The sequence below is a fragment of the Actibacterium sp. genome, assembly GCF_055134745.1.
On the sequence record NZ_JBSRVX010000044.1, the window covers coordinates 1 to 56,350 of the forward strand.

At 62.2% G+C, this 56,350-nt stretch carries 55 protein-coding genes and 1 CRISPR repeat array (1 of these 56 cut by a window edge); of the genes, 19 read left to right on the top strand and 36 right to left on the bottom strand.

Annotation, left to right across the window (positions count from 1 at the left end; all coding sequences use genetic code 11):
* From ACTCHC_RS08975 to ACTCHC_RS09010, 8 genes are all read right to left on the bottom strand, one after another.
* Nucleotides 1-502: heavy metal-binding domain-containing protein (locus ACTCHC_RS08975; RefSeq protein ID WP_463022145.1), on the bottom strand; the 502-nt coding region annotated here is incomplete at its 3' end.
* A 66-nt stretch (nt 503-568) separates the two neighbouring features.
* Nucleotides 569-1,879: an APC family permease gene (locus tag ACTCHC_RS08980; protein WP_463022146.1), complete on the bottom strand. Its 1,311-nt coding sequence runs from the start codon at nt 1,877-1,879 to the stop codon at nt 569-571.
* A complete protein-coding gene (locus tag ACTCHC_RS08985; protein ID WP_463022147.1) occupies nt 1,876-2,550 on the bottom strand; it encodes a TVP38/TMEM64 family protein in 675 nt (224 codons plus the stop codon). Before ACTCHC_RS08985 ends, ACTCHC_RS08980 begins: the two co-directional genes overlap by 4 nt.
* A gap of 1 nt (nt 2,551) precedes the next feature.
* Nucleotides 2,552-2,938, bottom strand: a complete 387-nt coding sequence (locus tag ACTCHC_RS08990; protein WP_463022148.1) for a DUF302 domain-containing protein — start codon at nt 2,936-2,938, stop codon at nt 2,552-2,554.
* A 16-nt stretch (nt 2,939-2,954) separates the two neighbouring features.
* The gene (locus ACTCHC_RS08995; RefSeq protein WP_463022149.1) at nt 2,955-3,080 is read right to left on the bottom strand and encodes a hypothetical protein; all 126 of its coding nucleotides are present in this window, start codon (nt 3,078-3,080) and stop codon (nt 2,955-2,957) included.
* 127 nt (nt 3,081-3,207) lie between these two features.
* Nucleotides 3,208-3,933, bottom strand: coding sequence for a copper-binding protein (locus tag ACTCHC_RS09000; protein ID WP_463022150.1), 726 nt, complete (start codon nt 3,931-3,933; stop codon nt 3,208-3,210).
* A 41-nt stretch (nt 3,934-3,974) separates the two neighbouring features.
* Nucleotides 3,975-5,333 (bottom strand): multicopper oxidase family protein, encoded by a 1,359-nt coding sequence (locus ACTCHC_RS09005; RefSeq protein WP_463022151.1) that lies wholly within the window; start codon nt 5,331-5,333, stop codon nt 3,975-3,977.
* A gap of 11 nt (nt 5,334-5,344) precedes the next feature.
* Nucleotides 5,345-6,811, bottom strand: coding sequence for a TolC family protein (locus ACTCHC_RS09010; protein ID WP_463022152.1), 1,467 nt, complete (start codon nt 6,809-6,811; stop codon nt 5,345-5,347).
* Nucleotides 6,812-7,731: 920 nt separating this feature from the next.
* Between ACTCHC_RS09010 and ACTCHC_RS09015 the strand changes: the two genes are divergently transcribed.
* Nucleotides 7,732-8,028 carry a metal-sensing transcriptional repressor gene (locus ACTCHC_RS09015; protein ID WP_463022153.1) on the top strand — a complete coding sequence of 99 codons (297 nt, stop codon included), beginning with the start codon at nt 7,732-7,734 and terminating at the stop codon, nt 8,026-8,028.
* A 441-nt stretch (nt 8,029-8,469) separates the two neighbouring features.
* Here the strand turns inward: ACTCHC_RS09015 and ACTCHC_RS09020 are convergent, their stop codons facing one another.
* The 6 genes from ACTCHC_RS09020 to ACTCHC_RS09045 all read right to left on the bottom strand — a co-directional run bounded on the left by ACTCHC_RS09020 (nt 8,470) and on the right by ACTCHC_RS09045 (nt 12,271).
* On the bottom strand, nt 8,470-8,739 hold the full coding sequence (locus tag ACTCHC_RS09020; RefSeq protein WP_463022154.1) for a hypothetical protein: 270 nt from the start codon (nt 8,737-8,739) through the stop codon (nt 8,470-8,472).
* On the bottom strand, nt 8,736-9,218 hold the full coding sequence (locus ACTCHC_RS09025; protein ID WP_463022155.1) for a zinc ribbon domain-containing protein: 483 nt from the start codon (nt 9,216-9,218) through the stop codon (nt 8,736-8,738). Before ACTCHC_RS09025 ends, ACTCHC_RS09020 begins: the two co-directional genes overlap by 4 nt.
* The gene (locus ACTCHC_RS09030; RefSeq protein WP_463022156.1) at nt 9,197-10,165 is read right to left on the bottom strand and encodes an HlyD family secretion protein; all 969 of its coding nucleotides are present in this window, start codon (nt 10,163-10,165) and stop codon (nt 9,197-9,199) included. Before ACTCHC_RS09030 ends, ACTCHC_RS09025 begins: the two co-directional genes overlap by 22 nt.
* The gene (locus ACTCHC_RS09035; protein ID WP_463022157.1) at nt 10,162-10,803 is read right to left on the bottom strand and encodes a CerR family C-terminal domain-containing protein; all 642 of its coding nucleotides are present in this window, start codon (nt 10,801-10,803) and stop codon (nt 10,162-10,164) included. The genes ACTCHC_RS09030 and ACTCHC_RS09035 overlap by 4 nt, the downstream gene beginning before the upstream one ends.
* 69 nt (nt 10,804-10,872) lie before the next feature.
* Entirely contained in the window at nt 10,873-11,244 is a 372-nt protein-coding gene (locus ACTCHC_RS09040) for a recombinase family protein (RefSeq protein WP_463022158.1), read from the bottom strand.
* 259 nt (nt 11,245-11,503) lie between these two features.
* Nucleotides 11,504-12,271, bottom strand: a complete 768-nt coding sequence (locus tag ACTCHC_RS09045; protein WP_463022159.1) for a TIGR01458 family HAD-type hydrolase — start codon at nt 12,269-12,271, stop codon at nt 11,504-11,506.
* 142 nt (nt 12,272-12,413) lie between these two features.
* Between ACTCHC_RS09045 and ACTCHC_RS09050 the strand changes: the two genes are divergently transcribed.
* A complete protein-coding gene (locus ACTCHC_RS09050; RefSeq protein WP_463022160.1) occupies nt 12,414-12,659 on the top strand; it encodes a hypothetical protein in 246 nt (81 codons plus the stop codon).
* A gap of 77 nt (nt 12,660-12,736) precedes the next feature.
* Nucleotides 12,737-14,536: an OmpA family protein gene (locus ACTCHC_RS09055; RefSeq protein WP_463022161.1), complete on the top strand. Its 1,800-nt coding sequence runs from the start codon at nt 12,737-12,739 to the stop codon at nt 14,534-14,536.
* On the opposite strand, the gene ACTCHC_RS09060 is transcribed toward ACTCHC_RS09055, so the two are convergent.
* From ACTCHC_RS09060 to ACTCHC_RS09090, 7 genes are all read right to left on the bottom strand, one after another.
* The gene (locus ACTCHC_RS09060; RefSeq protein ID WP_463022162.1) at nt 14,537-14,770 is read right to left on the bottom strand and encodes a hypothetical protein; all 234 of its coding nucleotides are present in this window, start codon (nt 14,768-14,770) and stop codon (nt 14,537-14,539) included.
* A gap of 349 nt (nt 14,771-15,119) precedes the next feature.
* A complete protein-coding gene (locus ACTCHC_RS09065) occupies nt 15,120-15,509 on the bottom strand; it encodes a Na+/H+ antiporter subunit G (RefSeq protein ID WP_463022163.1) in 390 nt (129 codons plus the stop codon).
* Nucleotides 15,510-15,516: 7 nt separating this feature from the next.
* Nucleotides 15,517-15,786, bottom strand: a complete 270-nt coding sequence (locus tag ACTCHC_RS09070; protein WP_463022164.1) for a K+/H+ antiporter subunit F — start codon at nt 15,784-15,786, stop codon at nt 15,517-15,519.
* Nucleotides 15,783-16,274, bottom strand: coding sequence for a Na+/H+ antiporter subunit E (locus ACTCHC_RS09075; RefSeq protein ID WP_463022213.1), 492 nt, complete (start codon nt 16,272-16,274; stop codon nt 15,783-15,785). The genes ACTCHC_RS09070 and ACTCHC_RS09075 overlap by 4 nt, the downstream gene beginning before the upstream one ends.
* A gap of 2 nt (nt 16,275-16,276) precedes the next feature.
* Nucleotides 16,277-17,803, bottom strand: coding sequence for a monovalent cation/H+ antiporter subunit D (locus ACTCHC_RS09080; protein WP_463022165.1), 1,527 nt, complete (start codon nt 17,801-17,803; stop codon nt 16,277-16,279).
* Nucleotides 17,803-18,159 carry a Na+/H+ antiporter subunit C gene (locus ACTCHC_RS09085; protein WP_463022166.1) on the bottom strand — a complete coding sequence of 119 codons (357 nt, stop codon included), beginning with the start codon at nt 18,157-18,159 and terminating at the stop codon, nt 17,803-17,805. Before ACTCHC_RS09085 ends, ACTCHC_RS09080 begins: the two co-directional genes overlap by 1 nt.
* 1 nt (nt 18,160) lies before the next feature.
* Nucleotides 18,161-21,034, bottom strand: coding sequence for a monovalent cation/H+ antiporter subunit A (locus ACTCHC_RS09090; RefSeq protein WP_463022167.1), 2,874 nt, complete (start codon nt 21,032-21,034; stop codon nt 18,161-18,163).
* 217 nt (nt 21,035-21,251) lie between these two features.
* Here ACTCHC_RS09090 and ACTCHC_RS09095 point away from each other — a divergent pair, with 217 nt between their 5' ends.
* The gene (locus tag ACTCHC_RS09095; RefSeq protein WP_463022168.1) at nt 21,252-22,286 is read left to right on the top strand and encodes an AI-2E family transporter; all 1,035 of its coding nucleotides are present in this window, start codon (nt 21,252-21,254) and stop codon (nt 22,284-22,286) included.
* Between the two features lie 68 nt (nt 22,287-22,354).
* Here ACTCHC_RS09095 and ACTCHC_RS09100 read toward each other — a convergent pair whose 3' ends face one another.
* Nucleotides 22,355-25,054 (bottom strand): cation-transporting P-type ATPase, encoded by a 2,700-nt coding sequence (locus ACTCHC_RS09100; RefSeq protein ID WP_463022169.1) that lies wholly within the window; start codon nt 25,052-25,054, stop codon nt 22,355-22,357.
* Complete coding sequence (locus tag ACTCHC_RS09105; RefSeq protein WP_463022170.1) at nt 25,051-25,326, bottom strand: helix-turn-helix domain-containing protein; 276 nt, start codon at nt 25,324-25,326, stop codon at nt 25,051-25,053. Before ACTCHC_RS09105 ends, ACTCHC_RS09100 begins: the two co-directional genes overlap by 4 nt.
* A gap of 97 nt (nt 25,327-25,423) precedes the next feature.
* On the opposite strand from ACTCHC_RS09105, the gene ACTCHC_RS09110 reads away from it, so the two are divergent.
* Nucleotides 25,424-25,642 carry a universal stress protein gene (locus ACTCHC_RS09110; RefSeq protein ID WP_463022171.1) on the top strand — a complete coding sequence of 73 codons (219 nt, stop codon included), beginning with the start codon at nt 25,424-25,426 and terminating at the stop codon, nt 25,640-25,642.
* A 209-nt stretch (nt 25,643-25,851) separates the two neighbouring features.
* On the opposite strand, the gene ACTCHC_RS09115 is transcribed toward ACTCHC_RS09110, so the two are convergent.
* A complete protein-coding gene (locus ACTCHC_RS09115; RefSeq protein ID WP_463022172.1) occupies nt 25,852-26,388 on the bottom strand; it encodes an Hsp20/alpha crystallin family protein in 537 nt (178 codons plus the stop codon).
* Between the two features lie 190 nt (nt 26,389-26,578).
* Nucleotides 26,579-27,496: a Crp/Fnr family transcriptional regulator gene (locus ACTCHC_RS09120; protein ID WP_463022173.1), complete on the bottom strand. Its 918-nt coding sequence runs from the start codon at nt 27,494-27,496 to the stop codon at nt 26,579-26,581.
* Nucleotides 27,497-27,885: 389 nt separating this feature from the next.
* On the opposite strand from ACTCHC_RS09120, the gene ACTCHC_RS09125 reads away from it, so the two are divergent.
* Nucleotides 27,886-28,644 (top strand): Crp/Fnr family transcriptional regulator, encoded by a 759-nt coding sequence (locus ACTCHC_RS09125; RefSeq protein WP_463022174.1) that lies wholly within the window; start codon nt 27,886-27,888, stop codon nt 28,642-28,644.
* Here the strand turns inward: ACTCHC_RS09125 and ACTCHC_RS09130 are convergent.
* Nucleotides 28,628-28,837 carry a hypothetical protein gene (locus ACTCHC_RS09130; RefSeq protein WP_463022175.1) on the bottom strand — a complete coding sequence of 70 codons (210 nt, stop codon included), beginning with the start codon at nt 28,835-28,837 and terminating at the stop codon, nt 28,628-28,630. The two genes, ACTCHC_RS09125 and ACTCHC_RS09130, sit on opposite strands and share 17 nt — an antisense overlap.
* A 468-nt stretch (nt 28,838-29,305) precedes the next feature.
* Between ACTCHC_RS09130 and cas3 the strand changes: the two genes are divergently transcribed.
* The 8 genes from cas3 (at nt 29,306) to cas2e (ending at nt 37,458) form a co-directional block, all read left to right on the top strand.
* Nucleotides 29,306-31,753, top strand: coding sequence for a CRISPR-associated helicase Cas3' (gene cas3 / locus ACTCHC_RS09135; protein WP_463022176.1), 2,448 nt, complete (start codon nt 29,306-29,308; stop codon nt 31,751-31,753).
* An 85-nt stretch (nt 31,754-31,838) separates the two neighbouring features.
* Nucleotides 31,839-33,317: a type I-E CRISPR-associated protein Cse1/CasA gene (casA, locus tag ACTCHC_RS09140; protein ID WP_463022177.1), complete on the top strand. Its 1,479-nt coding sequence runs from the start codon at nt 31,839-31,841 to the stop codon at nt 33,315-33,317.
* Entirely contained in the window at nt 33,314-33,835 is a 522-nt protein-coding gene (gene casB, locus ACTCHC_RS09145; RefSeq protein WP_463022178.1) for a type I-E CRISPR-associated protein Cse2/CasB, read from the top strand. The genes casA and casB overlap by 4 nt, the downstream gene beginning before the upstream one ends.
* Nucleotides 33,832-34,905 (top strand): type I-E CRISPR-associated protein Cas7/Cse4/CasC, encoded by a 1,074-nt coding sequence (cas7e, locus tag ACTCHC_RS09150; RefSeq protein WP_463022179.1) that lies wholly within the window; start codon nt 33,832-33,834, stop codon nt 34,903-34,905. Before casB ends, cas7e begins: the two co-directional genes overlap by 4 nt.
* Nucleotides 34,898-35,590 (top strand): type I-E CRISPR-associated protein Cas5/CasD, encoded by a 693-nt coding sequence (gene cas5e, locus ACTCHC_RS09155; protein WP_463022180.1) that lies wholly within the window; start codon nt 34,898-34,900, stop codon nt 35,588-35,590. The genes cas7e and cas5e overlap by 8 nt, the downstream gene beginning before the upstream one ends.
* Nucleotides 35,587-36,252: a type I-E CRISPR-associated protein Cas6/Cse3/CasE gene (gene cas6e, locus ACTCHC_RS09160; protein WP_463022181.1), complete on the top strand. Its 666-nt coding sequence runs from the start codon at nt 35,587-35,589 to the stop codon at nt 36,250-36,252. Before cas5e ends, cas6e begins: the two co-directional genes overlap by 4 nt.
* Nucleotides 36,252-37,193 carry a type I-E CRISPR-associated endonuclease Cas1e gene (gene cas1e / locus ACTCHC_RS09165; RefSeq protein WP_463022182.1) on the top strand — a complete coding sequence of 314 codons (942 nt, stop codon included), beginning with the start codon at nt 36,252-36,254 and terminating at the stop codon, nt 37,191-37,193. Before cas6e ends, cas1e begins: the two co-directional genes overlap by 1 nt.
* Nucleotides 37,174-37,458 carry a type I-E CRISPR-associated endoribonuclease Cas2e gene (gene cas2e, locus ACTCHC_RS09170; protein WP_463022183.1) on the top strand — a complete coding sequence of 95 codons (285 nt, stop codon included), beginning with the start codon at nt 37,174-37,176 and terminating at the stop codon, nt 37,456-37,458. Before cas1e ends, cas2e begins: the two co-directional genes overlap by 20 nt.
* A 60-nt stretch (nt 37,459-37,518) precedes the next feature.
* Nucleotides 37,519-39,987: direct repeats of the CRISPR family, unit length 29 nt; unit sequence CTGTTCCCCACCCACGCGGGGATGAACCG.
* Nucleotides 39,988-40,015: 28 nt separating this feature from the next.
* Here the strand turns inward: cas2e and ACTCHC_RS09175 are convergent.
* From ACTCHC_RS09175 to ACTCHC_RS09210, 8 genes are all read right to left on the bottom strand, one after another.
* Nucleotides 40,016-42,502 carry a DUF3141 domain-containing protein gene (locus tag ACTCHC_RS09175; protein WP_463022184.1) on the bottom strand — a complete coding sequence of 829 codons (2,487 nt, stop codon included), beginning with the start codon at nt 42,500-42,502 and terminating at the stop codon, nt 40,016-40,018.
* A 16-nt stretch (nt 42,503-42,518) separates the two neighbouring features.
* Complete coding sequence (gene fabI, locus ACTCHC_RS09180) at nt 42,519-43,283, bottom strand: enoyl-ACP reductase FabI (RefSeq protein WP_463022185.1); 765 nt, start codon at nt 43,281-43,283, stop codon at nt 42,519-42,521.
* 367 nt (nt 43,284-43,650) lie between these two features.
* Nucleotides 43,651-44,505, bottom strand: coding sequence for an alpha/beta fold hydrolase (locus tag ACTCHC_RS09185; protein ID WP_463022186.1), 855 nt, complete (start codon nt 44,503-44,505; stop codon nt 43,651-43,653).
* Nucleotides 44,502-45,575 (bottom strand): branched-chain amino acid ABC transporter permease, encoded by a 1,074-nt coding sequence (locus ACTCHC_RS09190; protein ID WP_463022187.1) that lies wholly within the window; start codon nt 45,573-45,575, stop codon nt 44,502-44,504. The genes ACTCHC_RS09185 and ACTCHC_RS09190 overlap by 4 nt, the downstream gene beginning before the upstream one ends.
* Before the next feature lie 7 nt (nt 45,576-45,582).
* On the bottom strand, nt 45,583-46,575 hold the full coding sequence (locus ACTCHC_RS09195; RefSeq protein ID WP_463022188.1) for a branched-chain amino acid ABC transporter permease: 993 nt from the start codon (nt 46,573-46,575) through the stop codon (nt 45,583-45,585).
* 9 nt (nt 46,576-46,584) lie between these two features.
* Nucleotides 46,585-47,289 (bottom strand): ABC transporter ATP-binding protein, encoded by a 705-nt coding sequence (locus ACTCHC_RS09200; protein ID WP_463022189.1) that lies wholly within the window; start codon nt 47,287-47,289, stop codon nt 46,585-46,587.
* Nucleotides 47,286-48,053, bottom strand: a complete 768-nt coding sequence (locus ACTCHC_RS09205; protein WP_463022190.1) for an ABC transporter ATP-binding protein — start codon at nt 48,051-48,053, stop codon at nt 47,286-47,288. The genes ACTCHC_RS09200 and ACTCHC_RS09205 overlap by 4 nt, the downstream gene beginning before the upstream one ends.
* Before the next feature lie 58 nt (nt 48,054-48,111).
* Nucleotides 48,112-49,308, bottom strand: coding sequence for a substrate-binding domain-containing protein (locus tag ACTCHC_RS09210; RefSeq protein ID WP_463022191.1), 1,197 nt, complete (start codon nt 49,306-49,308; stop codon nt 48,112-48,114).
* 101 nt (nt 49,309-49,409) lie between these two features.
* Between ACTCHC_RS09210 and ACTCHC_RS09215 the strand changes: the two genes are divergently transcribed.
* Nucleotides 49,410-50,012 (top strand): helix-turn-helix domain-containing protein, encoded by a 603-nt coding sequence (locus tag ACTCHC_RS09215; protein WP_463022192.1) that lies wholly within the window; start codon nt 49,410-49,412, stop codon nt 50,010-50,012.
* Between the two features lie 11 nt (nt 50,013-50,023).
* Here the strand turns inward: ACTCHC_RS09215 and ACTCHC_RS09220 are convergent, their stop codons facing one another.
* Both ACTCHC_RS09220 and ACTCHC_RS09225 read right to left on the bottom strand, forming a co-directional pair.
* Nucleotides 50,024-51,205 carry a BaiN/RdsA family NAD(P)/FAD-dependent oxidoreductase gene (locus tag ACTCHC_RS09220; RefSeq protein WP_463022193.1) on the bottom strand — a complete coding sequence of 394 codons (1,182 nt, stop codon included), beginning with the start codon at nt 51,203-51,205 and terminating at the stop codon, nt 50,024-50,026.
* Nucleotides 51,206-51,262: 57 nt separating this feature from the next.
* Nucleotides 51,263-51,586: a HesB/IscA family protein gene (locus tag ACTCHC_RS09225; RefSeq protein WP_463022214.1), complete on the bottom strand. Its 324-nt coding sequence runs from the start codon at nt 51,584-51,586 to the stop codon at nt 51,263-51,265.
* Nucleotides 51,587-51,670: 84 nt separating this feature from the next.
* On the opposite strand from ACTCHC_RS09225, the gene ACTCHC_RS09230 reads away from it, so the two are divergent.
* The 4 genes from ACTCHC_RS09230 to ACTCHC_RS09245 form a co-directional block, all read left to right on the top strand.
* Nucleotides 51,671-52,813, top strand: coding sequence for a deoxyguanosinetriphosphate triphosphohydrolase (locus ACTCHC_RS09230; protein WP_463022194.1), 1,143 nt, complete (start codon nt 51,671-51,673; stop codon nt 52,811-52,813).
* A 76-nt stretch (nt 52,814-52,889) separates the two neighbouring features.
* Nucleotides 52,890-54,632, top strand: coding sequence for an arginine--tRNA ligase (gene argS, locus ACTCHC_RS09235; protein WP_463022195.1), 1,743 nt, complete (start codon nt 52,890-52,892; stop codon nt 54,630-54,632).
* An 86-nt stretch (nt 54,633-54,718) separates the two neighbouring features.
* Entirely contained in the window at nt 54,719-55,735 is a 1,017-nt protein-coding gene (locus ACTCHC_RS09240) for an SPOR domain-containing protein (RefSeq protein WP_463022196.1), read from the top strand.
* Nucleotides 55,711-56,350: the 5' portion of a glycoside hydrolase family 3 N-terminal domain-containing protein gene (locus tag ACTCHC_RS09245; RefSeq protein ID WP_463022197.1), read on the top strand. It continues 383 nt past the right edge of the window; only the first 640 of its 1,023 coding nucleotides appear in the window; the start codon lies at nt 55,711-55,713; the stop codon falls past the right edge of the window. Before ACTCHC_RS09240 ends, ACTCHC_RS09245 begins: the two co-directional genes overlap by 25 nt.

Below are 56,350 nucleotides of genomic sequence, written 5' to 3' on the forward strand. Positions count from 1 at the left end.
GGATGATCGGCGTCGCCAGCACGAACTCAAGATAGCTGGCGGTCTGATGCCCGATCCAGTCGCGCACCGGCAAGGCCACCAGTTCGCCCATCGTCAGGATGACAAGCGGCACCGCGGCTGCGGCCGAAATCCACATCCGACGCGTGAAGTCGGTCAGTTCCTCGCTTGGCTCGTCAGACGGCACCATCGGCTCCAGCGCCATGCCGCAGATCGGGCAGGCCCCCGGCGCATCGCGGATGATCTCGGGATGCATCGGACAGGTGTACTGGACGTTGGCCGGGGCGGCCTTCTTCTGTCCGGCGGCACGGCCCGAGGCATAGAACCACGGATCAGCATTGAACTTCGCCTGGCATTTTTCCGAGCAGAAATGGAAGGTCTCGCCGTCGAACTCCCCGTGACGCCCGTCAGGCTTGACGGCGACAGTCATACCGCAAACTGGGTCCTTTGCCGTCTCGGTCCCAGCCGGGACGTCGGGGGGCGCGTGATGGTGATCGTTCTCCATGGTCTGCCAGCCTTTCGATCTGTTGTTTCAGTTTGCGGTTTCTAACGACCGGAAGCTCAAGTGCTTTTAGTGATGGTCGTGAGCGCCTTCCCCGACCGGATTGCGCGACAGGAACATCCGCACAAACAGAAATACCAGCGCCATGCCGATCGCCCCAAGGACGACGATAAGAGGGTCGGACAGCCACTTCATTGCGGCGAAGGCAGCCAGCACCACGGCATCAAGTGCAATGGCCGTCAGCAACACCCAGCCTCTCGCGTTGATTTCCTCGCGCTGATGCCGGAACACGCCGAAGTGGATGATCATGTCCATCACCAGATAGAAGAAGGCCCCGAGCGAGGCGATACGGCTGAGGTCGAAGAAGACCGTCAGGAATCCTGCGATCACGACGGTGTAGACAAGCGTGTGGTCCTTGATCGTGCCCGGCATCCCAAAATGGCTGTGCGGGATCATCTTCATGTCGGTTAGCATCGCCAGCATCCGCGACACCGCGAATACGCTGGCGATCAGACCAGACGCCGTGGCCACCAGCGCCAGCGCCACCGTCAGGTTAAAGCCGGTTTGACCGAGGGACGGCTGGGCCGCTTCGGCCAGCGCGTAATCCTTCGCCGCCACTATGCGGTCGAGCGGTAGGCTGGACCCGACCGCGAAGGCCACCAGCAGATAGACGACGACGCAGATGGCTATCGACCAGACGATGGCCCGGCCGACATTGCGGTGCGGGTCGGTGACCTCTGCGCCGCTGTTGGTGATGGTCGTGAAGCCCTTGAAGGCAAGGATGGACAGCGCTACCGACGCCACAAAACCGGTGGCGCCCATGTCTCCACCCGTCGCCTCGAACGAGATTCCGCTCGCCCAGAGGCCGGCGGCCCCGAACAGCGCGATTCCGCCCACTTTCAGAATGGCCATAACAATAGAGAACAGCCCGACCGACCGGTTGCCCGATACGTTTACAAAATAGGCGAAGATGATCAGCCCGACGCCGAGGACTGGGACGAGCACGCTGTCCGGATCACCGCCGAACGCCCGCAGCGTGTAGGTGCCGAAGGTGCGCGCGACGAGGCTTTCGTTGATCACCATCGACAGCGCCATCAGAAGTGCAGCACCCGCCGCGACCGTTGTCGGGCCGTAGGCCTTCTTCAGGATCATCCCGATGCCGCCCGCTGACGGATACGCGTTCGACATCTTGATGTAGGTGTAGGCGCTGAACCCGGTCACGATAGCGCCGACGACGAACGAGAGCGGGAAGAGCGGCCCGGCGAGTTCGGCGATCTGTCCAGTCAGCGCGAAGATGCCCGCGCCGATCATCACGCCGGTTCCCATGGCCACAGCACCCGGGAGGGTAATGCTGTTCTTCTCGTATTCGCTTTTCGTCATGGATTTTCCTTTTCAGGCTTTTGCCGCAGCGCCACCCAGAGCAGCGGCAACCCCGTCACAAGCCCGAGTCCGAGCACCGCCCATGTCGCTCGCCCGAGGTCTCCGCTGACCACCTCACCGCCGAAATGGGCCAGCAGGAAGCTTGCCGGAATGATCCCTGCCAGTGTCGCAATGGCGAACCGCCAAGTATGCAGGCAGCTCAACCCGGCCGCGTAGCTGACCATGTCGAAAGACACGAAGGGCATAAGGCGGCTGGCAAAGACCGTCGCCGACAGAGCGTTCTGCGAGCCGAGCAGCCCGGCATCGACGCGGTCGCCGAACACCCGCCGCATGGCGTCATGCCCCAGAACCCTTGCAAGACCGAAGGCAATCAACGCTCCGAGTTCCGCGCCGATCACGACCACGACTGTCCCCCAGAGATGTCCGTAGGCCGCCCCTGCCGCCAGCGCGATGGGCGCGCTCGGGATTGGGCTGGCAACGACCGCAAGGGTCATAAACGTGACGATCAGGACCGGCCCCCAGAGACCGGCGCGCGCCACCAGAATTTCCAGACGCTCGACGTCCAGAAGGCTGCGCGCCTCGGCGAATACCGAAGGCGCGAACTGCCAGACAGCGAGCAGTCCGATCCCGAGGATCGCTACGCCCGTGAGGATGGCGGCGCGCAGGCTCATCTCAGATCGCCTCGACGGCCTTCGCCAGAAGGTCGCGCACCTCGCCCGCCACGGCCGTCAGTTCGGCGTTCTCGATCGCCTGCATCGACGCCACAGGATCGATAGCGCTGACCTCGACGCCGTCCTCGACTTCGCGCAGGATGACGTTGCAGGGCAGCATCGCGCCCACGCGCGGCTCGATACCGATGGCTTGATACGCCATCTTCGGGTTGCAGGCCCCGAGGATACGATAGGCCGGCATCTCGACATCGAGCTTCTTTTTCATTGTCGCCTTGACGTCGATCTCGGTCAGAACGCCGAAACCATGATCCGCCAGTGCCTTGCGCGCCCGAGCGTCGACATCGTCGATACCGGCGTCGGGGAACATTCGATTGATCGTGTAGGTCATTTCCAAGTCCTTTTTCTCACTTCCGAAGATATTTGATCAGTGCCGCTATGGCCAAAACCACCAGCACGAGGATCAGCAGGCCGAAGAGCCAGCCAAACCCCATTCCGAAACCCATTCCGGAGCCCATGTCGTTCCAGTTCATCATGTCGTCCTTTCAGAGAAAATTTGTGTCATGACGCTCCCTTATTGCGCCTTCCGTCGTCATTGGCAGGACTGTGTTGACGTGGATTAAGGAGCGCCGAATTCATCCGGCGCTCCTGGATCTTGCTTCACTTCAGGGCGGTCACGGTTAGTTTGCCGTTGACCCGGTCTGCGACAAATTCGATCTCCTGTCCTTCGGACATTTTGGCGATCATTCCCTCATCGGCGCGGAACACCATGGTCATCGCAGGCATATCAAGTGCGAACAGGGGACCATGAATGATTGTTACCTTTCCGGCTTCGGTGTCGATCTTCTTGATGGTTCCGGTTGTATACTCGACCTCTGCTTGCGCCATCTGCTCCCCCACCATGATCGGCCCGTGCATGCCGGATTCGTAATGGCCCGGAATCAGACAGGCGAATTCGAACGATCCAGTGTTCGAGAACGTCCAGACAACTTCACCTGACGCTCCCGGATCCAGCCGAACCGAGTTGGGATCGTCATGTTCCATGTCCATCTTGGCCATGGCTTCTTTGTGCTCGGCATTACCCATCATCGTATCGATGACGAATTCATGCTCCAATTCACCGTTGTTGATCACATTAAAGCGGATCGTCTCACCCTGCACGAAATCCAGCGATCTTGGCTCGAACAACATTTCACCATTGTCCGTTTCCCGCATTGTCACTTCAATGGTGCGCGTCACCTTGGCAGGATCACCGGGCATGCCGATCATCATTTCCTTGGCCATTGCAGCGTGATCATCATCGTGTCCGCCCTTGTGTGTTCCGGCAGCGAAGGCTGGCCCGGTGAGAGCGAATGCAAGCGTTGTCGTCAGAAGAAGTTTTTTCATTTCTTTGTCCTGTGGTTTGGTTAGTTGGATCGAAGAGCCCTTCAGCCGTTCGAGGTCGGTCTTGGTGTGAGGATGGTCTTGGGGCTGTTGTTCGTGGCGAACTCTGGCAATTCACCGGTCCATTCATAGGCTTGTTCGCCAGGGGGGTTTTCGTACCAGCCAGGGTCCGAGTAATCGTCCGCATCGATGCCATCGCGCACTTTGACGACCGAGAACATGCCGCCCATTTCTATCGGGCCGTGCGGTCCCCAACCCGTCATCATCGGAATGGTGTTGTCCGGAAGCGGCATTTCCATCACGCCCATATCGGCCATCCCGGCGGTCCCCATCGGCATGTATTCCGGTTGGAACGTGCGGATCTGCCGGGTCAGTTGCGTCTTGTTCACCCCGATGAACGTGGGCACATCGTGGCCCATCGCGTTCATCGTGTGATGCGACTTGTGGCAATGGATTGCCCAGTCGCCCAGGTGATCGGCGACGAACTCGTAGGCCCGCATGGCACCCACAGGAATGTCGATGCTCACCTCCGGCCATTGTGCGGTTTCCGGCACCCACCCGCCATCGGTGCAGGTGACCTTGAAGTCGTAGCCATGCATATGAATCGGGTGGTTGGTCATCGTCAGGTTACCGACGCGCACGCGCACCCGATCGCCCTTGTTGACGACCAGCGGGTCGATATCCGGGAAAATCCGGCTATTCCATGTCCAGAGGTTGAAATCGGTCATCGTCATGATGCGTGGCACATAGGTGCCCGGGTCGATGTCGAACGCATTCAGCATGATGAGGAAATCACGATCCACCGGCATAAAGGTCGGGTCTTTCGGATGGACCACGAACATGCCCATCATGCCCATCGCCATCTGCACCATTTCGTCCGCATGCGGGTGGTACATGAAGGTGCCTGATTTGATCAGATCGAACTCGTAGACATAGGTCTTGCCTGGCGGAATTCCTGGATGCGACAGCCCGCCAACCCCGTCCATGCCCGAGGGCAGGATCATACCGTGCCAATGCACCGTGGTATGCTCGGGCAATTTGTTCGTGACATAGATGCGCACCCGGTCGCCCTCGACCGCCTCTATGGTCGGGCCGGTGGACTGGCCGTTATACCCCCAAAGATGCGCGATCATGCCGTCGGCCAGCTCTCGCTCGACGGGTTCGGCAACAAGGTGGAACTCCTTCACGCCGTTGTTCATCCGGTGTGGCAACGTCCAGCCGTTAAGCGTGACGACAGGATTGTAATCCGGACCCGAAACGGGGCGCGGTGTGATCGCGGTTGCCGCGCTGTCCATCTGCGCCGCCTCAGGCAGTCCCATATTCAGGGACTTGCCCCACGCTTGGCTGGAAACCAGCGTTGCACCTGCGGCGCCGGCCCCGAGTAATTGACGTCGGTTCAACATGTCAGTTCCTTTCAGTGTCCAGCGCCGTCACCGTCGGCCAATGATGCGCCTTCTTCACCAGCACCCGTATTGCCTGCACCGCCGCCATAGATCGCAGCGGTCAGATCAGCCTGGGCCATGTAGAAATCGCGTTTCGCGTTCGCCGCCTCCAGTTCGGCGCCGATCTTTTCGCGCACGTCCATCAGGAGCTCGAAAGTGTTGGTGATCATCCCGTTGTAAGACAGCAGGCCCTCTTGCTCGATGATGGTGTGCAGCGGCACCAGAACGTCGCGGTAGTGTCGCGCGATCTTGTAAGAGGCGTGATATGCGGTCTCGGCCTCCCGCGCTTCCGACCGGACCGTGACGGCACGTTCAGCCAGCACGTTGGCCGCTTGCAGATACATCAGCTCGGCCTTGCGCATCCGGGCCTTGCCTGTGTCGTAGATCGGAATCGCGAATTCGACTTCGACCTGTGGCGTCACGGTCTTTTCGATGTCGCCATCTTCGCCGACTTCTCGTTCAAGCTCGGCACCGCCGACGATTTCAAGATCGCTGACGATGCGAGTCTGTTCGGTTAAGCCGAAAGCCCTGGCTTGCGCTTCCAACCCCAACCTGGCGACCCGCAGGTCTACCCGGTTGGCGAGTGCCCGTGCCTCGATATCGCTGACGCGACCGACAGACCGCGGCAGAGCAGGAAGCGCGTCGGGCACGTAATAGTCCACGTCCGCGCCCCACAGCCCCATCAGCCTGGTCAGATCTTCCTTGGCTCGCGCGGCATTCAGCCGTGCCTTGGCAAGCTGGCCCGCCAGTTCGGCGTTGAACGCCTGTTCGCGGGCCTGCCCGGCCTTGTTGAGCGCGCCCGTCTCGCCCAGCCTGAGCGCCAGTTCCGAACCAGCGTCCGAAGTTGCCTTGGTGCGGGTCAGGTAGCCAACAGTTTCGAAAGCCGCGACGGCGTTGATCCAGGCCTGACGTGTCTGGTAGGCGAGGGTAAGCGTATCATTCACGGCGCTCAGTTGCGCCTCTCGGAAACTGGCATCGGCAATCGCCATCCGCTGCGAGCGGGTGGTCGCATCCAGAATGTTGGCGCGGATCAGGCCCTCGATCGCCCGGTAGGCCCCCAGTTCGGGGGCACCGATTCCCAGAAGCCCGATGGAGACGACGGGATTTTCCGGCGTCGCTTGCTGCCATGCTTCGGCTGCCGACAGCCCCACATTGGCATAGGAGGCCTGTAGACCCTTGTTGTTGAGCAGGGCGACCTGAACGGCGGTATCCGCCGATATCGTCTTGCGATGCACTATGCCGTGCACTTCGCGGCTCAGCGCCTCGTTTTCGGCCTGCGTCTGGGCGAAGACCGTGCGTTTGCCAATCGCTGGGGTGACTTGACCGGCAACATTTGCAAAGCCTGCCTTTTGCTCGGTATAGATGCCGGGCACCGCGGTCGCGCAAGCCCCCAGCAACAGCGGCAAGCTGACCATGAGAGAAAATTTCGTTCTCCGCATCAGTTGCCCTCCGACTGTTCTTGATTGACGGATCGCCAGTCGCGTGGACCCGTCGGGCCACGATAGATGTAGCCAGCCAACGGATCCTGATAAGAGACCCTTGAAGAAACGGTGGGGTCGCTGGGTGCCAGTTGTCCTGCAACTACGGGCAGTGGCATGGGCTCGTAGGCGCACGCGCCAAGTAAGAAGGCCGAAGCCCCCATAAGCAGAAGTATTTTCATGAATGGAACCTGACTGATTGACTTCGGGCTCACGCACAGCTGTGCGCAAGGCAAAAACCCGCTAGGGGTTTTGGATCAGATCAGGAACTGGGGAGGTCGCAGAAAACCGGAGGGTTTGATCGAGGTCGTCTGCACGAGGCGCGCCGCGTATCTGCTGCTGGTCAAATGGTCAGAAAAACCGACGCCCGTCTCGATGAGGACGACCGAAACACATATTCCGCCACAACACTGAGCGGAGAACTGGTCTCCATCATCTGCCATTGACATGGAGCCGCATGTCTCGTGCAGCGTAGCAGACGACGTCGTTCCGTGCGAACCGGCACTGTCCGCATGTTCCGGACTGACGGCAACGGTGTGATGGTTACCATGCGTGCCTGACGCCGCATGGGATGCAGAGGGCGCGGAGAACACCAGAGCAATCGCAAAGCAAAGGCAAACAAGCGCCCTCAGCCAAGCAAAGATATTTATTTGCAGGTGCATCTACGAAATGTACGCAAATTGAGAAGATTTGTAAATCCATCCCGTATGGGAAGGACGCTGACTTTTGCGTGAAATCGCTGGCACTTCGCCAGGAACGCGAGCGCAGCCAACAGGAGAGTGTGTAAGCGGCGAACTGACCGTCCCTTGATCCTCGCCTTCTACTCGCGCCATGCTCGTTCGCATACCGAGTAGAGGAACGTAGCGGACCAAGTCAGCACCATGGAGCCGAGCCGAAGCGCCATTTCTCATCTCCTTCACGAACGTCATGGCGCTGCTGGACGTGATCGCCCGGCGCGAGGGGCGAGTGACTGCCCGTATGATCAAAGAAGATCGCTACTGCATCGACATGCTCAATCAATCCTGGCGATCCGATCGGTCCTTTCGCAGGTCGAAATTATAATCCTGCAGGATCACGCAGATGACTGCGTGGACGATGCGATCCGCTCACAAGATCCCGACGAGCAGCGTAGCAAGTTCAAGGATCTGGTGGAAATTTTCGAGAAAGTTGGCCGGTAGCTAGTAATGGCGAATAAATCACAAGTATTTACGAATACTTAGGGTGGAGAAGGTTTGACGTCAGGCCCATCCCCTCCGCCACTTGCCCTCGCGAAAGCGTTCTCCCGATCCGGCTGCGGCCGGATTTTTCCGTTGTTTTCGGGGGTTATGCGGGTGGGGCTGTTAACCGGCCCACGCCCCGAAGGGCGCACACGCGTTCTCTCCGGGCCGATATTCTCCGGACCTGTTAACCGGGCCTGATCCGGTAAACAGCCTCAAGCCTTTGCTTTCATGCGGATATTGGGATGCTGCAAAGCGTGCTTGTTGAAAAATCCATCCGACTGGCGGATGGAACAGAGATCGAACTGGTTAGTCGGCGGCGCAAGCTGGCCGCATCCCACAAGCGATCCAAGCCAGGCGCGCGTTCCCGCTTTGTGCCGAGTCAAGTGCGTGCTACAATCATCAAAAAGGCGAGGCGAGGCGTAGCTGGCGGCTGACATGGCGTTCGGCCAGACCGACGGCCTCGGCCAGTTCCTGGATTGTGGCGAACTCGCCTGCCTCCATACGCCGCCGCCATCCCCATGCCCGGCCGATGGCGCGCAGGATGTGCGGGTCCTGCGTCTGATCCTCACTCGGGCTGTAATCGGCGGGCGGCATGATCTTGGGCCGTCCGTTTTTCTTGCGCAGCTTCAGGGGGATCAGCACGCGGATCGTGTCACTGCCTCGGGTCATTCGGCGGCCTCCATGTCGCGCGGCGCGATCATTTCGCGGATCACGCCCGCAACGCCTTCGCGCCGGATGTCGACCTCGAGTCCGACGGCGGTAACGGTGACGCGCCGGACCAGAAGCTGGATGATCCGCGACTGTTCGAGCGAAAACAGCTGCGCCCAGAGCGTGTTGAAATCATGCAGCGCCGCGATGGCCTCGGCTTCGGATACCTGATCGCGCTTCAGCGCCGCCACCTGCGTGACCACCTCTGGCGTCTGCAGAATGCGCCGGACCTCGGTGACGATGGCGTCCTCGACCATGCCCGCAGGCAGGCGGGTGGGTACTTGATCGTCGCCGTTGTCGTCCTCCGTGGTGCGGTTCTTGATCACGTCCATCGACACATAATAACGGTAGAGCTTGCCCCGTTTCTTGGTCGCGGTCGGGGTCATGGCTGCGCCGGTATCGGTGAAGATCAGGCTCTTCAGCGGCGCGGGCGTCTGCATGCGGCTGTTGCTGGACCGGGCGTGGCGGTTGCCCTGCAGGATGGCGTCGACCTGATCCAAGACCTTATCGGTGACGATGGCGTCGTGCTCGCCCGGATAGGCCTTGCCCTTGTGGACAGCCTCGCCGCGATAGACGCGATTGCGGAGAACCCGATAATGCGCGCGGACAGATCATTCGGGCAACTGTCGCAAAACACGTCCAGGCCATCGCCGATTGCGATCATGGAAACGACCGTTTCGGGGACATACAGGCGCAACTTTACCGCCCCATCGCCCAGCACCGACAACACCGGGGCGCTGGGGCCGGCAATTTCCCCGTCGCTGCGAATCACATCAAAGACGGTCACGGGTTCGGACAGGGTCAATCTGCGCTGTTCGTGGTTCCAGTTCGCCCTGGATAACGCGGCCTGTGCGGCACTGACCGCCGCTTTGGCCTGCGCGATGGCCTGCGGGCGGGCCGGCAATCGCGCCACGGCAAGTTCTGCTTCGGTTTGCGCAACCCGTGCGGCAGCGATCTGCGCTGCGGTGGTCGCATCATCCTGTTGTGAAACCGTCGCCGCCCCGCGTGACGCCAGGTTTGTGACCCGGTCGCGTGTGCGTTCGGCCTCGACCGCCTGCGCGGTCGCCGATGCCAGGTTCGCCGCGATGACGGCGACTTCTTCGGGGCGTTTGCCTTCCTGCAAATCTGCAAGATGCGCTTGGGCCTGCGTCAGAACTGCCTGGGCTTCGGCAACGGCAATTTCCGTATCTTTTCGTTCCATTTCAACAAGAAGGCCACCCGCCGCGACACGGTCCCCCCGCGCGACATAGACATGTGCGATTTGTGCGACGGCCACCGGGGCAACCAAAATGAAGTTGCCCTCGGCATAGCCGGTGGCGAACGGCGCAGGGGCGGCGCAGGACGCAAAAAGCGATGCGGCGAAGGGCAGGGCGCACAGAAAACTCATATCCTTTGCCTTTCGATAGCGTCGCGAAGATTTGCAATCACGGTGTCGGCCACCTTTTGCGTCTCGGCCGATCCGATTTCATCCCAGCCCATGCGCCGTGTGACAAAGGGCGATGCGATGCGGAAATAGACGATCTGACCGATAAGCGCGAAAACCGCCAGTTTGACATCGGCATCATCGGGGTGTCGCCCCGTCGCCGTGGCCCACAATGTGCAAAGAGCCTTGTGGCGGGGTTCGACAAAACTTGCATAGACGGTTTCGGCAATCTCGCCCGCGCCGGTGATCTCTCGCAGCATGAATGCCACCATGTCCTGCGCCTCTGGCGTTCCGACGATCAGTTGCACAAATGCACGCACAAGTCGTTCCATCTGTGCCGCCGCTGCCTGCTGTGTTGTCGCGTCGTCAAGCGCGCCAGCCGCGTCAAGAACGTCGGTTACACGTTCTGCGACAGCCCCGGCACAGGCCGCGCGCAGCCCCGCCTTGCCACCGAAATGATATGCGATCGAGGCGATATTGGTCTGGGCCTGTGCTGCCAGCTCTCTTGTCGATGTTCCCTCGAACCCGTTGCGCCCAAACAACGCCAGCCCCGCCGCTATAAGGTTGGTCCGCGTGTCATTCTTGTTCTCGCTGACATTCATGGAACCTGGATAGATCAATCGTTTGATTGAATCAACAATTGACCGCTCCCCAACGAAGAAGGCCGGGCCTCATAGGCAACGGCTGATGTCGTAGACAAGGATGACGTCGAAATCCGCGCTTTTAGAAGTGACGGTCTCGATCAGCTGCTTCAGAGCGTGTCGGCCCTCGATCCGCAACCCGCTCTTTCCTTCATCGGCGTAGGTGCGCACGATCTCCATGCCGCGCTGTGCGGCATAGGCCTGGATTGCCGCCGCCTGGTTTTCCGTCGAGTAGCGCTGATGATCGGTAGACATGCGATACTCTGCCGCCCGAATGGGGGACGGTTCATCGCGTGCGTTGTCTGGGAACTCGGGATTCACACCAAGTTCGGCCTCCATCCGCGACGGGAACAATGCATCCAGCGCCGGCGCCGCAGAGGCCCGGGTAGCGTCGTTCGTCATGCAATGAGTTTCCTGCACGATACCTGATTCCACCGCGCACGAGGCCGCTCAAATGACACCGGAGATCTGCATCGGCCGGAACCTGCCACTGAGACATTGGCGGTGACCAAGTATTGTGACATATCAGGTATAGCTTCATCCCCCGAACGCCGGGCTGCGGCAGATCAAGTCAGTTTCTCTTGCCAGGGGGTCTTGTCAGAGGAAGCTGGCTTGAGCCGGGTAGGGTGACCGAGTTCGAAGTGATCTCACACCACCCACGTCACACATACTTCAGGATCATCTCGACCGCTGCTGTCAAATCGTCAACAACCGCTGAGGGTCGGGGTGTAACCCGATCTTCATCGCCAAGGCGATATTTTCCGCTGCGCACCAGGATGCCAAGGCCCAGCCCCGCGCTCAGTGCACCCGCGATGTCGTTTTCGGCATCATCCCCGATCATGGCAGTCTCGGACGCTCTGCACCCAAGACTGGAAATCCCGGCGCGAAAAAAATCCGGGGCGGGTTTGCCCAGAACAATGGCTGTCGTGTCGCTGGCATATTCCAACGCCCGCACGAAGGGGCCCGCATCGAGGCTGAGCTGACCGTCGCCGTCTCGAAACACCCGGTTCGCAGCTAAGGCCAGAAACGGCGCGCCTTTGTGCAGCGCCCGGAATGTGGCGTTCAGATTGGCATAGGAAAATCCCTGTGCTGCATCGCCCAGCACCACCGCGACGGGGCCATCGGTTTTGCAACCCGCGAACTCCTCGGCCAGGTCGGGATGAACCAGCAGATGCGGCACATGACCGTTCTCGGACAACCAGTTCAGCGCGGCGGCGACCGGCGTGATGACGTCGTCGGCTGTGACGATCACATCCAGGGCGCGAAGGTCTGCGACGATCCTGCTTTTGGGGCGCCGAGTGGTGTTGGTCAGAAAGCGGATGGGAAGGCACGCTGCTCGCAGGCGCGCCACAGCCAGCGCCGCCCCCGGCACCCCGCCCGGACCGTCAGTAATTACCCCTGAGATATCGATCAGTACGCCACGGATCATAAGAAGACTTTGGTATTCTGCGATCCACAATACAATGATTCACCCGCTGATAGGGTAAAGACGGCCCTGCCAGAGCTAGGGTAAAGACGGCCCTGCCAGAGCAAACCGGCTGAAGCGCGGGGCAGTTTCGTAGCGTCCATTGATGACAAAAAAGAGGCGCCCCAAGTACTTTCACAGCAGCCCCGTGATCATCGGTATGCCGGTGATGAATGCAGGTTCGTTTCCACTTTCGCCGCGCTACGTCGAGGGTTTGCTGCACGAGCGCGGGATCGACACCAGCCCCGAAACCGTGCGGGACTGGTGGAACCGGCTTATGCTTATGCGTGCACACTCGAACTGGCAGTGGCATCATCCCGCTGAAAAGCGGAGATTGCTGAACATCGTATGAGGTCAGGCAACATATCAGCGGTTTCGTGCGTTGTTGGTCAAAGATGAAACTGCATCCGCAACAAAGGATCCGCTGTCATGCTTATGAAACATTTCCAATCGTCGACCAGCATCGCCCTAGTCATATCGCTGTCCCTGCCCGGACCGCTTTTGGCGCAGGATGAGGCGCAAGCCCTGCCACTGGTCGACCAGTTATCGGTTTGCGGCAAGGGCGTGCCGATCCCCTGCATTACCAAGAATGGTCAGGTCAGGATCGAAACGAACAAGGTGGTGCCCAAATCAGAGGCCGAGTCGATACTGGCTGAAACGGGTGCCGCGAAGGCCTCAGACGCGGTTAGCGCCGCGTCGAGCGATACACCCGCAGGCACCGCGCCGACCAAGCCGCCTGCCGATAATCTGCCAGTGGCCGACAGTGAGAAACCGAACGCCACAGGGTCCGCCGCGAATGGGGCCGACGAACCGGCGCAGCAGCCGGTGGCGCCGACAGCAGACACTGCAACGTCCCCAGTCCCCAAGCCACCCGAGGTTGAGGTGGAAGCAGACACAGACACAGGCACAGACACGACAGGTGCTTCCACGCCCGCAGCGCCTGTGGATGACGCGTCAAAAACAGCGGCCGATGCTGTCCAGCCTGCCACCGAACAACCCGCCATCGAAACCAACCCCCAGCCGACATCGACTGATCAGGCCGACGCTGCCGCTAAGCCGGTAGGCGAGGTGGTAGCGACGCCCATGACCGAACAGCAGCAGGCAGAAAGCGATGCTGCCAAGGCCGAAGCCGAGGCACAGGCCGATGCTGCGGCACAGGCCGAAACGCCTGCCGCCGCCGCGAGTGATACCGCTGCGCCGCCGTCCGAAATCACGACGCAGACCGTCACGAAAGACCAGGCACGCTCCAGCGATGAGGATTTTGCCACGTCAGCCGCAGGCAAGGCAGCGCCTACCGCTTCCGCCACTGCCGAACAGAAAGCCGATAGTGGCCTAAGTGATTTCGAGAAGGTCCTGCTTTTGGGTGCTGGTGCCGTCGCCGTTGGCGCGATCCTGAAAAATGGCGATCGCGTGCGCGCCAATACCGGCGACCGCGTGGTGGTCGAGCGCGACGGAGAGCTTCGCGTCTTGAAGGACGACGATGCTCTGCTCCGCCAGCCGGGCAGCGAGGTCAAGACCGAGACCTTCAATGACGGCTCGACCCGCACCCTGCTGAACCGGCCTGACGGCACCCAGGTCGAAACCGTCCGCGATTCCAATGGCCGCGTGTTGCGCCGCGTTGTGGTTCAGCCGAATGGCAACCGAACCGTTCTGTTCGATGACACTCGCCAGTTCCGGCCCGTCGATGTCAAAGCCTTGCCGCAGCAACGCCAAACGCGCAGCATTGATTATGGCAACAATGCCGACCTCTTGCGGGATGCACTGGCCGCGTCCAGCAACGAGAGCACCCTTCAGCGCAGCTATTCGCTTTCGCAGATCCGCAATATCCGCGCGGTGCGCGAACTGGTGCCCGAGGTGAACCTGAACAATGTCACCTTCGAAAGCGGATCCGCGGCAATTCAGCCAACCCAAGCCGAAAAGCTGTCGGCACTGGGCCAAGCGATGCGCGAAGCGATCAACAGAAACCCGGGCGCGGTTTTCCTGATCGAAGGCCATACGGATGCGGTCGGCGATGCAGCCTATAACCTGACCCTGTCGGACCGGCGTGCGGAGTCGATGGCGCTGGCGCTGTCTGAATATTTTGCCGTCCCGCCCGAAAACCTGGTCGTGCAAGGCTATGGTGAGCGCTATTTGAAAGTGCAGACCGCCCTTGCAGAACGTGCCAACCGCCGCGTTACGGTGCGCCCCATCACGCCGCTTCTGGGTGAGGTTGTGGCCACGCAACAGTGATCAGGAGAAAACGAGAAGCCCCGGTACATCCGGGGCTTTTTCGGTCTCCAAGCCCCCTTTTTCGACCGCAAGCTGATTGCTGTGCATCTTGAGATAGGCCGCGTCGATCATCACCGTGATCGGAACGACGCCTCGAAGGCCAGCCCTTCCATCATCCGGGCGGATGGTGGTGAAGCCGCCCGCCCCCAGCAGGCGCTTCCGACGGAACGCGCGGGCCAGCCCCTTGACCAGCATGTTATCCGCCTTTCGGTTTTGTCGGGCCCTATCGGGCATCCCGCCTTGCGGCTTCGCAGGTTGGATAGGTTCGGCGGCGGATGCGTTCCCGCTTCAAACGCTGGAACAAGCCTTCGGCGACGGCGGTATGACGGCGATTCCCGCACCGGTCTTGTCAGCGGAAAGCTGATTGAACCGCGCCGCCGCTCTGGCCGAGTGGCGTCAACGTGGCGTGGTCTGAAAGTCGTGATCTCCGGAAAACAGCGACTGGTTCGCATTCATCTGGCCGCACCTTCTTGTCGGAAAGGGCGCAACGTTGGTGCATACGGTCGCCCCTCCGCCTTGCCGGACCTGTCTGCCGGCGCGACGTTCATGCGTCTTGTCGGTCTTCCAGAGTGGCAGAAGGCGGCGGATCATCATAGACTGCCCAGCCATAGTCGCGCCCTGTTTGCGGAAGCTCCTGCGGCCGAATATTTCTGGCCATGAACGCCTTGGAAATGAAGTTGGCGGTGATCGGTGCGGTCAGGAACAGGAACAGCGTGATCAGCAGTTCGTGGAACGAAAAGCTGCCTTTCAGCAGGATGAAATACAGCATGGATGCGACCAGCGCGCCGCCCACGCCAACGGTTGTCGCCTTGGTCGGGGCGTGAAGCCGCTGCATCGAGTCGCGCAATTTGACCAGGCCGAACGAGCCGACCAGCCCGAAGATGCCGCTGACGACGATGAAGACGCTGATAAGGATTTCCGCGAAAAGTGTCATGGTTCCACTACTCGATGATGTCGCCGCGCAGGATGAACCGGCAATAGGCGATGGTGGAGACGAAGCCGACCATCGCGACCAGCATCGAGGCCTCGTAATAGATCGCGGTGCCCCTGGCGATGCCATAAAGGATCAGCAGCGCGATGACGTTGATCACCATTGTGTCCAGTGCCAGTATCCGATCGGCGGCGTCGGGGCCGCGCGTGATGCGCCACAGGTTGAACAGCAGGCCGATTGTATAGCATCCGAACGCGAAGGTCAGTGCAACCGGTATCATTCGAAGATCTCCTTCAAACGCCGCTCATAGCGGGCCTTGATGGTGGTGCGCACCGCGCCCGGATCATCGGTATGCAGGCAGTGCACCAGAATGCTTCCGGCGTCGGCCGCAAGCGTCGCCGAAATGGTTCCCGGCGTCATCGTTATCGTCCCCGCCAGAACCGTGATCGCCTCGGGCGATGTGAGGTCGAGCGGTAGGTCGATCCAGTGCGAGCGGATGTCCCGCGATCTTCGAAAGACAATGATCGCGGCGACCTGCACATTGGCCACGAGGATGTCCCAAAAGACGACGAGCGTGTATTCGGCGATGGCCAGGGGCCTTCGCAGCTTCGGGCGGTCGGGCCAATAGGCGGCGGTGGCTATCGGAATGATGATCCCCAACGCCCCGCCCAGCACCAGGTTGCCAAGCGTCACCTTGTTGACCAGCGCAAGCCAGACGAGTGTCAGCGTGACGCTGAGCACCGGATGGGGGACAAGACGCGCAAGCATGATCATTCCCCCCCTTGTGTGCCAAGCACCGCGGCGATGTATCCGGGCCGGTCATGGATCTGGTATGATGCGCTTTGGGCATAGGTCATGACAGGCCCGGCAAAGACCGACAGGGCGGTCAGCATCGCCAGCACGATCATGGTCGGGGCGACTTCAAGGGCAAGGACCGGTCGCGGCGCTTCTGGCCCCGGCGCGGCCTCGGCTTCGGCGGCGCTGGTCTTCCAGAACAGCATGCTGCCGGCGCGCGCGAAGCCCACGATCGTCAGCAGCGAGCCGCCAAGAACCGCACCCCAGGCCCAGCCGATCTGGCCGGGGGCCCGCAGCGCGTCAAGCACCAGCAGCTTGCCCAGAAATCCGCTGAGCGGCGGCATGCCCGCCATGGCGATGGCCGCAACGAAGAACAGGGCGGCGAAAAGGCCACTGCTTGCCATGGGCGGACGCGGCGCCAAAGCCTGACCGGCCCGCCGCGCCAGCACCAGATCGGCCAGCAGGAACAGGGCCGCCGCCGCAAAGGTCGAGTGGATCAGGTAATAAAGCGCGGCGGCCGTCGCCTGGGGCGTGAAGGCCGCCACGGCGACCATCAGCGTGCCCATCGACCCCATCACCGAATAGGCGATAAGGGGCAGCAACTGCCGGGCCCCCAGCACGCCGATCGCGCCGATTGCGATCGTGATGATGGCCGCCGGGAACAGCCAGGTGGCACCGATATCCTCGGTGGCGCCAAGACCCGGCCCGAACGAAATGGTGTGGACACGGATGATCGCATAGGCACCGACCTTGGTCATGATGGCGAACAGTGCCGCGACCGGTGCCGGTGCGTTGGCATAGGTGCCCGGCAGCCAGAACTGAACCGGAAAGAGCGCCGCCTTGACCGCGAACACGATCATCAGAAGCATCGCCGCCACCCGGATCAGGGCGGTATCCCCCGGCGGCGCATCCTGAAGGCGCAGGGCGATATCCGCCATGTTGAGCGTGCCGACGCTGCCATAGAGCACGCCAAGCGCAAAGAGAAACAATGTCGAACCGGCAAGGTTGATCGCCACGTATTGCAGGCCCGCCCGCATCCGCTTGCCGCCCCCGCCATGGATCATCAGGCCATAGGACGCGATCAGAAGCACTTCGAAGAACACAAACAGGTTGAACACATCGCCGGTCAGGAACGCGCCGCATATACCCATGAGCTGAAAGTGAAAGATCGCATGGAAATGCTGTCCGCGCGCGTCCCAGCCCGTCGCGATGGAATGCAACAGCACGATGAACCCAAGCGCGCTGGTCAGCAGGACCATGATCGCCGACAGCCGGTCAAGCACCAGCACGATGCCGAAGGGCGCCGGCCAGTCGCCCAGCCGGTAAACCTCTGTCTGCCCGCCCGCAGCGGCGAAGGTGAGGCCGAGGGCAATCGCGACGATCGCCGCACTGCCCGCCAGCGAGGTGACGCGCGCCATGGTTATGTCGTGGCGCATCACGAAACCCAGGATCGGTGCCAGAAGCGCCGGCAGGATGACGGGGGCGATGATCCAGTGGCCCATCATGCGCCGTCCTCGTCTTCCAGGCCCATGGTTGTGGTCATGTTGATCTCGTCCGATTCCGTTTCGAGAAAGGCCCCAAGGGACAGCATCACCAGAACGGCCGTCATCCCGAACGAGATCACGATGGCCGTCAGGACCAGCGCCTGGGGAAGCGGGTCGGTATAGTCCGCCGTGCCGTATTTCGCCAGGATCGGCGGCATGTCGATGGCCAGCCGCCCCGAGGCGAACAAAAAGATGTTCACGGCATAGGACAAAAGCGCCAGTCCCAGAACGACCGGAAAGGTTCTTAGCCGGAGAAGAAGGTAAACACCGCCCGCAGTCAGGGTGCCAATAGAGCTGGCCACTATGAATTCCATCTCAGCCGTCCTTCCGCTCGTCGTTCGCGGGTTGTTGGGTGGGATCGAAATCCATCGGTTCGACATTCACCGTCTCGCCTGCATAGCGCGCGATCCGGGACAGGCTGTATAGCACCAGCATCACCGCGCCAAGCACCGCAAGGAAGACCCCAAGATCAAAGAGCATGGCCGTGGCCAGTTCGAATTCCTCGATCGGCGGCAGGTGAACATAGCCAAAGGCGCTGGTCAGAAACGGCTTGCCTGCCAGCCAGGCACCGGCCCCGGTCAGCCCCGCGATCACCACGCCCCATCCGATCATCGCATGGTATTCGATCCGCTGCCGCGACTGGGTCCAGGCAAAGCCCGACGCCATGTACTGCATCAAGAGTGCGATCGAGATCACCAGCGCCGAGACGAACCCGCCGCCCGGCTGGTTATGGCCGCGCAGGAAGATATAGATGCCCACCATCACGGCGATCGGCATCATCACCCGGGTGGCGACGACCATCATCAGCGGATGGCGGTCGCGCGACCGGTCCTGCGAATAGTCGGTGTTGCGCAGGCGCCGGGCCACCGGACCGTCCAAAAGCGCCTCCATCAGCGCAAAGATCACCAGTCCGGCGATGCCAAGGACGATGATCTCGCCATAGGTGTCATAGCCCCGGAAATCGACGAGGATCACATTCACGACATTCGTTCCGCCGCCGCCCTCATAGGAATTCGCAAGGTGATAGCCCGAAATCGTGTCGACGTCGCGCAGAAGGAACGCATAGGCCAGCCCCCCCACGCCCAGACCCGCCGCAACGGCGATGACGCCGTCACGAAGCCGAACAAGAACGCGGCTTTCCTTTGGGGTGGTCTTGGGCATGAAGTGCAGCGCAAGCAGCAACAGCATGATCGTGACCGTCTCGACCGCGATCTGCGTCAGCGCGAGATCGGGCGCCGACAGATAGACGAACCCGAACGAGATCATCAGCCCGATGATCCCGATCAGGATCAGCGCCTGAAAACGGTGACGGTGCATGGCGACGACGGCAATCGCGGCGGTGATCAGCAGCACCCAGCCGACCGCCAGCGTCGGCGGAACGGGCAGCAGGGTGCGCGATGGCGGGGCCATGCCTCCCCCCAGAAAGGCCGCAAGCCCCAGCGCGACCGCGGCGGCGACGAAGATGGCAAGGTAGCGGCTGATCGCGCCGTCATGGGTGATGTCGATGATCCGGCGCGACAGCATCGCCAGCCTGTCCACCAGCCCGTCGAAAATGGCCTTTGCCTCGGGGCGGGGCAGGGCGTTCCAGACCCGATCCAGCCACCCATGCAGCCCAAGAAGACCAAGCCCGCCGGTGACCGCGATCACCGACATGACCAGCGCGGGGTTCACCCCGTGCCATATCTTGAGCGAATAATAGGGAAGCGCGGGGTCGCCGATCACCGCGCTTGCGGCAATCGCGACAAGCGGCCCGGCGATCGCCGCCGGGAATATGCCGATCAGCACGACCATCGCGGCAAGCAGCGCCGGACCGGCCCACATGCCGACGGGCGGATCATGCGGCTTGGACGGATAGTCGTTGCGGACCGGGCCAAGGAAGACATGCGCGATGAACCGCAGCGAATAGGCGACCGAAAGAAGCGCGCCGATCGTGGCGGCGACCGGCACGGCAAGGCGGCTGCCTGCCCATTCGGTGTGATTGGCAGCATCAAGCATCATTTCCTTTGTCAGGAACCCGTTGAAGAACGGAATTCCCGCCATCGACAGGGCCGCGACCGTCCCGATCAGGAAGGCGACCGGCATCAGGCGCCGCAACCCGCCAAGACGTTTTATGTCTCGGGTGCCGACCTCGTGATCGATGATGCCGGCCATCATGAAAAGCGCCGCCTTGAAGGTCAGGTGATTGATGATGTGAAAGACGGCGACGACCGCAGCGAAGGGCGTGCCGAAGCCCAGCAGCATGGTCAGCAACCCAAGATGACTTACCGTCGAAAAGGCCAGAAGCGCCTTCAGATCGTCCTTGAAAAGCGCGATCAGCGCGCCGAGGATCATGGTGACAAGGCCGGTGGTCGCCACGATGTAGAACCAGGCGTCCGTCCCCGACAGGGCCGGCCACATCCGCGCCATCAGGAACACGCCGGCCTTCACCATGGTCGCCGAGTGAAGATATGCCGAGACCGGCGTCGGCGCCGCCATCGCATGCGGAAGCCAGAAGTGAAAGGGGAACTGCGCCGATTTGGTGAAGGCGCCCAACAGGATCAGGATCAGTGCGGGGATGTACCAGGCTGACGCGCGGATCGCGTCGCCCTGTTCAAGGATTTCAGAGATCTGATAGCTGCCGGCGATATCTCCCAGGATCAGCATCCCCGCGATCATCGCCAGCCCGCCCGCGCCGGTCACGGCCAGCGCCATGCGCGCGCCCTGTCGCCCCTCGGGCAGATGATGCCAGAAACCGATAAGCAGGAAGGAAGACAGGCTCGTCAGCTCCCAGAAAATGAGCAAAAGCAGGATATTGTCCGACAGCACGATCCCCAGCATCGCGCCCTGGAACAGCAAGAGATAGGTAAAGAACCTGCCCATCGGATCGTCGCCCGAAAGATAATAGCGCGCATAAAGCGTGATCAGCAGGCCCATGCCCAGGATCATGCCCGCGAAAAGCAGACTGAGCCCGTCCAGAAGGAAAGACGCCGAAAGCCCAAGCTGCGGCAGCCATGCCAGTTCCGCCTGCACGGTTTCGCCGCGCATCACCGCGGGGGCCAGCACCAGAAGCATGATCAGGGCAATCGCTGTTGGCAGCGCCGTGAAGATGGCGCAAGCCCTGCGTCCTGCGCGGATCATGACGCCAGGCAGCAGCGCACCAATGAACGGCAACAGTGCAATGATGATCAGCGACCCGTTCGATTCCGTCATGGCAGGCTTTCTTTCCTCCGAATTCGGCCCTAAAAAAGCATCATAAAGCGGGGAACACAATCGGAACCGGCCATTGCACGGCAGTTTGGCCGGTTTGTGGTGGGATTGATTGTCGCAGACACGGGTGGCTGCGGCATCCCGTGCGGCCAAAGGCCCCATGCAACGGCGGTTCGAAAGCGCATCTTGACAGTTGGGCGCCCGCGTCTGGACAGGGAACATGATCGAAAAGGCAACCTACGGTACGGCGCTCACGCTCATGCTTGGCTGGCTTTTGTGGATCGGCAAGCCGGTGCTGCTGCCGGTGATCGCCGCGATGATATCCGTCTATGTGCTGTCCAACGCGGCCGCCGCCATGCAGGCGGTGCCGGTTCTCGGGCGCCTGTCGGGCTGGGCGCGGCGGACGGTGATCCTGATCGTCTTCGCGCTGGCGATGGTGCTGCTGTTTCTGCTGGTGATCAACAACCTGGCGCAGGTTGTGGCGGCGCTGCCGCGATACGAATCGAACCTTGACGCGCTTGTCACGCGCTTTGCCAGCCTGCTGGGGATCGAGGACGAGCCGACCTGGGGGAATGTGCGTCGCCTGACGATCGATCAGGTCGATGTCCGGTCCTGGGTGGCGCCGGCGCTTTTGTCGCTCAGGGGATTTGGCGTCACGCTTTTTCTGGTTGTGCTTTACGCCAGCTTCTTCATGGCCGAACGCGGGGTGATGGCGCGCAAGGTGATCATTGCCATGGGCGGCGAAGAGGCGGGCAGCCGCACCCTGTCGCTGCTTTCGCGGATCAACGAACGGATCGGCCAGTATCTTTTCGTCAAGACCGTCGTCAATGTGATCCTGGGCGGGCTGTCTTTCGTCATCATGCTGTTTCTGGGTATCGAATTCGCGTTGTTCTGGGCCGTTCTGATCGCGTTTCTGAACTACATACCCTATATCGGCTCGTTGCTTGGCGTGATCTTTCCGGTTCTGCTCAGCCTTGCCCAGTTCGGCACGCTGTGGATGGCCAGCGTGGTGCTGGTGGCGCTTGCCGCGGCGCAGATCTTCGTGGGCGCTTACCTTGAGCCGCGAATGATGGGTCGGGCCTTCAACCTCAGCCCCTTCGTCGTGCTGCTGGCCCTTGCTGTCTGGAGTGCCCTTTGGGGCCTGGCAGGCGCGCTTCTTGCGGTGCCGATGACGGCAAGTCTTGTCCTGGTGCTATCGGAAATCAAGACCACCCGCCCGTTTGCCGTCATGCTTTCGGCAAGCGGAAAGGTCTAGGTCGGCCCAACGGTAGTTCGAATCGTGCAGGGCGCGACGGCAGCGCCCTGTCCGCCGCCGCGTGCCGTTCAGGATTTCCGGAACGTCAGCCGCATCTGTTTCTCGGTTTCTATCAGCGCGAAGAAGACCGCGCCGATGGCGACGATCAGAAGCCCGTCGAACAGCGGCACGGCCTGCGTGCCGAAGATCCGTTGCAGCGGCGGCAGATAGGTGATGGCGAATTGTGCGCCCGTTACTATCACAACACAGGCCCAGATGATCCGCGTTCCCCGCACCGCCGCCCATGTCAGCGAAGTGCCATAGATGTTGCGGATGAAGAAAAGATGGAAGATTTCAAGCACAACCAGCATGTTTGTCGCGATGGTCTGGGCCAGCGCGACCGGATAGCCGCGGTCGATGGCATAGAAATACATCCCGAACACCGCCATCAGGAACAGGGTTGAGACGAGCACGATGTGCCAGACGAGGCCGCCCGTCAGCAGCGGCTCGTTGCGCGGGCGCGGCGGGCGGCGCATGGTGCCGGGCTCGGATGGTTCGAAGGCCAGCGCGATCGCCAGCGTGACACCTGTGATCAGGTTGATCCAGAGGATCTGGATGGCGGTGATCGGCAGCGCCATTCCGGCCAGAAGCGCGACGATAATGGTCATCGCCTCGCCTGCATTCGTGGGCAGGGTCCAGCTGATGACCTTCTTGATGTTGTCATAGACCGTGCGCCCCTCGCGCACTGCGGCGGCGATCGAGGCGAAATTGTCGTCGGCCAGCACCAGTTCCGCCGCCTCCTTCGCGGCTTCGCTGCCCTTCAGCCCCATCGCGATCCCGGCGTCGGCGCGCTTGAGAGCGGGGGCGTCGTTCACCCCGTCGCCGGTCATCGCAACGGTCAGCCCGCGCGCCTGCAACGCGGTCACGAGGCGCAGCTTATGCGCGGGCGAGGTGCGCGCGAAAATGTCGGTTTCCACCACCGCTTCGGCCAGGTCGATATCGTCCATCGCCTCGATATCGGCGCCGGTCAGCACGCGGTCTTGGTTCGTCAGCCCGACCATGCCCGCGATCGCGCGCGCGGTGGCGGCGTGGTCGCCGGTGATCATCTTCACCCGGATGCCCGCGGCATGGCATTCGGCCACGGCCGCGATGGCTTCGGCACGCGGCGGATCAATCAGGCCGATCAGCCCGATCAGCGTAAGCCGTCCCTCAAGGTCAGCCGTGTTCAGGATCGTGTGGTCCTGCGGCACCGCCCGTGTGGCGACCGCGATCACCCGCTGACCGTCGGTCGCCAGATCCTCGACCATCGCGTTCCAGTGGTTCTTGTTCAGCGGTTCCGTCCCGCCATGCGCGGCGCGCTGATCGGCACACAGCGCCAGCACCGCCTCGGGCGCACCCTTCACGTGAATGGACGCTTGACCCTCGTGGTCATGGTGCAGAACGGCCATATAGCGATGGGCGGCGTCAAAGGGGATCGCATCGGTGCGGGACCACTGAGGGAACGGCTCGGCGCCTTCGCCCGTGATCTTGCCGGCCAGCGCCATCAGCGCGCCTTCCATCGGGTCGCCCTCGACGCGCCAGCCTGCGTCATGGGCATGCAGCATCGCGTCGTTGCACAGGCCGGCGGCGCGCGCGAATTCCATCAGAACCGCGTGTTCGTCGGGGTTCGCAACGGCCTCGGGCCCGCGCACCGTGCCCTCGGGGGCATAGCCGTTGCCGCCGACCGAATAGACAATTCCCGCCGCAGCCAACGAAGACGCCATCATTTCGTTGCGGGTCAGCGTGCCTGTCTTGTCCGAGCAGATCACCGAGACAGAGCCCAAGGTCTCGATCGCCGGCAGGCGGCGCACGATGGCATTGCGCCGCGCCATCGCCTGCACGCCCACCGCCAGCGTGATCGTCAGCACCGCCGGCAGGCCCTCGGGGATGGCGGCCACCGACAGGCCAACGACCGCCATGAACAGGTCCGCGAAGGGCATGTGCCCGACGAAATAGCCATAGGACAGCAGCGCACCGGCGACGATCAGGATGAAGACGGTCAGCCAGCGCGCGAAACGGTCCATCTGCGCGACGAGTGGTGTCGTCAGCGTCTGAACGCGCGCGAGCATCCCGCTGATCCGGTCGATCTGGGTGTCTGCCCCGGTCACGGCGACCACACCGCGCCCTGTTCCCGCAGCAACCAGCGTGCCGGAGAAGAGCATCGAGGTCCGGTCGCCGAGCACCGCGGCCTGCGTGGCCGGAGCCGTGCCCTTGTCCACCGGCACGGACTCGCCGGTCAGGATCGCCTCCTCGGCCTTCAATCCGCGCGCCTCGATCAATCGCAGATCGGCGGGCACGCGGTCGCCGGCCTCGACCAGCACGATGTCGCCCGGGACCAGTTCGCTCGCGTCGACGCTGACGCGTCGCCCGTCGCGCAGGACGGCCGACCGCGGTGCCAGCATACTGCGGATCGCATCCATGGCCTGCTCGGCGCGGCCTTCCTGGACAAAACCGATCACCGCGTTGACGATAACCACCGCGAGGATCACGCCGGTATCCACCCAGTGCTGCAACGCTCCCGTCACGGCCGCAGAGGCAATCAGCACGTAGATCAGCACGTTGTGAAAGTGCGCCAGGAACCGCAGGAAAGGGCTGCGTTTGGGCGGTTCGGGCAGCCGGTTCGGTCCGATCTCGGCCAGGCGGCGGGCGGCTTCTGTGGTGGTCAGCCCCCTGGACTGGCCTGCAAGCGTGCCAAGGGCATCCTCGACCGACAGGTTGTGAAACACTGGCTGCGGGGGGCGGTCGTTCATTCGCTTGATCTTGCGTTGAAGGCTGGTGTGCCGGTGCTCTCGCGCCCGGCTTCAATATCCGGGGCCGGGTTTTGGTCCTGCATCGCGGCCTCGCGCGCGCGGGTTGCATGGCTGGAAAGGAATACGGCCAGGTCGACGTCAGCGATCCGCCACCCCTTGCCGATCTCGATCGCGCGCAATTCGCCATCCTTGATCCAGCCGCGGACCGTCGCCTCGCTGACCTTCAGACGGTCTGCGACTTCCTTTACGGTCTGATACTGATCGCGCGCCATAGGCTGTGCCTGTTTGGTGTGGTTTGGTGCAGAATACCGAGCTTGGGCGCAATTGAGATGATCTTGATCAAACGAAAGTTCGTGTCGGTATGATTTAATGAAAAATCATCATTGGCACCGCGACCAGGAGCACGACGTGAAGAAAATCATGCTGGCTACCGACTTCTCCGAACGGTCGGACCGTGCACTTCGACGCGCGACGTTGCTCGCGCGGCAGTTTGGCGCCTCCCTGTCGATCGTTCATGTCGTCGACGACGACCTGCCAGCCGTCGATGCGGACATAGTGCCCGACCTTCGGCGATGCGCCGGATGCTGATGTGGCCGTGGTCCGCCGACAAGCCATGGCCGATTCCGATGATATCGACTGACACGGGGTCAGTGCGGACGGAACGCCCGAAACTACGTTCATATTGGCGAAGGCGGTTCTGGGGCGATCGACGGGGCCGTAGTGTTATGCCGACGAAAAAGCCGGCCCCTGTATGCGCGGGGCGCCGGCGGTAACAGCCTACGAACGGACTGGCGGTTTCAGGCGGCCTTTACCTCGACCTTGCGTTCCTTTTGTTTCGCCTCGGCGGTCTTCGGCATCGTGACGGTCAGAACGCCGTTCTCGAATTTCGCCGCGACCTTGTCGGCATCAATGCCGCCCGGCAGGCGAAAGCTGCGCTGAAACGCGCCATAGCCGCGTTCCTGAAGATGATAGTCTTCGTCATCCTCGTGATGTTCGATGGTTTTTTCGCCCTTGATCGTCAGCATGCCGTCGCTCAGCTTGACGTCGATATCCGCGATATTCAGGCCGGGCAATTCGGCCTGCACCTCGTATTCGCCGTTGCGCTCGATCAGATCCATCGCCGGTACGCCGGACCAGACCTCGTTCCAGCTGCGGATGGGTTCGACCGTCTCGATCCGTCTTTGCAGCGGAAAGCGGAAATCGGGCCAGTTGAAATGGTCGAAAAGGCGGTCGATCTCCTGGCGCAGCGAGGCGATGGAATTGCGCATCTCTGGCACGGACAGGGGGGTGGATTTTTCCTTCTTCACGTCAACTTTGGTCTTGTTTTCGGCCATGGCTCATCTCCAAAAAATGACAGATATCACCTTGCAGGCCGTGACTGTCCCGGCAGTGGGACAGCACCCACCAAGGTGTCGTCTGCCCGGACGCCCTGGGGAATGTCACAGGTGCGAACCCTGGGGCAGGTTCGGATCTGATGGTGGCGCCGGACAGACGAATATATCTGAACGCATGGCCACAATATTTTCATTGACGGCGATCAAGGGCGGCAGCGACATGGCCCGATCTTTTTGGCGCGCAATCTGCCCGGACCGGGGTTGATGCCCGCGGGGCGCCCGATCTTGCCGTCAGGGTATCGGTAATGCGGATGCTGTCATCGGATGCGGGACTCATCTGTGCCCTGCCAACCCGTGCCCGCATCGGAAAAACCTGCGTTTCGAATATGGTTTCAACGCATCCCCTGCGCGCCAGCTCCGGCACATCGGGAATTTCGAACGTCCTTGGCGAACGGATCCTGATGAGACCTTCGCCCGCAAGCCGGCGCGTGATCCGGCTGATCGTTTCGACCGATGTTCCGATAAGATCGGCAATATCCGGACGCGGAAGTTCGATGGTCAGGATGCCGCTGCCATCGAGACCTGGGCGGAACGGCATGAAACGTGTGGTGATGGCGAGAAAAGCGCAGATCCGTTCTTCGGCGGTCAACGTGCCCAGCGCCCAGGTCAGCAGGCGCAACTGGTCCAGCTTGTTCATCCGCATCTTGTAGACCGCCCGGGCGAAATCGGGGGAACCGATCAGTGTCTGGCGCACGATCGCGTCATCGAACTGGCAAATGACCGCATCGGTCGATGCCTCAAGCACGAAACCCTTGCTGCAATCCTGCGCCTTGCTGATGATGTCGCCGGGCATCATCAGGGACACGATCTGCCGCCGTCCGTCGAAGCCATAGTGAAGCAGCCGCAGATATCCGGCCGTCAGAACGCCCCAGAACCCCGCAGTGGTCTGCGCATCCCAGATCGTCTGGCTCGCCTGATAGGTGCAGACCTTGCCGCGGGCAAAAAACTCTTCGACCGTTCGTGCGCAGGCAAAGGTGCAGGTGCCGAAGTTTCCGATCGGGCAGATTTCGCAGGCGGAAATTTCTGGCGTAATTGCTTTGTGAAACATCTCATACCCCATGGCTTGCCCGGTGGCAGATCCGCGTCGCAACGCCGACCGGTCGCTTGCGTCTGTGCTGTGCCGCCCTGGAGGGCGATCTTGTTCACGATAACCGCCGGACGCACCTCTTGCGGGCTGAGACGTCGACAACACGCTTTACATGCGCAGGTTGTCTTGATTCGTGCGAGAGCGTATTGATTGATATCAATCTGAACAAAAAATGCGCAGTTTTAAAAGATTGTTTCTCCCAATGCGGGTATTGTGACGTATGTTACCCGTGATCGGGGCAAGGGGGAAGTGAATGACCGGCTGGTTCTGCGTTCTTTCAACGGGTTATGGCCGCGCCGTCCGGTGGTCAGAGGTCAGCCCGTGCCGGGCTGATCTGACGTGATGCCCCGATGAGCGCGGGGCGCCAAAACCCGTCACCCTTTCCACCGGAACTGCGCAATGGACGGGGCGAGCATCTTGCGCGTCTGCTGGATGCGCTGGCCCCTGAAATTAAGGCCGAGATTTCCGAAACGACCCAGATGCTGCAGGTCAGCGCCGGCGACATTCTGGTCGAGGATGGCGCAGAACCCCGGTTTCTGGGATTCATACTGGACGGAACCCTTTGCATGAAAAAGGTGCTTCCGGACGGGCGCAGCCACATCATTGGCCTGCTGGTTCCCACAGATATGTATGGCCGCATCTTCGACGGCGCGTCCGCCTATCGGATCGAGGCGCTGACCGATGCCCGCATCTTTCTTTTTGACAGGGCGCCGTTTGAAAAGATCTTGATCCACGCGCCGGAAATTGAACGGTTGTTCCTGGTCAGCGTCCTGGATGAACTTGATGCGGCGCGCGAGTGGATATTGCTGCTGGGCGGCCGGAAAGTCATCGAAAAGGTCGCCTCGTTCCTGCTGATCCTCAGCCGTCGGAAACTTCGCGGGATCGGTGCGAATGCGTGCGGCGACGGGTCTTTCAGGATCCATGTTCCGATCCGCCGCGCCGATCTGGCGCAATATCTGGGAACGCGCGAAGAATCGATCAGCAGGGCCATCCACGAACTTGAGGCGCAAAGGGTGCTGCGCATTCAGGACCCCTATACGTTCGATATCATCGACCTGCAGGCGCTGATCGAAGTCGCCGGTCACGACCTGATCACGGACGATGGATGAACACCGCGACGGGCGGTCCGGGCGCGGAACACCTGCGCAAAGCGTTGGTCAGGCTGGAAATCTGCGGTTTGGGAATGTCGAAATAGCGCGCGATTTCATGATCGCTCAGGCCAAGATCGACAAAGCATCGCAATACACGTTTGGGGTCTGGCCCCATCTTGTCGCGGAATTCAAGGGTGCAGCTTTCCAACATCGAAGCGCTCCGCCGGGTCGTGAAGAATCCGATCGTTCAACTCCATGACAGGATGGCGTCCCTGCAAGGCGGCCACAATGACGGGCGTCAACCGTGGCGCCGATCTGTTGCCTGCTTATCATTGATGAACTTCGTATAATAAGCTTATGAATATATAAAATTATGTTGCACATTCTGTTGTCTTTCCGACAGCTTCGCAGGATGCCGACTGAACCCAGGATGGAAATATCTTCGGCCATTGAGCTGGTTCACACTGTCCACCGGGATGAACGTGCATCGACCCGACCAAGGGCAGTTCCCACCGCAGCAACCTGGGGAACAGGCGGAAAATCCGCTTGGGTTTGTGGTTGCGTGATTGTGCTGGCGGTGCCAAGCAATGAAAGTATGTCTTGCCCCGCGTAGGCGTGCTCAACCACAGGCCGGGGATTTCAGCCGTCTTTCAGTTTGGTAACCAGTCGTGGAAATAGCATGGTTCTTTCGTTTATCGCCGAGTGGCCGGGGAAAAGTGCAGGGGCGGATGGCGTCGAACATCCGGCGGCCTATCACATGTTGGACGTTGCGGCGGTTGCGGAACGGCTGATCTCGCCGTTCGGGTTTGAACCGGCGATGCGCCAGGCGCTGATCCTGCTGGTGGCCCTGCATGATATTGGCAAAGTGAATGCGGCGTTTCGGGCGATGTTGCGCGATGGCGTTGCGCAGGGGCGTGGCCGGCACTGGGAGGTGAGCGAGGTCTATCTGCAGAAATTCAACCCTCTGTCCGCCATGCGCAGCACGAGAAGCGGTTTGCTTTATGCCGCAGCGGCTGGGCATCATGGCCGCCCGCCAAACAGGGATTTGGGTCGCGATGCCGACCGGATGCTAGACGCGGCCAGTGCGCAAGGCGTGCAGGATGCGGCCGAGCTGACGACGCAGATGCAGGCGCTTTGGCCTTTATCGGCGAACGCCGATCTGGACAAACATCAGGCCTGCAACCTGAGCTGGTGGTTGCCGGGCCTGGTGGCGGCGGCGGATTGGATCGGGTCGAATGTCGAGTGGTTCGAGGCGACAGCTGCGCACCTGGACCTGCCGGAATACCTGGCCATGGCGCGGCAAAAAGCAGCGCTGGCGGTAGAGGCGGCAGGGCTGGGAGCGCCCCTGCCGGGCAATGCCGCCTTGTTTGATTTTGCCCCGCGCCCGATGCAGGCGGCCTGCGCTGAAATCGCCTTGACCGACGGGCCGATGCTGGCCGTGATCGAGGATGAAACCGGCGCGGGCAAGACCGAGGCCGCGCTGATCCTGGCGCAGCGGATGATGGTGGCGGGCAAGGGGCGGGGGCTGTTTTTTGCCCTGCCGACGATGGCGACGGCGGATGCGATGTTCGCGAGGGCTGGTGATGTGGTGGGCCTGATGTTTCAGGCCAGACCATCAGTCACGCTGGCACATGGGCGGGCCGGGCTTTCGGTGCCGTTTCAAGATCTTGTTGGCCGCGCGCGCGATGAGGCAGGCGAGATCGTTTGTTCGACATGGTTGGCCGACAACCGCCGCAGGGCATTGCTGGCCGATGTGGGGGTCGGCACGATTGATCAGGCCTTGCTTTCCGTCCTGCCGACAAAGTTTTCCACGCTGCGCCATTTCGGGCTGTCGTCGAAAATCCTGATTGTCGACGAGGTTCACGAACTGGGCGACCCCTATCTGGCGGTGGCCCTCGAACAACTGCTGAAGGCGCACAAACGGGCGGGCGGATCGGCGATCCTGCTGACGGCGACCTTGCCTTTGCAGCAACGGGCAAAGCTGTTGGCGATTTACGGCGGGGCAAGCGCGAATGCGGCCTATCCGGCACTGACGGTGGCGCAAGGCGAGACGCGGGTTGATTTTCCGCAGACGGTGGGCGCGCGTGGTCCCGTGCAGGTAGAGCGGCTGGGCGATACGGCTGCGGTCGTGGCGCTGCTGGCGGACAAAGCCGGGCAGGGGGCAGCCTGTGTCTGGGTGCGCAATGCGGTGGATGATGCGATCGCGGCGGTCGATGCCCTGCGCGCGGCGGGGGTGCAGGCCGAATTGCTGCATGCCCGCTTTGCCCTGGGGGACCGCAAGCGGATCGAGGCGGCAGTGATAGGGCGGTTTGGCAAGACGGGTCAGAACCGGGCTGGTCGCGTGGTGGTGGCCACGCAAGTTCTTGAATCTTCGATGGATCTGGATTTTGACGTGATGGTTTCGGATTTGGCCCCGATGGCCAGTCTGATCCAGCGTGCCGGGCGTTTATGGCGACATATGGCGCTGCGACCGCGCGCGGCCCGCCCCGTGCAAGGCCCTGTTTTATATGCGCTTTCCCCTGATCCGGGGCAGGTGAAAAATGGGCGCTGGCTGCAAGGCGCGCTGGATCGCGGGGCCTATGTCTATCCGCAGGATGTGCAATGGCGCACGGCAGAGCAGTTGTTCACACAAGGTCAGATCGTGGCGCCTGCGGGGTTGCGGGCGCTGATCGAAGCGGTGGAAGATGAAGTTGGGCCGCTGCCCGAACCGTTGCAGCGCGCTGAAACAGAGCGTGTTGGTGGTGCGATGGCACAGGCGGCGCGGGGCTGGCAGAACACCGTCAAGCTGGACGATGGCTATCGCATGGGCGGGGCGGCGGCAGATGATGCGGAATATCCGACGCGGTTGGGGCAGGTGCAGCGGGTGCTGGTGCTGGCGCGGCGGGTTGGCGGGCGCCTGGTGCCCTGGATCGACGGACCGGAGGGCTGGGCCCTGTCCGAGGTGACAGCCGCAGCATGGCGATTTGACGCGCTGGATTTACCCGACCAGACCGCGCCCGAGATCAGCGTACTGCGCAGGGATTGGCCGGACTGGAAACATGCGGATCTGTGCCCGGTGGAGGAGGGCGGAATGATCTGCGGGGGCTTGCGTTATGAGGCGGATCGGGGCCTGATATTTGAGGGCTAGAGTGGCGTCTGCCACAATATATGGATTTACAGACAGCTATCCCCTGTGCATCATTCCCGCATAAGTTGCTTTGAGTGGTGTTCAATTGCCCCTAAATCTTATTTCCGACCCATGGATTCCAGTCCTTGATACCCAAGGCCAGCGCCGCATTATTGCGCCCTGGCAGATCACCGATCCCGGCCTGCTGCGCCCCGATTGGCCGCGTGCCGATCTGAACATCGCCTGTCTGGAACTGCTGATCGGCCTCGTATTCCTTGTCGATCCGCCCGAGGACATAGAGGATTGGCAGGATCGCCAGGCCCAGGATGCGGAACGGTTGCGGACAAGGCTGGCCGCGCTGGCCCCGGCCTTCAACCTGACGGGCGAGGGGCCGCTGTTCTTGCAGGATTTCGTGGCGCTGCAAGATGCGCCCGGCCCGCCCGACATGCTGTTCATCGACTCTGCGGGCGCAAATACCGCCAGGAACAATGCCGATCTGATGGTGCGACGCGGACGCTATCCGGCTTTGGACCTGCCCTTGGCGGCGATGGCCCTGTATACGTTTCAGGCCCATGCGCCATCAGGTGGGGCGGGCAACCGCACCTCGATGCGCGGCGGCGGGCCTTTGGTGACATTGGTTGATCCTGGGGCCGGTCTGTGGTCGCTGATCTGGGCGAATGTGCCCGATGGCAAGGCGCAGGGGGTGGCGGCGCTGCCGTGGATGCGGCCAACGAAAGTTTCGGATACTGGCGTGCAGGTGTTCCCGCCGCCGGGGCATGATCTGGGGGCAGAGGTATTTTTCGGCATGCCGCGCCGTTTGCGCCTGGTGGTTGAGGGCGATGTGGTGACGGGCGTGGTGCAGCGGCCCTGGGGCACCAATTATGCCGGGTGGGAGCATCCTTTGACACCCTATTACCGGCAGAAGGCTGGCGCGGAATTGCTGCCGGTTCATCCGCGTGCCGGGCGGTTCGGGTATCGGCACTGGCTGGGGATTCTGGCCGAAGCATCCGATACCGACCTGCGCCAGCGCGCGCGCGTGTTGCGGTTGCGATATGCGCGGCGCGGTGGGGGCGGGTCGGTGATCGTGGCGGGCTGGGCCATGGACAACATGAAGCCTCGGGATTTCATCCAGTCGGTTCAGCCTCTCGTCAATCTTGACCGGGCGGGCGAGGTCATGCTGGCCGGTCTGATCGAGGCGGCAGAGCAGGCAGGCCTGGCGCTGCGGATGGCATTGGAGCCGCTGATGGGGGATTCCGAGGGCCGCGAGGCCGAGCGGGAAGCGTTTTATATGGATACCGAGCCTGCATTTCAGGCGCGGTTGGCGGATTTACAGGCGGGCAGGGCGCTGGCGGATGTGGCTGCCGACTGGCTGTTGGAATTGCGACGGGTGGCGATGGCGCGGTTCGACGCGCGGGCCTTGCCAGGGCTGGACCAGCAGGGAACGGATCAGATTCAGCAGATCGTGACGGCGCAACGGCTGCTTGCGGGCTGTTTCAAAGGCTATGGCAAATACGGATCAGCAATGTTCGGCAAGCTGGGGATGCAACCCGCACCCAGGCAGGCCAAGGAAAGGGCGGGGGCATGAGCGAGGATGCAAAGCGCGAAGCGACCAGGGGCCAGATCATTCTGGGCTGGTGGTCGCGCAACATCGGCGACCGAGAGTCGGGGGCCGCACGGGGGCTTGCGGCCCGGTTGCGGCGGGCGGGGCCGGTCGCGGTGCTGGCCGAGGCGGCGGTGCATGATCTGGGGCGGGCGCTGGGTGTCAAGGATGCGGCGGCGCTGATCCGTTTGGTGCAGGTTCTGGCCGAAGTGCGTGAACATTCGGGCAAGCCGCTGGCAGCGGCCCTGGGGGGTGATCCCCCGGCGATGTCGGCCCTGCGGTTTCAGCGGCTGATGCGGGTGGCGGAAGGTGATCTGACCGATGCGCTGCGCCGATCGATTGTCATGGCTGATCGGCGTTGCAACGTGGCGGACCTGGGTCAGGATATGTTGCACTGGTCCGAAAAGACCCGCAGCCGCTGGTGTTTTCAATATTTCGGGGCGGCGACGCCCGACGCGCTGAAAGACAGCGCGGATGCGATTGATGAGGAGATTTCGCAATGACCACCTTTCTGCAATTTCATGTATTGACCACCTATCCGCCGTCGAACCCGAACCGCGACGATCAGGGGCGGCCAAAGCAGGCTACGCTGGGCGGTGCACCACGGCTGCGGCTGTCATCGCAGTCGATCAAGCGCGCGTTGCGGGAAAGCCCGGCGTTTCAGGCCGGGTTGGCGGGCAATCTGGGAGTGCGGACCAAGCGGATTGGCGAGGAGATCGAGAAAAAGCTGATCGCGGACGGGGCAGGGGCCGAGGCCGCGCGCAAGGTGGCCTTGCAGGTGGCGAAGGTGTTTTCCAAGCTCGAGGCCCCGGCGAAGGGCGAGGCGGAAAAGCCGAAGGCGACAACCCTGGCATTCGTATCCCCCGATGAATGGCGCTTTGCCGATGAATTGGCCGCGAAATTGCTGGCAGGAGAGCCAGAGCCGAAGGATATGAAGGGCACGGTTCTGCGACGTGCTGACGGTGCGGTGGATATCGCGATGTTCGGGCGAATGCTGGCCGATGATCCCGATTTCAACCGCGAGGCGGCGGTGCAGGTCGGCCATGCCATCACTACCCATCAGGCCCTGGCCGAGGAAGACTGGTATTCGGCCGTCGATGATCTGAACAAGGCCGAGGATACCGGGGCGGGGCATCTGGGCGAACATGCCTTCGGCTCTGGCGTCTATTACCTTTATGTCTGCGTGAATTGCGACCTGCTGGTGCGCAATCTGGCGGGCGACAAGGATCTGGCCGCCAAAGGGCTGGAGGCCTTGGCGCAGGCGCTGGCCACCGCCACCCCGCGCGGCAAGCAGAACAGCCATGCCCATCACCCGCGGGCCTGCTATGTGCGGGCGGAAAAAGGCAGCGCGCAGCCGCGCGATCTGACCGGGGCGTTCTTCAGGGCGGTCGATCTGAAGCACAAGGATGGCGCCGAACGGGCCTCTATCGACGCGCTGGATCAGATGTGCGCCAAAATCAATGACGCCTACGACATCGCTTATGATGATTTCCGGGTCATGGATGTGATGCTGGGTCAGGGCACGCTGGCAGACATCGTGGCCTTTGCCGCGGGCGCGGTTGCCGATGCCTGAGTTCCTGGTTTTCACCCTGACCGCCAGCCTTGGGGCGATGGGCGATCTGGCCGGGCATGAGCGGCGCGGCTCCTTGGGCTGGCCGGGGCGCTCGGCCATGCTTGGGCTTCTGGGGGCGGCGCAAGGGATCAGCCGAGAGGGCGATTTCACGGCGCTGGACGGGCTGAAAATGGCCGTGGCGGTGTTCGATCAGGGCCAGCCGCTGCGTGATTATCATACGGTGGAAACCGTGCCCACCGCCGTGGCCAAACGCCCGCAATCACGGCCCGATGCGCTGCGTGCCGCCCCTTTGCGCACCAACACGACAATCACGTTGCGCGATTACCGGCAGGGCGCGCTTTATGGCGTGGCGGTCTGGGGCGACGAGTTGACAGTTCTGCGGGATGCCCTGCGCCGTCCGGCGTTCACGCTTTACCTGGGGCGCAAGTCCTGTCCGCTGGCGGCGCCGTTGGGGGCCAGGATCGTGCAGGCCGACAGCGCCGAAGCGGCCTTGGCGCAGGTGCAGTTGCCGCCGTGGCGTGCAGGGGCGGTGGCCAGGCTGTTGATCTGTGATGCCGCGGATGCGCCCGGGGCGCGTCACCGGGAGGAACGCCATGACATGCCGCTGGATCGTGCAAAATGGCATTTCGCCCCGCGCGAGGTGGCGTTTCAGGTCGTGCATATCGCCCCGGGAGTGAGGTCATGACCCTGTATTTGTCACGTTTGCGATTGTCGTCCCATCCTTCGGTGCAGGCGTTGGACAAGCTTCTGAATCCGGACGATCACGGGCCGCGCCTGGATGCACATCATCGCCTGATCTGGGCCGCTTTTGCCGAAACCGCCGATCAACGCCGTGATTTCCTGTGGCGTGAGGATGGCAAGGGCAGTTTCTATGCACTCTCGGCTCGCCCGCCAATCCAGAGTGATCTGTTCGAGGTGGATGTGAAACCCTTTGCCCCGGTATTGCAGGTGGGCGATCGGCTGAATTTCACCCTGCGCGCCAATGCGACGCGCGATCGCAAGGGCAAGGGCCGTGTAGACGTCGTGATGGACGCCTTGCACGCCATCCCCCAGGGCAAACGGGCCGATCAGCGTATGAACATAGCCCAGCGTGAAGGTGCGGCCTGGCTGTCGCGACAGGGGGAAACCGCCGGTTTCCGTGTCGTGCAGGTCGATGTGGGCGATTATTCGGTGGCTGCTTTGCCCGACCACATGGGCGCGCGCAAGGGCCAGCCGCAGTTCGGCATCCTTGATCTGTCGGGGCTGCTGGAGGTGACGGACACCACGGCGTTTCTGGCCAGACTTTGCAGTGGCTTTGGCCGGGCCAAGGCCTTTGGCTGCGGTCTGATGCTGATCAGGCGCGCGTGATGGCCGGCCTTTCAGGTTTGCCGCCGCCAAAGCCGATCCCGCTCAAGGATCGCGCCTCTCTGGTATTTGTGGAACGCGCACAGCTGGATGTGCAGGACGGTGCCTTTGTGGCGGTAAATGCCGACGGCACCCGCACGCAAATTCCGGTGGGTGGCCTGGCCGGGATCATGCTGGAGCCCGGCGCGCGGATATCGCATGCGGCCGTGGCCCTGGCCGCCCGGGTGGGCACGCTAATCACCTGGGTTGGCGAGGCCGGGGTGCGGCTTTATTCCGCAGGTCAGCCGGGTGGCGCGCGTGCCGATCGGCTGCTGTGGCAGGCCTCGATTGCGCTGAACGATGACGCGCGGCTGCGGGTGGTGCGCAAGATGTATGCGATCCGCTTTGGCGAAGATGCACCGCAGCGACGGTCCATCAATCAGTTGCGCGGCATTGAAGGCGTTCGGGTGCGCGAAAGCTATGCCCTGCTGGCGCAGCAATACGGGGTGGATTGGAAACGGCGCAGCTATGACGTGACCGATTGGGAGGCGGGTGATGTGCCCAATCGCTGCCTCTCGGCTGCCACCGCCTGTCTGCACGGCCTGACCGAAGCGGCGGTGCTTGCGGCGGGCTATGCACCGGCCATCGGCTTTCTGCACACCGGCAAGCCGCTCAGCTTCGTTTATGACATTGCCGATCTATGGAAGTTGCAAACGGTGGTGCCCGAGGCGTTTCGCATCGCCGGGCAGGCGGCAAGGGGAAAGCTGGTTATGTCCCCGGATCGCGCTGTGCGCCTGGCCTGTCGCGATGCCTTTCGGCGCTCGGGATTGTTGTCGCAGATCATTCCGCAGATCGAAGAGGTTCTGTCGGCCGGTGAACTGTCCCGCCCCGACCCCCCGCCCGAGGCGATCGGTCCGGCCTTTGACGATCCGGAGGCGGGCGGCGATGCTGGTCATCGTGGTTGAGAACGCGCCGCACCGCCTGCGGGGTCGCTTGGCGGCATGGCTGCTCGAGGTAAGGGCCGGGGTTTTTGTCGGCGACTATTCCGCCCGCACCCGCGACCGTATCTGGGATCAGGTCGTCGCCTATATCGACGAGGGCGACGCCGTGATGATTTGGAAGGCCCCGACCGATCAGGGCTTCGATTTTCTGACCGTGGGAAAAAACCGGCGCATGCCGGTGGATTTCGACGGCCTGAAGCTGGTAAGTTTTCTGCCTCGTAACCGCTGAAAAAGCGGTAAGCTCTTTGACATTGTAAAAAATGTGGGAAATCAATACCCTCTGGCAAGTCTGTTCCCCACCCACGCGGGGATGAACCGCCAGAGCGGAAAACTTCGCAACTGGTCTCTTTCTGTTCCCCACCCACGCGGGGATGAACCGGAACAGCGACCAGCGCCAATGCCGTAACAATCCTGTTCCCCACCCACGCGGGGATGAACCGTGATGCGTATTTTATTTGAACACGCGCGGGATCTGTTCCCCACCCACGCGGGGATGAACCGTTCACCAGTTCATTATCCGCCCCGGCCCCGGCCTGTTCCCCACCCACGCGGGGATGAACCGCCGCCGTCACCAATCTGGCCCAGCGTCAAAAACTGTTCCCCACCCACGCGGGGATGAACCGTCAGTTCGCTGACGTTGACACCGAGATATGCCCTGTTCCCCACCCACGCGGGGATGAACCGGTCTCTGAGACCGTGCGCCTTGCGCATAATGCCTGTTCCCCACCCACGCGGGGATGAACCGCGAAAGGCGGTGCAATATGACCATCCACCGGCCTGTTCCCCACCCACGCGGGGATGAACCGACTGCTTTGAAGCAACCGACCCTGCCCACGCCCTGTTCCCCACCCACGCGGGGATGAACCGCGCACCGCGCTGTTCATCGCGCCCTCGGGCGGCTGTTCCCCACCCACGCGGGGATGAACCGTGCTTTGCACGATCCCCCTGCCCGTAGGGGTTCTGTTCCCCACCCACGCGGGGATGAACCGCCCGAAAACGAGCATCTTAGGCTGTGGCGAGACTGTTCCCCACCCACGCGGGGATGAACCGCCCACCATTCAATGCACCCGCCGCCGCGCAAACTGTTCCCCACCCACGCGGGGATGAACCGTAACCTCAAATTCGGCGTAATACGTGCCAGCCCTGTTCCCCACCCACGCGGGGATGAACCGATTGTCGCTGATCTGTTCTGGGTCACTGACAACTGTTCCCCACCCACGCGGGGATGAACCGCAGGCCCGCAAGGCCATCTGGAATGGAGTGAACTGTTCCCCACCCACGCGGGGATGAACCGAGCGCAGCATGAAGATCCCCCGCGCGTGGGGCCTGTTCCCCACCCACGCGGGGATGAACCGCTGATCCTGACCGTGGCAACCGCTGTCGCGACCTGTTCCCCACCCACGCGGGGATGAACCGGCCGAAAAGGAATCCCTGCTTCGGCAGGAGAACTGTTCCCCACCCACGCGGGGATGAACCGTTTTTGCAGATTTCAAAGCATGGTTCGGAAAACTGTTCCCCACCCACGCGGGGATGAACCGCAGGCAGTCGCAATTGCTGGCGACCGACTCGGCTGTTCCCCACCCACGCGGGGATGAACCGCGCGGCAACAGGCTGGAACCAATGACCCAGGACTGTTCCCCACCCACGCGGGGATGAGCCGGCGCGGGACGCAGGATTACGCACCGCGTTTTCCTGTTCCCCACCCACGCGGGGATGAACCGCTCAAGCTGAATTTCCTGAGAGAGCATACCACCTGTTCCCCACCCACGCGGGGATGAACCGAAATCCTGAAAAAAATGTATGACGCCCAGAAACTGTTCCCCACCCACGCGGGGATGAACCGAGCGATATCTGACGCGGCCTGAAATCGACCGCCTGTTCCCCACCCACGCGGGGATGAACCGTCGCCATGGGCGCGCTAGCGATGGGCGCAACGCTGTTCCCCACCCACGCGGGGATGAACCGGGGTTCGCGGCGTTCATCACTACGCCGCGCGGCTGTTCCCCACCCACGCGGGGATGAACCGCGCAGCCATGCCAGCCGCGATGGTGGCCAGATCTGTTCCCCACCCACGCGGGGATGAACCGAGGATTGGATCAAGCAGGCAGAGGCTGCAGAACTGTTCCCCACCCACGCGGGGATGAACCGCAATTCCTGCACATCATCCGTTCCGGTTATGCCTGTTCCCCACCCACGCGGGGATGAACCGCTGAATGGCCTCTTGCGGCACCTGTAACCCGCCTGTTCCCCACCCACGCGGGGATGAACCGGGGCGGCGATGGCTCACTCTGTTTTGTCTGATCTGTTCCCCACCCACGCGGGGATGAACCGACTTCGATGGAACCTGCCTGCGCCTGACCCAGCTGTTCCCCACCCACGCGGGGATGAACCGTGATGCGTATTTTATTTGAACACGCGCGGGATCTGTTCCCCACCCACGCGGGGATGAACCGACCAGCCGTTTCAGCCAGCCGGGGATAAGGAACTGTTCCCCACCCACGCGGGGATGAACCGAATATAGGCGGCGTGGAACGTAGGCACCTGGCCTGTTCCCCACCCACGCGGGGATAAACCGCTTGAGCCGTGGCAGTGCTTCCTGGTGTGCTGCTGTTCCCCACCCACGCGGGGATGAACCGGACTTTTGGCCCGGTTTCGGCATCGCCGGTTACTGTTCCCCACCCACGCGGGGATGAACCGCCGCAGGCGCGCGCCAAGCGGCTGAGCAATATCTGTTCCCCACCCACGCGGGGATGAACCGGTTTCGGGTCTGCGCGGTGCGGCTGGCCCTACTGTTGCTCGCCCACCCGGGTCTTTCCGGCTGCGGCGTGGACAAGCTTGGCGGTCGCGGGTTTGGGTGGGGTTTCGGCCTGCAGGGCAGGACCTGTGGCGCGCAGCGGGTCTTCGGACACGGTTTTGGTCCGGCGTGGCACATCCAGCACATCGCAGAAGCGGTGCAACATGCTGAGGGTCCCGGGCGCCATCTCGTCCACCTCGCCCGGCACATAGAACACCGTGCGGATCGCCAGATCGCGATCTTCGGGGGTTTGCAGCAGAAGCGGCAGCGTCTCGATGGCGCGCTCGGGTTCATACGTGACGATCAGGGTCTGCTGCCCGATCATCGCGGCGCGTCTGTCCGCCCCGAGGCCGGCAAAGGGCTCGTCTTCGGTCAGCACGCGCGACGACCGTTCCAGCCGGTCGCGGCGCACGCCCCTGCGGTTCTCGGCCAGAAGCACCAGCATCCGGATCACAGCCTCGGCAAAGCCGCCTTCTTCGATTGTCGCCAGCGCCGCCTGCACCTGCGGCAGGGCGCGCAACTCGGTCTGGTCCTTCAGCGTGCGGTGCAGTTCGTGACTGCGGCCAAAGGCGCGTGCCCAGGGGTTGCTCCAGACCGAAAAGAAGGTCAGCTCGACCATCATGTCGCGCTGGTCGCGCCACAGGTCGATCGCCTGTGTCATCGCCTCGATCATCACGCTTTCGGCCATGACGAACGGGTTGTCGCTGGCGGCCGGATTCCGATCCTGGCGCACCTTCTGCGCCATCGCGGGCAAACCCCGCATGACAGGGTTTCTGGATGATATCAGCGCACGGCTGGTTCGCTGGGGGTGCAGGGCGCGCGACATTTCGGCCATCGACGGCGTGACGATGGCCCTGATCACCGGGCGCATCACCGCATCGTAAATCTGCGCCTGCACCTCGGAGGCGCGCGCCACGGCGGCGAAGGGGCGCTCGTCGGCGAAGTCGTCGTCAAGGGCGCGGATATGGTCGAAGTTGCGCTCGGCAAAGCTTACGACAAAGCGTTTGTCAGCACCTTCGCCCTGGATGTCCTCGATCACCATCTCGTAAAGCCCCGGCGCCAGCGCCTCGATCGTGGCAAGGGTCGAATTCATCTCGGAATGTTCACGCCTGGCGACCGAGCCGGAGACGAAGATGCCCAGATGCCCGACCTGATCGTGCACCATGAAGACGATGCGCTGTCCGCGGATGCGGATTTCCTGCACGTCGGCATAGGTCTCGGTAATCCAGTTCAGGGCCTGCTGGGGCGGGGTGATGTTGTCGCCATGGCTGGCAAAGACGATGATCGGCGAGCGGATGGCCTTGAGATCCACGGGGCGGCCCGGTTCCAGGCGTGCCTCGTTCTTGACCAGGCGGTTGCCGATGAACAGCTGTTCGACGATCCACTCGATTTCCGGCGCGTTGAGCAGAAAGAAGCCGCCCCACCAGGTCTCGAACTCCAGAAATTGATCCACGCCCGTGTCAACCTCGCGATAGAGATCGACATATTTCCGGAACATCGTGCGCGAGGGGTTCAGCATCTCGAAGTTCTGCACGAGATGTGCACCATCGAAGACCCCGCCGCCCAGATCGGCCAGCAGCATCGGCATCCAGGTGCCGCCAAGGACGCCCGCATTATAGCGCATCGGGTTTTCACCCACCTTGCCGGACCAGGGCGCCACCGGCGCGCCGTTCACCACGATCGGGCCGGTTATGTCAGGGTTGGTCGCGGCTAGAAGCAGCGTGGCCCAGCCGCCCTGGCAGTTGCCGGTGACGATGGGCTTGGGGGCGGCCGGGTGCCGGCGCATCACCTCGCGCACGAAGGCGGCTTCTGCACGAACGACATGGCTGAGAGATTGCCCGGGTTCTGGCATCCTGCGGAACGACACGAAATAGACCGGGTGGCCGGCCTTCAGGGCCACACCCACCTGACTGTCGGTCTTGAAGCCGCCGATTCCCGGCCCGTGGCCCGCGCGCGGGTCGATGATGATGAACGGGCGCCTGGCCTCGTCGATCATCACGCCTTCGGGTGGCAGGATGCGCAACAACTCATAGTTCGAGGGATGCGGCAGGTCGGCCCCGTCCATCACCTGCTCATGGTCATAGACCAGAACCGGCGGGCAGCCCTTTTCCTCGTGGTCCAGAAAGATATCGCCACGCTGGCGCAGCGCATCGGCGGTCAGCACCATCCTCTCGCCAGCGTCGCGCAGGTATTCGCGCCAGGCGTTGCCAATTGTTGCGCGCGTGTCCGGTGCAGACAGTGCTTCGACCTGCGCATGCATCGCCTCGGCCAGGGCGCCAAACCGTTTGCCGTGTTTCTCCAGCATCCGCTGGCTCTGCCGCGTCGCCGAGGTGGACAGGATACGGCCCGTTTCGGTTCCGCTGCCTGTCTGGTCCGTCAGGCCTGTGATCATCTCTGCCATGCGTCCCCCGAGATCGCGCGAGGGATCAAAGGCGCGGGCCGCACGGGCCGGATCGAAAAGATCGTAGAGACTGGCCATTATACCCTCCGCGAGGTCATGAGGTGATCGAGAATCCGCCGTCTATGTCATGCACGCCACCCGTCAGGTGGCGCGCTTCGTGCGAGGCGAGGAAGGCCGCCATCGCCCCCACATCCTCGATCGTCGCCAGTTGATGCATGGCGGCGCGGCTGGCGGCGGCGTTCAGAAGCTCATCGAAATGATCTATGCCCGAGGCAGCGCGGGTCTGAAGCGGCCCGGGGGACAGCGCGTGAACCGAAATACCCTTTTCGCCCAGTTCCGCGGCGGCATAGCGCACGGTGCTTTCCAGTGCGGCCTTGACCGGCCCCATCATGTTGTAATGACGCACGACGCGGGACGATCCAAAGAACGATACCGACAGGCAGGTGCCGCCGTCTGGCATCAAAGGTTCCGCCAGCCGGATCATCCGAAGGAAGGAATGCACCGAGATATCCATCGCCAGGGCGAAGCCTTGGGCCGAGCAATCCACCACACGGCCATGAAGATCTTCCCGTGGCGCATAGGCGATGGAATGCAGCAGGGTATCGAGCCGCCCCCAACGGTCGGTGATCGCCTCGAACACCGCTTCGAGTTGCCCGGGCTGCGCAACATCCAGGGGCAGGATCAGTTCCGCCCCCAGCCGTTCGGCCAGCGGGCGAACATGGGGTTCGGCCTTGTCGTTCAAATAGGTGATGGCAAGCTCCGCGCCCTGCGCCCGCAGCGCCTTGGCGCAGCCCCAGGCGATGGACTGGTCATTGGCGACACCCACGACCAGAGCCTTGGTTCCGGTCAACGAGAACATCAGGCGATACTCAAATTAATACCCAGCATGCGGCCAGCATCGCAGATATTTGCGAAGATTCTGCAACGCAGCAATGGCGGTGTTCAACATCGGCAGGGACGGGCAGGGCGGGTCGGGCGGATGCCGGGCTTGGGCAGGCGTTTGGGCAATCTGTCGGCGCCATCGTCGTCCGAAAGATTGTCTTCACGCCGCGCGGGGGCATCGCGATCAATTGCCAGGGATAACGGCACCCCGTCGGCAGGATGTTTGGTATCTGATTGGGAACTGCAACACGGGATGGCCACACAGCGTGGTCGCCCACAATATCCAGATCACGCGCGCGAAATCGGCGGCATCATCAGATTGACCTGTTCCCAGGGATGAGATTTCAATGACGGGACAGGAGCGTATCCATCACCTGACGCAGAGCCAGGATATCGTCTGGGCGGCTCAAGGATGGCGCGTGGCCGCAATCGGCGAAATCCGTCATGCCCGGTCTTGGGCCGCTGGTGGCCATGCGGGCGGCGATGTCGGCGGTCAGCAGATCGGATTGCAGGCCGCGAAAGACATGTGTCGGGGTGGTGATCCGCCGCCACCGCTCCCAGCTTGTCAGTTCGCGCCGCGACGCCGAGAACTGCGCCGTGATCCTGGGGTCATAGTGAAGCGTCAGGTTGCCGTCATCCTTGCGCCGGAGCGAACTGCGCACCATCCGGTGCCAGAATTCATCGCTGGCCGGCCCAAAAGGCGCATAGACGGCCCGCAACCAGGCTTCAGCCTCGCCATGGCGGGCAAATGTCGGCAGCTCGCCGACATAGGCCAATATGCGCTCAATCGCGGGTTCGGGAATTTCCGGGCCTATGTCGTTGATCAAAAGGGCTTTCAGCCGATCGGCGTCGCGCCCCGATGCCAACCACATGCCGATAAGCCCGCCCAGCGACGTTCCCAGCCAGACCACACGATCAACGCCATAGAAATCGAGCAGATCAGCCAGAACGCCCGCATAATATTCGATGGTATATTCAGCCTCGGGATTGTCGGACCAGCTTGACAGGCCGCGCCCGATCAGATCGGGACAAAGCACATGATAGCGATCCGACAATGCCGCGGCGGCCTCGTCGAAATCGCGCCCGGTTCGGGCCAGCCCATGGCACATCACGAGGGCGGGATTGGCTGGATCCCCCCATTCTGTCACGTGAATCTCGTGATCCATTACCGGCACAAAGGCAAAGCGGGGCATGGTCATGTGCGTGCGCCTTTCTGCATCAATGTCCCGACAATGCCCTTGGGAAAGAAATAGACCAGAAGAACAAAGATCAGGCCCAGCCAGAACAGCCACCTGTCAGGATTCAGAAGATCGGGCAGAAAAGGCACCATGGAAACGGATTCGGCAGCGACTGACATGAGATCGCGCAGATAATATTGCGCAACCACCAGAAGAACCGCGCCGACCACCGCGCCCCACATGGTTCCCATGCCGCCGATCACGACCATCAGCAGAATGTCGATCATGATATCGAAGGACAGCGCGGTTTCGGGCCCGGTATATTTCAGCCAGACCGCATAAACTGACCCCGCGAGAGAGGCCACCGTTGCCGACAGGCAGAACACGAATGTCCGATAGGCGACGACGCGATAACCGATCGCCTCGGCGCGTATCTCATTCTCGCGGATCGCCTTCAGAACCGTGCCAAGCGGCGATTGCGTGATCCGCAGCATGATGACGAATAACAAGAAACTGACGGTGAAGACAAAGTAATAAGCCGCTACCTTGCCGGTCATCCTGAGACCCATGAATTCGGCTACCTTGCCGTCGGCCCCCAGCCAAAGCCTGGTTGCCGGCTTGAACAGCGCGGGCACCGAATAGGTTAGGCCATCCTCGCCACCTGTAAGCTGCGACAATTGCGACGCCAGAACAAGAACGACCGACGCGGTTGCCAGCGTGATCATCGCAAAAAAGATGGCCTTGACCCGCAGGCTGACCAATCCGATTGCGGCCGCAACGACAAGGGACACGCCGACACCGGCAACCGTGCCCAGGGCAACCGCATCCCAGCCTGGCCCCATCTGGCGCAGCGCGATGGCCGCGCCATAGGATCCGAACCCGAAGAACATGGTATGGGCAAAGCTGACAATGCCGGTATAGCCGATCAGCAAGTCATAGCTGGCAACCAGCACGATGAAGATGCAGACACGTGCCGCCACCTCGACCGAGCGGACATCCTGAAACAGGAATGGCGCGAACAAGAGAACTGCGGCGACGACCAGCATCGCGGCCTTTACGCCCAAGGCGCCATATGATTGTTGTCGGATCATCGCCACCTCACTTGATCGCCGGGCGCAGGCCGTTGGGGCGCCACATCAGGATCGCCATCATGAGGATCATGTTCGACGCCAGCGCCAGTTTCGGGGCCAGATAGCCGACATAATTGGCCGTCAGCCCGACCACGATCGCACCAAGCAGGGTTCCCGGAACCGATCCAAGCCCGCCGATGATCACGACAATGAACACCACGATCATCATCTCGCCTCCCAGCGCCGGAGTGATCAGTGTGGAATATCCCGCCCACATCGCCCCCCCCAGCGCGGCCAGGGCAGAGCCCAGCATGAAGACCGCGACAAACAGCCTGTCGATGCGAAACCCCATCGCCTCGACCATCTCGCGGTTTTCGACGCCGGCACGGATGAGCAGGCCGATGCGGGTGCGGTTCAAAACCGCGTAAAGACCGATAAAGACCGCAAGCCCCAGACAAAAGGCGAAGATGCGGTAGATCTCGATGCTGACATCGCCCAAAATCAGCGCCCCTTCCAGAAAATGCGGGCGCCCCACCGTGATCGGCGTGCCGCCCCAGATGGCCAGGATGATCTGTTCGGCAATGATCAGCGCCCCCATCGTGATCAGGATCTGGCGCAGGTGGTCGCGATAGACCGGCCTGATGATGATGGTTTCAAAGAACCAGCCCGCGACCAACCCAAATGCCATCGCCGCGACCAGCGCAAAGATCAGGGCTAGCGCATTCAACACCAGGCTGTCAGCCCCCAGCCAGCCGCCAAGCGCCGCAAGAACGCTTGCCGCGATGAAGGCGCCAAAGCTGACAAAGGCCGAATGCCCGAAATTCAGAACATCCATGAGGCCGAAGACCAGGCTCAGCCCCGAGGCCATCAGAAACACCATCATGCCCATCGCCAGCCCGGCCACCGTAAGCGTCGCCCAGGAGGACGGCGCCCCGATCAAAACCAGCGCGATCAGCGACAGCGCGACCGGCAGCAGGTTCACCCCGCCAAACCGCCCCAACAGATTTGCAAGCTGTTCCATCGTTCTTTCCTATGCTGACAGGCTGAGCAGTTTGCCCTGCAATTCGGTATCGGCGGCAAAATCGGCCATCGGCCCCGTATGCACCACGCGCCCGTCCTCGATCACCGCCACGCCCCGCCCAAGGCTTTTGGCAAAATGAAGATTCTGTTCGACCAGCAGGATGGTCGTGCTTGTCGCGATGTCCCGAAACGCCTCGGCCATCGCGGCAACAATCGACGGCGCCAGCCCCTTGGTCGGTTCGTCGACAAGGATCAGCGCGCGCGGCTCGACAATGGCGCGCGCGACAGACAGCATCTGCTTTTGTCCGCCGGAAAGGCTCCAGGCCTGCTTGGTCCAGAAGGTTTCGATTGGCGGAAACAGTTCGAATATACGGGCCAGCCGCGCCTTGTCGAACGTGCCTTTCGCGGTTGCCAGGACAAGGTTTTCCTCTACGGTCAGCCCGCCGAATATTCCCATGTTCTCTGGGACATAGGCGATACCAAGACGCGCGATTTCAGCGGTGTGCAACTTCGATATTTCCGTGCCCTGAAACCTGACCGCGCCCGATTTCGGCTTCCAAAGCCCCATGATCGAACGCAAGGTCGTGGTCTTGCCGGCGCCGTTGCGCCCCAGAATGACAAAGACCCCACCTTCGGGCACATCGAAGCTGACGCCATGCAGGATCGCATACTGGCCAATATCGGTGGTCATGTCTTGAACGGAAAGCAGGGTCATGCTGTCTCCTCGGTCGCGGTGCCAAGATAGACATCGCGCACAATCTGGCTGTTCATCACCTCGTCCGGTGCCCCGTCTGCAAGCAATTCACCGTTGTGCAAAACCACGATCCGATCGGCCAGCTGGCGCACCACCTCCATCTTGTGCTCGACCAGCAGAACCGTTTTGCTGCGGTCGGTCTTGATCGTCGCGATCAGGTCCAGCACATCCGGCGCATGATCGAGCGACATTCCCGCGGTCGGTTCGTCAAACATGTAGATATCCGGTTCCATCGCCATCAGCAGGGCAACCTCCAGCTTTCGCTGATCGCCATGCGACAGGGCCGCCGCAGTCTGGTGTGCAACACCGGTCAGGCGGGTCGTTTCAAGATAGTGCTCTGCCTTGTCGATCAGGCGGGTGATGCCCGCGGCCGGGCGCAACAGCCGCCACCCGTCACCCGAAGCGGCCTGTACCGCCAGGCGGATGTTTTCCAGAACCGACAGATGCGGAAACAGATTGGTAAGCTGGAAGGCCCGCCCCACACCAAGGCGCGCGCGTGCCGATGGCGCAAGGCGGGTCAGATCGCGCCCGTCTTTGAGAACCTGTCCGGCCGTTGCCGTCAACTGGCCAGAGATCAGGTTGAAATAGGTTGTCTTGCCTGCGCCATTCGGACCCACGATGACCGTCAGTTCGCCCGGATGAAAACTGCAGGAAACGCGGTTGACCGCGACATGACCGCCAAAACGGATGGTCAGATCCCGCGTAACTAAGGATGGCTGTTTCATTTGAATGTTCGACCTGCGACAGACCGGTCCGCCCGATGCGGACCGGCCATCCGGGGTGTCAGTTTTGGCGACCGATGGGGATGTTCATCTCTTCCGGTTCGATGATGCGAACCAGTTCGGGGATGGCCCAGTCGACATTCTCATCCACGCGGATCTTGAAATGAATCATCGACTGCAGGGCCTGATGATCCTCGGGACGGAAGGTCATCGCGCCTTTTGGCGTTTCCCAGGTCATGCCTTCCATTGCCTTTATCAGGTCTTCTGTCTCAAGACTGTCGGCGGTTTCGATGGCCTTGACCACAGCCAGCGCGGCGGCCATGCCACCGGCGGTGAAAAAGTCGGGCGGCGTGCCGAAACGGGCCATGTGTTCCTTCACCAGCCAGTCATTGATCGGATTGCTGTAATCCTCGTAATAATAATAAACGGCCCCTTCGAGACCCGGAAACCGCTTGTAGGTGGGCAGCACCGGCAGGATATGCCCCCCCATCGACAGTTCTATGCCATAGCGTTCCGGCTCCATCGCCTTGATCTTTCCCGGCGCATCTCCGCCACCGGCGATATAAACCAGAATAACCTTGCGGCCTTCCTTGTCCTTGAGGGCATTGAACATCCGCTCGGTGGCGGCGGTAAAGTCGGCTGTGCCCTGCGGAACATATTCCTCGGCGACAACAGTGGTGCCGGTTCCCTGCAACGCGGATTTGAACGCGGCGATGCCGTCGCGGCCAAAGGCGTAATCCTCGGCAAGGGTGGCGACATGCAGGTTCGCATCAGGTTTCAGCGCGATGGCCTGGGCCTGCATGTCCATCGACGAATTGCGCGAGGTCTTGAACACATACCGGTTGCTTTCCGGCCCCGTCAGACTGTCGGCCACGGCCGGCTCGACGATAAGGATCTTTTCATATTCTTCGGCAATCGGCAGCATGCCCTTGGTCACGCCCGAAGACGTGGCGCCAACCGCAAGCAGCACATTGTCATCGCCATAGGCTTCGGCCAGAACCGCGCGCGCCACATCGGGCTTGAACTGCGTGTCCTTCACGATGATTTCGACAGGATGGCCCTTGATCGTATTCGTGCCCTTTGTTGCAAATTCGATGCCCAGGTTGAAACCTGTCTGGGTTTGCTTTGAAAAGGCTTCAAAGCTGCTGCCTGACAACCCGTGGATCAGCGCTATCTTTATCGGGTCTTCGGCGACTGCCGGGCCGGCAATGAGCAGTGCACCCGTCATCGCCACGGCAAACCGTTTGATCTTGTTCATGATGTCCTCCCTGATGGCTGATCTGCGCTTGTTGCGCAAATCTGGCCGGTCGTTTAGCTTATGGTGCAAGCATCAGGAACAAAGCGGTTCGGGGCAAGATCGTGGAAATACGTATCGAGGATTGCTTCCGGAACGGCAGTTTTGCCGAACTTGCCTATACCTATGCGCCGATCGGGCTGGTTGTAACCGAAAACCGCGTCATCCGGGACTGCAACCTGTCCTTCGCGCGGATGTTTCGCTATAGCTGCGACACGCTGCGCGGTCAGCTTTTCTCGATCCTCTATCCCACGAACGAAGAGTTCGTGAACATCCGCGACCGCGGGGTCAAGCAATTGCGCGAAACCAACAGCTATTGGGATGAGCGCGTGATGGCCCGCCAGGACGGAACCTTGTTCTGGTGCCGCGTGCGTGGCCATACCTTTACTCCCGAACGCCCGCTGGATCGCGCCTTGTGGAGCTTTGCCGATCTTTCACCGAACCGGCCCTATTTCGCGCTGACCCGGCGGGAACGCGAAATCCTCAGTTTTCTGGCTGACGGACTGACCAGCAAGGAAATCGCGCAACGTCTGGATATCTCTTATCGCACGGTCGAGGTGTATCGCGGAAAACTGCTCAAGAAGTTCGGCGTGAACAATACCAGCGGCCTGTTCCATTCGCTTGGCGGAACCGACAGTGACCACCTGCTGTCGCACAACCCGGCTTGACGGGCCACGGCCTAGACCTGCGCGGCGATGGCGGTGCCTGCAGCATGGCCAGATGACCAGGCCCACTGAAAGTTGAACCCGCCCAGCCAGCCGGTGACATCGACGGCCTCGCCGATGAAATACAGGCCCGGCACGTGACGGCTCTGCATGTCGCGTGCGCTCAGCCCGGCTGTATCCACCCCGCCCAGGGTGACTTCGGCGGTGCGATAGCCTTCGCTGCCGGTTGGCGTCACCTGCCATCCTTGCAACGCTTGCGCCAGGCTGCGCAAACGGGCATCGCTGCAATCGGCCAGATTGCCCGCCAGCGGCAATTGCGCGCCCAGATGGGAAATCAGCCGCGCCGGCAACCAGGCGCCCAGATGGGTGACCACCGCCTTGCGCCCCTCGCGGCCGCGGCGCTCCTGCAAGCGGGAAACCAGATCCGTCCCGGGCAACAGGTCCAGCGTTACCGTATCGCCCTCGCGCCAATAGCTTGAAATTTGCAGGATCGCGGGGCCAGACAGGCCGCGATGGGTAAACAACAGCGCCTCGTCAAAGCCGGCGCCGTTGCAACTGGCGCGAACGGGCAGGGCGATGCCGGCCAGCGGGCTGAACGCATCGCCAAAGGTCAGCGGCACCAGCCCGGGGCGGGTGTCGATCACCTCATGGCCGAACTGGCGCGCAACCTGATAGGCAAACCCGCTCGCCCCCATCTTTGGAATGGATTTGCCACCCGTCGCCACCACCAGGTTCTCGCAACCCAGAACCGTCCCATCTGACAAGGTAACCACGAAACCGCGATCCGCGCGCCGGATCTCGCTGGCCGAAACCTGCAATTGCAGCCGCGCGCCGACCTTGTCCATCTCGTCCAGCAGCATCGCCACCACCTGTCGCGCCGATCCGTCGCAAAACAACTGGCCTAGCGTCTTTTCATGCCAGGCAATGCGATGCTGCGCCATCAGGTCCAGAAAATCCCACTGACCAAAGCGCGCCAGCGCCGATTTGGCGAAATGCGGATTGGCCGATATGAAATTCTGCGCTGCCGTATGCAGATTGGTGAAATTGCACCGCCCCCCGCCCGAGATGCGGATTTTCTCGCCGGGGGCCTTTGCATGGTCGATCACCAGAACCTGCCCGCCGCGCGCCCCGGCCCGGGCGGCACACATCATCCCGGCGGCCCCGGCCCCCAGGATCAGCGTCGAAATCCGGTTCATATGCTGTTTATTCTTGGCAAAAATACCCAAGCCCCGCCCGCAGCGCGCACCACCCGATCAGATCGAAAAACTGGTGCCGCAGCCGCAGGAACTGGTGGCATTGGGATTGTCGATGACGAACCGCGCGCCGATCAACTCGTCGGTGAAGTCAATCACCGCATTGGCCAGAAACGGCAGCGAGACGGAATCGACCACCACTTTCTGCCCGGCGCCTTCCAGCACCAGATCGTCCTGTGCCACCGCATCCAGCCGGATATCATATTGAAAGCCCGAGCATCCGCCGCCCTCGACCGCGACGCGCAGCGCCTTTCCGGTCGCATCCGCGCCGATTTCCGCCAGCCGTGCAAAGGCGCGTTCTGTCACCCGTGGGGGCAGGTTCAGGTCCATCTGGTGAAAATCCCGTATCAAAACCGTGACATCGGCAATATATGACCCCTGACAGGCAACGACAAGCGGGGCAAGATCATGCTGGCACCTTTCGCGTGCAGACCGGAACAGTCGCGCGGACGATTGTATCACGAGGAAGACAGCGCCTTTCGCAGTGCGTTTCAACGCGATCGCGACCGTATCATTCATTCCTCGGCGTTCCGCCGGCTCAAGCACAAGACTCAGGTCTTCATCGAACATGAGGGCGATTATTTCCGCACCCGCCTGACCCATTCGATCGAAGTGGCCCAGGTGGCGCGCACGATCGCCGGCGTTCTGGGTCTGAACACTGATCTGGCCGAGGCGGTGGCCCTGGCACATGATCTGGGCCATCCGCCCTTCGGGCATACCGGCGAAGACGCGCTGTCGGCGCTGATGGCGCCCTATGGCGGGTTCGATCACAATGCCCAGGCCATCCGCATCGTCACCCGGCTGGAACGGCATTATGCCGATTTCGACGGCTTGAACCTGACTTGGGAAACGCTGGAAGGTCTGGCCAAGCATAACGGCCCCGTCATCGGACCGCTGCCCTATGCGCTGGCCCAATACAATGCCCGCCACGATCTTGAACTGCATACCTTTGCCAGCGCCGAGGCCCAGGCGGCCGCGCTGGCCGATGATGTGGCCTATAACCACCACGACCTGCATGACGGGTTGCGCGCCGAATTGTTCTCGACCGACGAACTGGCCGAATTGCCGCTGCTGAAGGGCTGCTTTGCCGAAGTGGACCGCAAATGGGTCGGCCTGAATTATTACCGCCGCCGCCACGAGGCCTTGCGCCGTTTCTTCGGTCTTCTGGTCAATGACGTGATCGGTGTGGCGCGTGCCAATCTGGACGAACTGGACCCGGCCGCCCCTGACGATATCCGGCTGGCGGGGCGGGCAATGATCCGCTTTACCCCCGAGATCTGGGAACAATTGCAGGTGATCCGCGAATTTCTGTTCCAGCGCATGTATCGCGCGCCCAGCGTGGTCGAAATGCGCAAGGTCGTCACCCAGATGGTGCAAGAGCTGTTTCCGCTGTTCATGGCACAGCCTGAATTGCTGCCCAAGCAATGGCGCAAGGATGTCGAGGAGGTGCAGTCGGAAACCGACCTGGCGCGGATCGTGGTGGATTACATCGCGGGCATGACCGACCGCTTTGCCATGCAGGAACACAGCCGCTTGATCGCTGCGGCCTAAACACCCCTGCGACCGGGGCATTGACGCGCGGGTCGGGCATGCTAAACCGCCCGGCAATGGACAGGATGGCCAAGACATGAACCTATTCACCGAATTGCGCAGCCTTGTGATCGACTCGCTGGCCACGATGGTGGCCGATGGCGTTCTGCCCGAGGGGCTGGATTTCACCGCCGTAACGGTCGAACCGCCGCGCGATGCCGCTCATGGCGACATGGCGACAAATGCCGCGATGGTGCTGGCCAGGCCGGCCAATGCCAGGCCGCGCGACATCGCCGAGGTGCTGGCCGGCCGTCTGGCCGAAGACCCGCGCATCGCAACGGTCGAGGTTGCCGGTCCCGGTTTCCTGAATCTGCGGCTGGCCGGGTCTGTCTGGCAGGGGGTCGTGGGGGCGGTTCTGGCCGAAGGGCAGGGATTCGGGCGGTCTGCCATGGGGCAGGGGCAGCGCATCAATGTCGAATTCGTATCGGCCAACCCGACCGGGCCGTTGCATGTGGGCCATACGCGCGGCGCGGTGTTCGGCGATGCCTTGTCGAACCTGCTGGCCTATGCCGGGTATGATGTCACGCGCGAATATTACATAAATGACGGTGGCGCCCAGGTCGATGTTCTGGCCCGCTCTGTCTATCTGCGCTATCTCGAGGCGCGGGGGCGGGCGGTCGAATTTCCTCACGGCACCTATCCGGGCGAATACCTGGTCGAAGTTGGACAGGCCTTGGCCGATCAGATCGGCGATGCATATGAAGACCAGCCCGAAGAGGTCTGGCTGACGCGCATCCGCGATTTCGCCACAGATGCGATGATGGCGCTGATCCGCGAAGATCTTGCTTCGCTGGGCGTGTCGATGGATGTGTTCTTTTCGGAAAAGTCGCTGTATGGCACCGGCCGGATCGAGGCCGCACTGAAGGCGCTGGATGCCAAGGGCCTAATCTATCAAGGGGTGCTGGAACCCCCCAAGGGCAAGCTTCCCGAAGATTGGGAACCGCGCGAACAGACGCTGTTCCGGTCAACCGCGCATGGTGATGATGTGGATCGCCCCGTCCGGAAATCCGATGGCGGCTGGACCTATTTCGCACCTGATATCGCCTATCATTATGACAAGGTTTCCAGGGGTTTCGACGCGCTTATTGATGTATTCGGCGCCGATCACGGCGGCTATGTCAAACGTATGAAGGCGGCCGTTTCGGCGCTGTCGGATGGCAAGGTACCGCTGGATATCAAGCTGTGTCAGCTGGTCAAGCTGTGGAAGAACGGCGAGCCTTTCAAGATGTCGAAAAGGGCCGGAAATTTCGTGACCCTACGCGATGTGGTCGATCAGGTCGGCCCCGATGTCACCCGATTTGTGATGCTGACCCGAAAGAACGATGCGCCGCTGGATTTCGATTTCGCCAAGGTGCTGGAACAGTCCAAGGAAAACCCGGTTTTCTACGTCCAGTATGCCCATGCCCGCGTCTGTTCGGTGCTGCGCAAGGCCGCCGAGGCAGGGATCGCCGCCGATGACGCGGCGCTGGCGCTGGCCGATCTGTCCGGGCTGGCCCATGAGGCTGAACTGGCCGTGGCGCGCAAGCTGGCCGAATGGCCGCGTCTGGTGGAAATCGCGGCGCGCGGGCACGAGCCGCACCGGATCGCTTTTTACCTTTATGAGCTGGCATCGGATTTCCACGCCTTGTGGAACCGCGGGAATGACGTGGCCGATCTGCGCTTTCTTCAGGATGACGCGGCCCTGTCACAGGCGAAAATCGCCCTGGCCCGGTCGGTGGCCGTTGTTATTTCCGCCGGTCTTGGTATTCTTGGCGTGACCCCGCTGGACGAAATGCGCTGAACAACAGGCGCAGGCCGACGGGCGCTGGCAGGCATGATGAACCGGGCGGATGCGGACCCCGCGCCGCCTGTGGGCAAGAGGCGGCAATGGCAGGTATCAAGTACACCGATTCATCGGCGGATCAGGCGCAACCGGCATCGCGCCTTGTGCAGCGGCTGACGGCCGGGGGCGGGGCGCTGACCTCGGTTGCGCTGATCGTCGGGCTGGCGGTCTGGGGCTATAAGCTGACCATGCGCGACGTGTCCGGCGTGCCGGTCATCCAGGCGCTGGAAGGTCCGATGCGCGTGGCCCCCGAAGACCCGGGTGGACGGCAGGCCGAACACCAGGGGCTGGCCGTCAACCGCGTGGCCGCCCTGGGCGAGGCCGCCCCGCCGCCTGACCGGCTGGTGCTGGCGCCCCGGCCGGTTGAACTGACCGGCGATGATCTGCCGCGCGCCGATCTGGGTCCGCGTGCCCCCGTTTCCGGCCCCGAGACCCCCCTGGCCGAGGCAGCACCTGCCCCCGCCGTCATCCTGCCGCCCCCTGCGGCGGAACTGGCCGCCCCGGTTCCCGAGAACGCAGGCGCCGGTGATGTGCCCGCCATGGCAACGCGCGAAGACCCGACCGCCGCCGCCGTTCAGCGCGCCCTGCAAGAGGCGATGGGGCTGTCCCAGGACGATGCCGCCGCCCTGGTCGAAACGACGCCCGTCACAGCAACACCCGAAACCGTGCAGGCGGATGTTGTCCCGGCGATCAAGGGCGGTCTGACCCATTCACCCTATCCGGCGGCGCGGCCCCTGGTCAGTTTTGTCAGTGCCCGCTCGGATGACGCGCCCGTCGCAGTGCAGGAATTGTCGGCCGATGCGGTGCTGCCCGGCACCAATCTGGTGCAGCTTGGCGCCTATGACACGCCCGATATCGCCCGCGCCGAGTGGCAGCGCCTGTCAGGCCGCTTCGGCAGTTTCATGGAGGGCAAGAAGCTGCTGATCCAGCCTGCTGTCAGTGGCGGGATGAATTTCTATCGGCTGCGTGCCGTGGGCTTTGCCGATATCGCCGATGCGCGGCGGTTCTGCGCGGCCCTGACGGCGGAAAAGGCCGATTGTATCCCGGTCGTGGCCCGGTGACGGGGGCCTTCATATTGGGCTGTTCCGGCCCGGTTCTGACTGCCGGCGAACATGAGTTCTTTCGGGATGCCGATCCGCTGGGCTTCATCCTTTTCGCGCGCAATATCGAAACCCCCGATCAGTTGCGTCGCCTGACGGGCGATCTGCGCGACAGTCTTGGACGCGATGCGCCGGTTCTGATCGATCAGGAGGGTGGCCGGGTGCAGCGGCTGGGCCCCCCGCATTGGCGGGGTTGGCTGCCGCCGCTGGATCAGGTGCGCGCGGCAGGGGCCGACGCGGCCCGGATCATGGCGCTGCGCTATCGGATCATCGCGGCAGAGTTGCGGTCGGTGGGGATCGACGTGAACTGTGCTCCGGTGGCTGATATCGCCTGTGACATGACGCATCCGTTTCTGAAGAATCGTTGCTATGGCGCTGATATTGATACGGTTATCGCGATTGCGTGTGCGGTTGCGCAGGCGATGCTGGCAGGGGGCGTTCTGCCGGTCGTCAAGCATATGCCGGGGCATGGGCGCGGGCAGGTCGACAGCCATCTGAACCTGCCGCGAGTCGATGCGCCCGGCGCCGATCTGGCCGCGCGCGATTTCGCGGCCTTTGCCGCGCTGGCCGATCTGC

Coding starts and splice junctions, on each gene's coding strand:
- ACTCHC_RS08980 (WP_463022146.1), bottom strand. CDS start 1,879: ATGACGAAAAGCGAATACGAGAAGAACAGCATTACCCTCCCGGGTGCT.
- ACTCHC_RS08985 (WP_463022147.1), bottom strand. CDS start 2,550: ATGAGCCTGCGCGCCGCCATCCTCACGGGCGTAGCGATCCTCGGGATC.
- ACTCHC_RS08990 (WP_463022148.1), bottom strand. CDS start 2,938: ATGACCTACACGATCAATCGAATGTTCCCCGACGCCGGTATCGACGAT.
- ACTCHC_RS08995 (WP_463022149.1), bottom strand. CDS start 3,080: ATGAACTGGAACGACATGGGCTCCGGAATGGGTTTCGGAATGGGGTTT.
- ACTCHC_RS09000 (WP_463022150.1), bottom strand. CDS start 3,933: ATGAAAAAACTTCTTCTGACGACAACGCTTGCATTCGCTCTCACCGGG.
- ACTCHC_RS09005 (WP_463022151.1), bottom strand. CDS start 5,333: ATGTTGAACCGACGTCAATTACTCGGGGCCGGCGCCGCAGGTGCAACG.
- ACTCHC_RS09010 (WP_463022152.1), bottom strand. CDS start 6,811: ATGCGGAGAACGAAATTTTCTCTCATGGTCAGCTTGCCGCTGTTGCTG.
- ACTCHC_RS09015 (WP_463022153.1), top strand. CDS start 7,732: ATGGAGCCGAGCCGAAGCGCCATTTCTCATCTCCTTCACGAACGTCAT.
- ACTCHC_RS09020 (WP_463022154.1), bottom strand. CDS start 8,739: ATGACCCGAGGCAGTGACACGATCCGCGTGCTGATCCCCCTGAAGCTG.
- ACTCHC_RS09025 (WP_463022155.1), bottom strand. CDS start 9,218: ATGCAGACGCCCGCGCCGCTGAAGAGCCTGATCTTCACCGATACCGGC.
- ACTCHC_RS09030 (WP_463022156.1), bottom strand. CDS start 10,165: ATGAGTTTTCTGTGCGCCCTGCCCTTCGCCGCATCGCTTTTTGCGTCC.
- ACTCHC_RS09035 (WP_463022157.1), bottom strand. CDS start 10,803: ATGAATGTCAGCGAGAACAAGAATGACACGCGGACCAACCTTATAGCG.
- ACTCHC_RS09040 (WP_463022158.1), bottom strand. CDS start 11,244: ATGACGAACGACGCTACCCGGGCCTCTGCGGCGCCGGCGCTGGATGCA.
- ACTCHC_RS09045 (WP_463022159.1), bottom strand. CDS start 12,271: ATGATCCGTGGCGTACTGATCGATATCTCAGGGGTAATTACTGACGGT.
- ACTCHC_RS09050 (WP_463022160.1), top strand. CDS start 12,414: ATGACAAAAAAGAGGCGCCCCAAGTACTTTCACAGCAGCCCCGTGATC.
- ACTCHC_RS09055 (WP_463022161.1), top strand. CDS start 12,737: ATGCTTATGAAACATTTCCAATCGTCGACCAGCATCGCCCTAGTCATA.
- ACTCHC_RS09060 (WP_463022162.1), bottom strand. CDS start 14,770: ATGCTGGTCAAGGGGCTGGCCCGCGCGTTCCGTCGGAAGCGCCTGCTG.
- ACTCHC_RS09065 (WP_463022163.1), bottom strand. CDS start 15,509: ATGACACTTTTCGCGGAAATCCTTATCAGCGTCTTCATCGTCGTCAGC.
- ACTCHC_RS09070 (WP_463022164.1), bottom strand. CDS start 15,786: ATGATACCGGTTGCACTGACCTTCGCGTTCGGATGCTATACAATCGGC.
- ACTCHC_RS09075 (WP_463022213.1), bottom strand. CDS start 16,274: ATGCTTGCGCGTCTTGTCCCCCATCCGGTGCTCAGCGTCACGCTGACA.
- ACTCHC_RS09080 (WP_463022165.1), bottom strand. CDS start 17,803: ATGGGCCACTGGATCATCGCCCCCGTCATCCTGCCGGCGCTTCTGGCA.
- ACTCHC_RS09085 (WP_463022166.1), bottom strand. CDS start 18,159: ATGGAATTCATAGTGGCCAGCTCTATTGGCACCCTGACTGCGGGCGGT.
- ACTCHC_RS09090 (WP_463022167.1), bottom strand. CDS start 21,034: ATGACGGAATCGAACGGGTCGCTGATCATCATTGCACTGTTGCCGTTC.
- ACTCHC_RS09095 (WP_463022168.1), top strand. CDS start 21,252: ATGATCGAAAAGGCAACCTACGGTACGGCGCTCACGCTCATGCTTGGC.
- ACTCHC_RS09100 (WP_463022169.1), bottom strand. CDS start 25,054: ATGAACGACCGCCCCCCGCAGCCAGTGTTTCACAACCTGTCGGTCGAG.
- ACTCHC_RS09105 (WP_463022170.1), bottom strand. CDS start 25,326: ATGGCGCGCGATCAGTATCAGACCGTAAAGGAAGTCGCAGACCGTCTG.
- ACTCHC_RS09110 (WP_463022171.1), top strand. CDS start 25,424: ATGAAAAATCATCATTGGCACCGCGACCAGGAGCACGACGTGAAGAAA.
- ACTCHC_RS09115 (WP_463022172.1), bottom strand. CDS start 26,388: ATGGCCGAAAACAAGACCAAAGTTGACGTGAAGAAGGAAAAATCCACC.
- ACTCHC_RS09120 (WP_463022173.1), bottom strand. CDS start 27,496: ATGTTTCACAAAGCAATTACGCCAGAAATTTCCGCCTGCGAAATCTGC.
- ACTCHC_RS09125 (WP_463022174.1), top strand. CDS start 27,886: ATGAGCGCGGGGCGCCAAAACCCGTCACCCTTTCCACCGGAACTGCGC.
- ACTCHC_RS09130 (WP_463022175.1), bottom strand. CDS start 28,837: ATGTTGGAAAGCTGCACCCTTGAATTCCGCGACAAGATGGGGCCAGAC.
- cas3 (WP_463022176.1), top strand. CDS start 29,306: ATGGTTCTTTCGTTTATCGCCGAGTGGCCGGGGAAAAGTGCAGGGGCG.
- casB (WP_463022178.1), top strand. CDS start 33,314: ATGAGCGAGGATGCAAAGCGCGAAGCGACCAGGGGCCAGATCATTCTG.
- cas7e (WP_463022179.1), top strand. CDS start 33,832: ATGACCACCTTTCTGCAATTTCATGTATTGACCACCTATCCGCCGTCG.
- cas5e (WP_463022180.1), top strand. CDS start 34,898: ATGCCTGAGTTCCTGGTTTTCACCCTGACCGCCAGCCTTGGGGCGATG.
- cas6e (WP_463022181.1), top strand. CDS start 35,587: ATGACCCTGTATTTGTCACGTTTGCGATTGTCGTCCCATCCTTCGGTG.
- cas1e (WP_463022182.1), top strand. CDS start 36,252: ATGGCCGGCCTTTCAGGTTTGCCGCCGCCAAAGCCGATCCCGCTCAAG.
- cas2e (WP_463022183.1), top strand. CDS start 37,174: ATGCTGGTCATCGTGGTTGAGAACGCGCCGCACCGCCTGCGGGGTCGC.
- ACTCHC_RS09175 (WP_463022184.1), bottom strand. CDS start 42,502: ATGGCCAGTCTCTACGATCTTTTCGATCCGGCCCGTGCGGCCCGCGCC.
- fabI (WP_463022185.1), bottom strand. CDS start 43,283: ATGTTCTCGTTGACCGGAACCAAGGCTCTGGTCGTGGGTGTCGCCAAT.
- ACTCHC_RS09185 (WP_463022186.1), bottom strand. CDS start 44,505: ATGACCATGCCCCGCTTTGCCTTTGTGCCGGTAATGGATCACGAGATT.
- ACTCHC_RS09190 (WP_463022187.1), bottom strand. CDS start 45,575: ATGATCCGACAACAATCATATGGCGCCTTGGGCGTAAAGGCCGCGATG.
- ACTCHC_RS09195 (WP_463022188.1), bottom strand. CDS start 46,575: ATGGAACAGCTTGCAAATCTGTTGGGGCGGTTTGGCGGGGTGAACCTG.
- ACTCHC_RS09200 (WP_463022189.1), bottom strand. CDS start 47,289: ATGACCCTGCTTTCCGTTCAAGACATGACCACCGATATTGGCCAGTAT.
- ACTCHC_RS09205 (WP_463022190.1), bottom strand. CDS start 48,053: ATGAAACAGCCATCCTTAGTTACGCGGGATCTGACCATCCGTTTTGGC.
- ACTCHC_RS09210 (WP_463022191.1), bottom strand. CDS start 49,308: ATGAACAAGATCAAACGGTTTGCCGTGGCGATGACGGGTGCACTGCTC.
- ACTCHC_RS09220 (WP_463022193.1), bottom strand. CDS start 51,205: ATGAACCGGATTTCGACGCTGATCCTGGGGGCCGGGGCCGCCGGGATG.
- ACTCHC_RS09230 (WP_463022194.1), top strand. CDS start 51,671: ATGCTGGCACCTTTCGCGTGCAGACCGGAACAGTCGCGCGGACGATTG.
- argS (WP_463022195.1), top strand. CDS start 52,890: ATGAACCTATTCACCGAATTGCGCAGCCTTGTGATCGACTCGCTGGCC.
- ACTCHC_RS09240 (WP_463022196.1), top strand. CDS start 54,719: ATGGCAGGTATCAAGTACACCGATTCATCGGCGGATCAGGCGCAACCG.